We start from the raw sequence: 57671 nt of genomic DNA on the forward strand, positions 1-57671 counted from the left end.
AATTAGAAGGTTGTTGTTTCATGAATAGAGAAGAGATATGAGTGCAAGAGAAATGCTGATGACTTTCGCTCAGCACGGCGTACAGAAAACATCTGTTGCAGATTTGGCTCTTGTCACTGGCGTAACAAGACAAGCTTTACATAAACGATTTGGGTCGAAGCAAGGTGTACTTGAATGGGTATTAAAGACTTTTACGGAAGAGCTTTTTGAAGCCGCTCTGATTGTGATAAAAAGCCCTAATACAAAAGATCCAAAACAAGTTGTTGTGGCTTTCTTTGAAGCTTGGTCTGGAGCGCTTGTACCTATATTGAGCACAACTCCACATGGAGCTTCGGTATTAGAAGCGGGGATTCAATTCGCTGAAGATGCTGACGGCAACTGGGAGAGTGATCTGATGCTAAAGCTTTCGGAATTTCTTGTCTTAAGCGGCTTAACAACGTCGATGGACTCGGCTATGGAACAAGCATTTACGTTAAACATCGCATCTAAAGGTGTTTTACTGAAGTGTCGCTCGCAGCAAGAGTTTTCACACTCAATGGAGCGTGTAGTTCAAGTCATATTTTCGAACTACTCAGACTGAGCATTTGCTGTTCAAAAGTTAATTGAAGTGAAAATCGCAAACCAATACATGGCTAACCTTGTTCAGCCGTCGCATTTTAATTCAACACTGACGGATGGAGCTTTTGCTGAAGAGGCTTTTGTTCCCATTGGGGAGAAAGCTAATAATCTTTTTCTAACTACGAAGCATCTGATGATTACTGTTTTCGGTGTAGGGGTTTGCAAATCAAGGGAATTCAAGCAAATCGTGTAGCTCCAACTAACTACTGCTTAATTAATACTACTCGATTTCTCCCATTCTTTTTGGCACTGTATAGAGCGTTATCAGCTCGAGTTATGACAGCGTTGATATCATTTCCATCTTCGTACTGAGCAAGCCCAAAGCTAGCAGTTATTACCCTATCATCACAAACTTCCAAATTTTCTATTCCTTCGCGAATCTGCTCAGCGAGGTTCTCTAGCTTTTTTTGGCTGATATCTGGACAGATAATAAGAAACTCTTCTCCACCCCAGCGCCCAACGACATCTATATTTCGAGCACATTCTCTGAGTAGAGTTGATACAGCAACCAATACCTTGTCGCCTGCTTGGTGTCCCAAAGTGTCATTTATAGTCTTAAAGTGATCCATATCTATCATGATCACGCTTAAGGTGTTGAGTGAAGAGCTCTCGCGACTCATTTCAAACCGTAGTGTTTTTTCTAACTTTTGGCGATTGTAGAGGCCTGTTAAATGATCTGTGTTAGCAAGATGCTTCAACTTCTTTCTTTCCTCTTCGAGCTCTCTCTCTGTCGAAATATCTTCAATGACGCCCCAAACAACATCTCGCCCGCATACATCAGTCATCTTGAAACCAGAGAGACGAATCGGAACTTTTGAGCCATCTTTTCGAATATACTCTTTCTCATTTGGCCCAAATCGACCACATTCATTAAGCTCCTTAATCTGAGAATGCTCTTGAGAATCATACTCTCTAGGCGTTATATCCCAGAAGCTCATCTTCATGAATTCATTTCTTGAATACCCTACATACCCCAGCAGCGCATCATTCACTTCCAAAAAGGCACCAGAATGATGATCAATCATCGCCATTCCGACAGGTGAGTTTTCAAACAGGAGTACGAACTTATCTTCTGATCTTTTTAATTTAGCCACCTTCAACATTCCCTTTCAGATTTAATCTAAAGCTGAAGTCTATTAATAACATTATAATTAACAAATGCGCCAAATCATCACTCGTATGTATGACGCCCGCCTCATTCATTACATACGATTCTCATTACATTTCGTTATATGTAGCACCAATTACCTAATAGATTAGTAATAAGCCGATGGGATAACCATCGGCTTAAATGCCACTTAACGTAATTTGAACTCCCTAACCATCGCTATCAACTGTTCGTTGACTCGCGATATGCTTCCCGTCTGAAGTAAAGCCTGTTCTCCATTTCTGTTGAGTTCATTTACAATGTCACTCAACGCGTTCATATTTCTACTGATTTCCTGTGTCACACTGCTCTGCTCTTCTGCTGCTGTCGCAATCTGAACGCTGAGGTCGTTAATTCCTGTAACATGTTCAGTTAGTTCGTTTAGGCTCGTTCCAACTTTTTCGGTATTGCTAAAGGTCTCACCGCAAGTAGCTTTAGTTCTATCCATTGACTGAACAACATCATTATTCACAGATAACAATCTCGTTAGCGCCTGCTCGATTTCTTCAGTGCTATCCTGTGTTCTACTCGCCAATGCTCTAACTTCATCAGCAACCACTGCAAAACCTCGTCCTTGTTCACCAGCCCTCGCTGCTTCAATAGCAGCATTTAATGCAAGCAAGTTAGTTTGTTCAGCTATTTCACCAATCACCTTCAGGATGTCACTAATGCCTTTTGTCTCCTCACTCATGCTTTCTAAGCTAGATGATGTGTTCTCAACTTCAGAAACTAGTTCGTTAACTTTAATCTGTGCATCACTTACCGCGTCAAGAGAATATACTCCAATGTCAGAAGCGACCTTTGTTGACTGCGCCGTTTCTCCAGCATTCTGTGCGACAGTATCCGCTGTTGAACTCATCTCTTCGATTGCCGTAACGATTTGCTCAGTCTCTTGCACGTGTTGTGTCAACATATGATTATTCTCATCAGACTTATGCTCTAACTGTTGAACATTTTCTCTGAGCTCTGTTGATGCTGACTCAATCTTAAGCATCAAACTTTGGATATGCTCAATAAACTGATTTACCCCTGAAGCAATCTGTCCTAGATCATCTTGGCTCTTGACTTCCAACCGTTGGGTTAAATCACCATTACCGTCTGATAAACCAGTAATAGTTTCCTTTAGAGCTAAGATAGGTCTGTATATAATATTTAGAATTAGCAGTGTGATTAGAACGCTAACAAACAAATAAACAATCGTCAGAATAACAGCCTGTCTTTGTGCCTCTGTAAGGGCTGCGAATACTACACTTTTATCAAGACCAACAAGCAAATACCATTGTTTGTCTCCGTAATTAACAGCCTGAGTGAACATAACCTTATCAACGCCATTCAGGTCATAGTTAACGATTGTATTAGTTACTCCACGAGTTTCTCTAGCGACATTGGTTAACGAGGAATAATCAGTTAACTTGGTTCCGACTTTAACTACGTTTGAAGTACTTGCCAGAACCGTCATGTCATCGGTCATCATCATGGCAATCGCACCAGGCATATCGATCTCGGAAACAGTATCACTCAAGCCATCTAGAAGGATATCGGCAAGTACAACGCCTTCACCCGCGTTTTTGCCAATGCTTACCATCAGTTCACCTGTAGTTGCATCATTATAAGGATCGGTATAAATCAGATTGTTGGTGTTCTTGCCTTCTTGATACCAAGGCCTTGTCCGTGGATCGTAGCTTGAAGGGTTTTTATTGTCTTGCCATCCTGGATAGTCAAATGAAGCGTAAGCATCGCCATTGTCAAAACCTATCATTAAATTGACGACATCTGCACCCAATGAGCCAATACGCATCCTTTCCGCATGGCCATCTTGATAACGATATTGGCGATAGTCTTCAGCAACTTTTGCTACTGCTTGTGCTTTGGCTTCCAAGTAGCTTTCAACTTTACTACCCTCAATACGAATACGTTCTTGTGTACCCCGATAGATACTTTCTGTCAGTGCTTTCTTTTCACTTTGATATGAGAAGTAATTTGATGACCCAACACTCAGCGCAATGATCACTGAGACGGCTGCGAGAAGTACGTGTTTAAATCCGAACTGCTTCATATATGATTCCTAAGGTTAGAACGTATTGCTATTTTATAAAATAGCACATTTCATAATAATAAACATGAAACAGCAGGAAATGATAAATATTTAATATACAACAAATGTTAATAAACAATTAAAACTCAACATTTTCTATCACATTAACACCTAAGCCCTTAACTCAACATTAACCTTAAATATTATTTAAAGAGATAAGTCAAAGCGCTCCTTGGCCTTATCTACTATTTGTGACCTACCATAATAAATAGGATTGACGTATTAATAAGTTGCAAACCTAATCAAATGATAAATTATTACGCTCAAATAAAAATCATTTAATAAATTTGCTAAGTTTGAATTTTAGTTATTAAATAAATATGCCACCATCACATTCCCTCTCAGTAAATAACTTATTAAGATCAATAATAATAATTCACCCATGGCTATTACTTCACAACACTATATGTAATTATCTTTAATTTATATCAAACTGAGCTTTTATACTCTAGATGGACTACTCGAATTTTATCGAAACAGAGAATTAGCAGAAATATCCAACAAGAAGTTCCACCCAACGTTCTTAATGGTGAGTTGACTTATTAAAGTCGTTTAGATAACCCTCAAGTACATCGAGAGGAAGCGGAGCGCTATAGTAATAACCTTGATACAACATGCACCCTTCACTTTCCAAATAGTCTCGCTGCTCTTCTGTTTCAACCCCTTCAGCTATAGTTTTCAATCCCAACTCTTTAGCCATCAAAATAATCGTTTTAACGATTGATTGATCACTAACATCTTTAACCACATCATCAACAAATGACTTGTCGATCTTCAACTGGTCAAGAGGCAACATTTTCAAGTACTTGAGACAAGAGTATCCCGTACCAAAATCATCAAGTGAAAAAGTCACACCCAACTCACGAAGTGTATTCATCTTGCTTACTACTAGATCGATCTCATCAACCAACATAGTTTCCGTCAGTTCAAGTCTCAACTTTCCATTTTCAAACTGATATTGTTCCAACAACTGACTAACCTTTGCAACAAAGTCTGGTTGACGAAATTGATCGTAACTAACATTTACAGACAAAGATAGATTGCGAGTATCGTTACGTTTTCCCCAAGTTTCAAGTTGCTGGCAAGCAGTTCTCAAGACCCACTCACCAATAGGTACAATTAGTCCGGTCTTCTCTGCAACGCTAATAAATGAATATGGTGTAATTAAGCCCTTCACAGGATGCAACCATCGGATTAATGCTTCTACACCTATAATCTCATTCTCATGGTTAAATTGTGGTTGGTAAAACAAAACAAATTGTTGCTGTTCCAAACCTATTCTCAGTTCATTTTCAATTGAAAACTGAGCAGCTACTTTCTCTTGCATCTTAGGATCAAAATGACAAGCTGAGTTCTTACCTGAGTGTTTGGCATTGTACATTGCAATATCGGCCTGCTTTAATAAATCAGAAGCACCTAGAGAAGCATCATTAAACAAAACAATGCCAATACTGACGCTACTGGTATACCTATATTCTGTTAAGTCATAGGTTGCAGACAAACTTTCAAGTAGGCTATTTGCAAGTAGATTTGAACGTGTTGTCGCTTCGATTAGCGAAACAGATGAAGTCGCATGGACGATTACAAACTCATCTCCCCCGAAGCGAGCTACTATATCGTCATCATTAACACAGGATTTGATACGAATTGACGCATGCTTCAACAAAGAATCACCATATTCATGACCATGAGTGTCATTAATAGCTTTAAAATCATCAAGGTCTAAAAAGAGCAGAGCAAAGTATTGATTATTCTGTTTGCATGATGCCTTAGCATTTCTCAATGATTCGATGAAAGATAGGCGATTTGGCAGTCCTGTAAGAGCATCATGGTAAGCTAGATGCGCTAACTCTTTTTGTTTGGCTTTTTCACTTTGAGAAATAACACGGGTCAACAAATAAAATATTAGATTACACAGAATGAAAATGACTGAACTAAGGAAAAATTGACGATAAAACACTTCGTAAATCTGGTGTTTATTTACCTTGGAAACAAACCAAAAATCTAGGTAAGGGTCATAATGTGATAACACTTGATAAATATGGCCCATTTCGGCCTCATAATGCTCAAACACGCTAAAATAGTGGCCGTCTTTAGTGTGTTTTTTTAAACTGGCATAATACTTATCATCAATCGGCTTTTCATATTGGATATGCTCCATTGTAGTAAAAACTGGATAAGCATCCCCTCGAACGATATCGATATGTTGCCAATTCTGAATTGTGTGACCATTGAAAATCGGGGTCTTATCAAGATTTAGTCCAGCGGTCATAACGGCAACAGCCCGTGAAGACTCTTGAGGAAGGTATATAGCTTTGCGAATGGGCATCGCGTGGTCTTTTGTTTCTAAAGCGTCAAGTACATAAGTCGGGCCTGTTTGAACCTGGCGACTCTCCCTAGCTTCGATAAATGTCTTCCTTGTTTGCGGAAGTTCCATGAGGCTAGTGAATCGTGTTAAGTCCAAGTTTGAACTCGTAACTAATGCTTGGCCTTCATAGTCGATCAAACCTAGCCCTAAAAAGGCTGGATAGTTTTTCATTGTATTATCCAGCATCACATCATGCCTTGGCTCATCTAAGGAAGCAACGTTAAGCTCAATTAGATGAATACCAAGAGTTTCCAATAAAGACTCTTGAGATTCTATAAAGGCCCCAACCGAATTGCTGAGTAGCTCAATATGACTTTGTTGCTTACTAAGCACATCCTCCTTACTCAAAGTCCAATTGTAGTAAGATACAGCCAAAAACACCCCAAAGGCCGCAAAAAGCACAGCATAGTACACTGTCCATACATTGAACTTTTTCGGTGCATCTTCAAACATAAGCCCTGCTTATCTTTTGTACTCTAACCGTCAGATAAAAATGCGTGTAGCCAAGCTCTGCTTTGACTGCTATTTAAACTGAGACGTCTATGAGCTTACAAAGCAATAACAACCTAAAAACAAACAGTTAGCTACCGTAATATGGGGATAGATATTAATTATTTATAAAACAAACGTTACTATTGAGAGTTTTATTAGTCAACTAATTTCATTAAAGGTAAGAAGACGGGAAGCAAGGCAGTTTTAGCTATGTTATTGAGGTAAACTCTCTATAGGTAAGTCGGAAAGTTATAATAAAAAGTTTACATTATATGTAGACGCTCCTCCAAATGAGCAACAGCACCAATATTAAACTCTTACCCGCGTTGCAAGTCACAAGGTTATCTTTCATCACATAATGCTTAAAACTAAAAAAGCGAGCACTAGGCTCGCTTTTTAATTGGTAATGCTTATTTCGTAGATTACAGAAGCTCTACCGACTGCTTAGCAATTACAAATTCTTCATTGGTTGGGATAACCATTGCGACTGCGTCCAGAAGCTCAGACTTCGCGATAACGCCTGCAGCGCCAAAGCGTGCATCTTCGTTACCCTTCTCGTCTTCAACAAAACCTAGAAGTTTCAGGTTTGCTAGGATTTCACGACGGATTGGTAGAGAGTTCTCACCGATACCACCTGTGAAGATAACTGCATCTAGGCTGCTTAGTGGAATCATGTAAGAGCCGATGTATTTTGCAACACGGTAAGTGAAGACTTCAAATGCTAGCTTAGCACCCTCGTGACCGTTCTCCATCGCCTCTAGGATGCCACGTGCATCAGAAGTTAGGCCAGATACGCCAAGGAAACCAGACTTCTTGTTTAGCGTTTCGAATACTTTTTCAGTCGTCCAACCTTTCTTGATTAGGAACTCGATAACGCCTGGATCTAGGTCACCAGAACGTGTACCCATCATTAGGCCTGCTAGTGGCGTGAAGCCCATAGATGTATCAACTGATTTGCCGTTTTCGATTGCACATACTGACGCACCGTTGCCTAGGTGAACAGAGATGAAGCTCGCTTCTTCAACTGGCTTGTTCAGCATTTTTGCAGCTTCACGGCTCACGAAGTAGTGGCTTGTGCCGTGGAAGCCGTAACGACGGATACCGTACTCTTTGTAAAGCTCACCAGAAATTGCACCTGTAAATGCTTTTTGAGGCATTGTTTGGTGGAACGCTGTGTCAAATACAGCGAACTGAGGAAGATGCGGGAAAGCTTGCATAGAAGCTTCAATACCTTTTGCACCTGCTGGGTTGTGCAGTGGCGCTAGGTCAGACAGGCTTTCGATCTCAGCCAGTACTTCATCGTTGATACGAACCGTAGAAGTAAATTTCTCGCCACCGTGAACAATGCGGTGACCAACAGCAACAAGATCGCTAGAGAAACCAAGTGTTTCCATTAATGCAACGATACGAGTAATTGCATGTTGATGGTGGTTGTCAGGAGCAGTAATCGCTTCTTCAACTTTTTCACCATTGTGTTTCCAACTAATTACTGCTTCTGGAAGGCCAAAACACTCGCCTAAGCCACTAACAACTGCATCACCTGTTACTGAATCGATAACAGCGAATTTAAGAGAAGAACTACCTGAGTTAATAACCAGAACAAACGAATTAGACATTGGATATGGATCCTGTTTCAGTACGAATTTGATGAAGCTTTTACTTCAATTTTAGTTAAGCCCATTATTCAATAATTTTTGAATCTTTCAACTTTTGTTTTGAGTATTTAACTAAATTAACACAAATTAGTTGATCCTAGTCATCAGTTGATTTCTTTTACGCCTGAAAATTAAAAAATAGTTGAATTCAACCAGATGTATATATCTATAAATTATAGACTTTGCGCTCAAAAAATTTTTGGCTCTTATTGATATTTACAATCTAAATCGACCATTAATCCACCAGGTGGATGTACAATATTTGTACTCGATGTAACACATGGTCTACAATTAGATTACAGAACAAATAACCGTATAAGTAAAATAACGCTACAAGGAACGTTACTCTTGTCTATTTTTTCTGCTGCATTGGTCTCCCTAGGCATCATAATTCTAGGTGTCGGATTGGTCTTTGCGCATAAGATCTGTCACATCACCGAAAAAAGAGGCTGGAAACTGTTGTCTGGCCTGATTGTCGGTTTTGTTATCGGCTACAGCCTATTTCTAGACGCTCTTTTGGTACTCGATGATATTGATTCGCTGGTCGTTGGCGTTTCTCTTATCCTGTTCTTCGGCAGTATCTTTGTGGTTACGGTCTTAAGATTTAGCCTAGCTTCGATTACTGAGCTTAATCAAAAGGCTATTGAGGAGCACTACAACGCTCGTCATGACCTTCTTACTGGTTTACCGAATAGAAGCTACTGCCTACAAGAGATGTCTAGCCGCATTGAACAAGGCAAGCCTTTTACGGTTTTAATGTTCGATGTCGTCAACTTCAAACAGGTCAATGATGCACTTGGCCATCACTGTGGCGATCAGCTTCTTTTCCAACTAGGACAACGAATCTGTAAACTGACAAAGTCTGATGAACTGCTCACCCGCTTGGGGGGCGATGAGTTTGTGATCATCACTAATCGTAAGTCCCAATTCGAACTTAACCAGCTTGTCAGCTACATTGAACTTGCCTTAAAAGAGCTATTTATTGTCGAGCAGTTTGAGGTATCAACCAGTGTAGTGTTTGGCTCTAGCCGTTACCCAAGCGATGCGAAAGATACGACCCAGCTGCTGAACTTTGCTGACATCAGTATGTACCAAGCAAAGAGCCAAGGTTTAAGCCTAGTCTCTTATCAACCTGCGATGATAGAAGGTGCAAAACACAACCTCTCTATCGCAAGCCAGATACAGCACGCGTTAGACGACGGTCAGTTCAAGCTCTACTACCAACCGATTGTATGTCCGCACTCAGAACGCGTTGTCGAGTTTGAAGCACTGATTCGATGGAAGACAGAAACCGGTGAGTTCATCTCCCCTGCTCAATTTATTCCTATCGCTGAGCAAAGTAACAAGATCACTGACATTACGCTTTGGGTTATCAAACAAGTATTTGACGATCTCGAACGCTTTCACGCCCAAAACATAGCGGTGCCGATCCACGTTAACTTATCTGCAAAAGACATTATTGGCGGTAAAGTATTTAAATTACTTGCTCAGGCATCCGCCGCCAATCCAAGCATCACCAAAAACATCGTAATAGAAATTACAGAAACTGCAGCCATTCGAGATATCCCAAACAGCCAATCGCGTTTAGAGCGAATCAAACAGCTCGGTTATCGCATTAGTTTGGATGATTTTGGAACGGGCTATTCTTCACTGGCTCGCTTAAGCGAACTACCGATTGATCAAATCAAGATCGATCGTAGCTTCATTCAAGATATTACCGATAACGCCAAGAGTAGAACCATCGTCGAAACCTCGATCGATTTAGCACATGGATTAAAATTTGATGTCGTTGTCGAAGGGGTAGAAAACAGAGAAACACTAGAGACATTGATGACAATGAAATGTGACCTAATTCAGGGCTACCTCTATAGCGCACCAAAGCCGTTACCAAGCATTATTACCTGGACGCAGCAATTCCATTCAAGCGATAAGCTTCCTCTTGTTTATTAGCGAGATGCGAGATGCGAGATGCGAGATGCGAGATGCGAGATGCGAGATGCGAGATGCGAGATGCGAGATGCGAGATGCGAGATGCGAGATGCGAGATGCGAGATGCGAGATGCGAGATGCGAGATTATTTTTCTACCTTTTAATAGACAAAGCAAATAATTAGGCATTAATACCCGCTCTGAAATAGACAAAGTGATAGGTACAAAAAAGCCGAGCTAGATGCTCGGCTTCTTCTTATTTATATGAGGTAATCTCTAAGATTAACCTTCGCCACGGTCATTGCGACGACCACGGCCGCCATTGCCGTTACCATGGCCACGTTCGCCACGGTAGTTACCACGGTGATCGCCACCACGGTTACGGTCGAAACGACGCTCGCCATCACGGCCGCCTTCGCGGTTGCCGTCACGGTTACCACGGTAGCCGCCACGTCCGCCTTCACGGTTACCACGGTAACCACCGCGACCGCCATCACGACCACCACGGCCGCCGTTACCACGACGTGGTTCACGGAAATCGTTGAAATCTACAACCACTGCGCCCGCTTCTTTTTGACGGATGCGTAGTTTGTTTAGCTTACCAGCAGTTTCAGAGTTCATCGCTTTTGGAAGCTGAACGTAAGTTGCTGCTTGGTCTAGTTTAATCGCACCGATAGAACCTTTAGTTAGGCCTAGTTCGTTTGCTAGTGCGCCAACGATGTCTTTAACTTGAACACCTTGCTCGCGACCAACTTGCAGTTGGTATGTATCCCAATCTTGGCTGTTGAAGTCACGACCACCGCGGCCACCATCACGATCGCGGTTTTCACGACGCTCTTTACGACGGTTCTTATCGCGCTCGATTGCAGCGATCATTGGGTCTTCGCCAATGTAGAACAGTGGACGCTTACCTTGTTGACGCTTAAGAAGCATTGCAGCAAGAGTCGTTGGGTCGATCTCTAGGTTTTCTTGTAGCTTAGCAACTAGCTCAGCGAAGTTTTCTAGAGACTTGTGCTCTTTCTCAGCTTCAAGTTCTGCACCTAGCTTAGCTAAACGAGCTTCAGCTACTTTGTCACGTAGAGGAAGTTGGATTTCTTCCATTGATGACTTAGTTACGCGCTCGATAGTGCGAAGCATACGGATTTGGTTAGTGCGAACTAGAAGGATCGCTTTACCTTTACGTCCAGCACGGCCAGTACGACCAATACGGTGGATGTAAGATTCAACATCGAATGGGATGTCGTAGTTGAATACGTGAGTGATACGTGGAACGTCTAGACCACGTGCAACAACGTCAGTTGCTACTAGGATATCGATAACACCTTCTTTGATGTGATCAACAGTACGCTCACGTAGAGACTGAGGAATGTCACCGTGCAGTGCAGCAGCTTTGAAGCCACGTGCAGATAGCCAATCAGCTAGACGCTCAGTGTCTTGACGAGTACGTACGAATACGATTGACGCGTCAGTCTCTTCAGTTTCAAGAAGACGAGACATTGCTTCGTCTTTCTCTACGCCTTTAACAACCCAGAAGTTCTGCGCTACTTTGTCAACTGTGTGGTTAGTACCAGCAACGTCAACTTTCGCTGGGTTACGTAGGTAACGATCAACGATAGTCTTAACCATTGGAGGCATAGTTGCAGAGAATAGTACACGTTGTGCAGATTCTGGAGCTTGCTCAAGGATCCAAGTAACGTCATCTACGAAGCCCATTTTTAGCATTTCATCTGCTTCATCAAGAACAAATGTGTGTGCTTCATCTAGGTGTAGACGGTCACGAGTTAGTAAGTCTTTAACACGACCCGGAGTACCAACAACAATGTGAGCACCGCGGCTTAGAGCGCGCATTTGGTCAACGATTGAAGCACCACCGTAGATTTCGATAACCTTAAGGCCTTTGATATCACGACCAAGGTTTTTGATTTCCGCAGCAACTTGAATCGCTAGCTCACGAGTAGGAGCCATGATGATTGCTTGTGGTTTGTGTTGGTTTAGGTTGATTTTGTTAAGTAGAGGCAGAGAGAATGCTGCTGTTTTACCAGTACCTGTCTGTGCTTTACCTAGTGCGTCTTTACCTTCAAGAAGAAGAGGAATTGCTGCCGCTTGGATTGGAGTTGGAGATACGAAACCCATGCTATCAAGAGCTGAAAGGATGTTTTCGTTAAGTGCTAATTCATTAAATTGAATTACAGATTCGGACATTGGGATCCCACTATATTAAGTAAACAAAAGGTCCCGGGAGCTCTACCAATTCCAATACTGATCCTATCAGATACTGATTCCGTTCAGTTGCGAAGCAGTAATAAAACGCATCAAGCCATTAGGGACGTCTAAGGGAGGCGGATTATTCCTTAAATGCATAAAAAAAGCCAGAAAAAATTGAAATACATCACATATTTTTCTGATTTACTGAATTTTTGGCTATCTTGTCATCAAAATTTGACGTTAACCCATTCAAATGAGGGTCTATCGTGCAAAGTCACCCACATTCGTTGTCACCATTTAATTTGCGCTGTCACGTGCTTTAAGTAGTAATCAGGCCTCGCAATGATTATAGTGTGCTCAATTGTTCTCGTAAGATAAAAGTAAGATGTTTCAAGATAACCCTCTACTCGCTCAGCTTAAGCAACAAATCCAAGAAACACTTCCTAAAAAGGAAGGCACAATCAAAGCAACAGAAAAAGGCTTTGGTTTTCTAGAAGTAGATAGCAAGACTAGCTACTTTATCCCGCCACCGTATATGAAGAAGTGTGTTCACGGTGACAAAGTGGTCGCGATCATCCGTACTGAGAAAGAACGTGAAGTCGCTGAACCAGAAGAGCTAGTAGAACAAGGTCTTACTCGATTTATCGCTCGCGTTAAGCTTTTCAAAGGCCGTCTAAACGTTGTACCTGATCACCCTCAGCTTAAAAAGCTTCAACTAAAAGCCAAGGCAAAGAAAGGCCTAAACCCTGAAACGCTAAAAGAAGGCGACTGGGTTGTTGCTCACATCGTTCAGCACCCATTGAAAGGTGATAACGGCTTCCTTGCGCAGATCTCTGAAAAAATCACCGATGCGGACGACAAAATCGCACCTTGGTGGGTAACGCTTGCTCAAAACGATCTACCGAACAGTGAGCCTGAAGGCATTGATAACTGGCAGATCAATGACGATGCGGATTTAGAGCGTATCGACATGACGCACGTACCTTTCGTAACTATCGATGGTGAAAGCACCAAAGATATGGATGATGCTCTGTACGCGAAGAAAAAAGAGAACGGCGATTTCGAACTAACGATTGCTATTGCTGACCCAACAGCTTACATCTCACCAGATGATGAGATGGACAAAGTAGCACGCGATCGTGGCTTCACGATTTACCTACCGGGCCGCAACATTCCAATGCTGCCACGTGATTTAGCAGACAACCTATGTTCACTGATCGAGAACGAAGAGCGCCCCGCGCTTTGCTGCACAGTGACTGTCTCTAAAGACGGTGTGATTGGCGACGATATTAAGTTCTTCGCGGCAAACATTAAGTCTCATGCTCGCCTAGCATACGACAACGTATCCGATTGGCTAGAAACCGGCGCATCTGAGAAGTGGCAACCAAGCGAAGAAATTGCAACCATTGTTGCTGACCTACATGAGTTTGCTAAAGCTCGCTCAGCGTGGCGTGAAGCGAATGCTGTCGTATTCCCAGACCGCCCTGACTACCGCTTTGAACTAAGCGAAGACAACGATGTAGTAGCCATTCACGCAGACATGCGTCGTAGTGCGAACAAGTTGGTTGAAGAAGCTATGATCAGCGCGAATATCTGTGCTGGCCGTGTGCTAAAAGAGAGCTTCAACCAAGGTGTGTTTAACTGCCACGCAGGCTTTAAGACAGACAAACTTGCAGACGTACTTGAGCTAGTAAACCCACAGGCAGAAACACCGTACACAGAAGAGCAAATCGCTTCCCTTGAAGGTTTTGCAGCTCTGCGCCGTTGGTTAGGTTCACTTGAGAGCAACTACTACGACAACCGTATTCGTAAGTTCCAAGCGTACAGTGAAATCAGCAATGAGCCGGCACCGCACTATGCGATGGGTCTAGATATTTACGCGACTTGGACATCTCCAATCCGTAAGTACGGCGACATGATTAACCACCGCATGTTGAAAGCACACATCCTAGGCAAAGCACCAATTCAAACACCTGATGAAACGGTCGGTGAAGAACTGGCACTGCATCGCCGTCACCACGGTATGGCAGAACGTAACGTTGGCGATTGGCTATATGCTCGTACACTTGCCAATGCACCAGCAGAAGAGACTCGTTTCCAAGCAGAGATCTTCGACATCAACCGTGCAGGTATGCGTGTACGTCTACTGGAGAATGGTGCTGCTGCATTTATCCCAGGCTCTCTCATTCTTGATAATAAAGAAAGAATTGAGTGCAATGGTGATATGGGCACTGTATCTATCGATAAAGAAATGGTATACAGACTGGGAGACGTATTAGAAGTCGTTCTCTCTGAGGTTAACCAAGAAAACCGCAGCTTAGTCGCTAAGCCAACTCAAGTCTTTGCAGATCAACCAAGCAAAGAGGAAGAAGCAAGCGAACAAGCGAGCTAATCCTTATTGAACAACTCTTCTAAAGGCGCTAATAATTAGCGCCTTTTTTATTGCAGTCTCGCTAAAAATAACAACAAAACAAGCTATTATTGCTATATAACACTAAGTAACTTAATGCATATTAGGTTCAGTGAGGAAGCATTTAAGCAATCAGAACGTCAAAGAAGTGTGTATGCCATCAATCAATGTCACTCAATTTAGAAATTTCACCCCCAGGAAACGGGAACGATACCCCGCCTCGAGAAATGGTATCTTTATCGTTCGTCAAGGCAGTATCTCTTTTGCATTACCCGATGGCACTCAAGCCTCTCTCCAAGCTGGTGAATTTGCACTCTACAATTCAGGTGAAATACAAGACGTTTCAGTCCATACCGAACAAGGCGAGTTCAACGCCATCTGTTTAGATTTCGACCTTTCTATTTTTCAAAAATTCATCAATCAATTTGGTGACCTCGAATCAGTAAGACCACCCGAGAAATACCTCAAGTTCAACGCTGAAGACCGTAACTTAGACCAACTCAAAGAGATGCTCTTAACACTGGCCAGTGCACCGACTCAAAATGACTACGCAGTCACCCAGTTGAGCCTAGCACTGCTCTCGTTAATGGTCGAAGCACACCCTTCCCTACTCGCTGTAATTGGCAAAGCCTCAAAGCTAACAGTGACACAGAAGGTGATTAACTACATTGAGCAAAACATCGAGAACAACATCTCTCTTGATACGTTGGCAAGCTATATGGGTATGTCTCCTGCAACCCTGAAGCGACGCTTGTCTGCAGAAGATCTCTCATTTTCAAATCTATTGAAGATTAAGCGAATTGCTCATGCTGCGACGCAGTTGCGGACATCAACCAAATCGATCACGCAGATCGCCTACGAATCCGGCTTCAAAAGTGCCGCACACTTCAGTACCGCATTTAAAACCTATCACGGAAAAACACCGAAAGACTTCCGTGCACTGATCGCACAAAGTCACGCAATGAGCACGGGCGTTGAAATCAAGGCAAGATAAGTCGCGATAAAAAGACTTTAAAAATATGGTTTAACGATCAGACCCAAAAGTAAGTTTTTGGGTCTTTTTCTATTTCGTGGAGAATTAATTCCAAATCCTTTGAACGAGATAGATAAGGATAAGGCCCCCAGAGAACCGAATCGCCCTGCACTCCTTCATCTAAGGGTACCTCCACCAGCCAGGTAGAGTCTCTGGAGTTAAAGACGACGCGTGCTACGTCATCTGTATAGTCGCTATGGGATGAGTCTAGTAGATAGTGTGCTTTCGAAAAAACAACACCGCCCTCGCACTCTTCAAAGAGCGATTTTCCTAACTCAACGGGCAAACTTTGATTGCGTGAAGTGCATAGCTTTTCAGCACCATGTAGAAGTCGACTAAGCTCTATTTGTACTACCGACATCCACTTCCCTCCTTGACACCAATTCGTCTGGCGAACAATCCTAAATAGAGCTTAGAACTGAACTCTTCGTTTAGCGAACAAGACTTTATGAAATGTGAACCAAACTGCCATAATTCAACCGCATGGAGTTTCACAAAAATGTCATATTAGCTACATATGATAGGCGGCAAATATAATCTAATAGGAGTTGTATATGTTACGAGTCGCTCTTGCCTCTCTTTTATCACTAGCTTTGTCTTCTCAAACCGTTCTGGCGCAAGAAACCACAATTTCAGGCTCGACCTCTGTCGCTCGTGTTATGGATGTGTTGGCTGAAGAGTACAATAAAACTCACGCTGACAATTACATCGCTGTTCAAGGTATCGGCTCAACGGCTGGTATCACTATGGTGAACAAAGGCGTTACAGACCTTGGGATGAGCTCTCGTCGTTTGACCGACCAAGAACAAACGGATGACCTAGCTGTTAAACCTATCGCATACGATGGCTTGGCTGTTGTCGTGAACCGCTCAAACGGACTGACTAACATTACTCGCGAGCAGTTGTTCAATATCTACAAGGGTAAAATCACTAACTGGAAAGAGATTGGTGGTGCAGATCAACCTATCGCTGTGGTTACCCGTGAAGCGTCGTCTGGCTCTCGTTACAGCTTTGAAAGCCTAATGGGCCTGACTAGAATCATCAACGACCGTATGGTTTCAGACATCAACCCAAACAACTTAGTTGTGAACAGCAATAGCATGGTTAAAACCATCGTCAATCACAACCCACACGCGATTGGATTTGTGTCGGTGGGTTCGATCGACCGCTCAATCAAAGCAATCTCGTTTAATGGCGTGGAGCCAAGCTCTAAAAACATCGCCAATCACAGTTATGAACTGGCTCGTCCATTCCTGATCCTTTACAAGAAAGAGTCGGTTTCCGATGAGAGCAAAGACTTTGTTAAGTTCGTAAGCTCAAAACAGGGCCAAGATCTTATTGAAGAGTACGGATACACTCGAGTGAAATAAGTTTACGTCCAAACGAAAAAGAGAGAGTTAAGGCTCTCTCTTTTTTTATTCTTAAATAACTAATTCTGGTTTAGAAGTGCAGTTGAATAACTGAAACAACCACAGCACCTGGGCGGCGTACGCCTTCGATCTCAACTCGAATTTCACGTTCAATCTCAAGACCTTTACGGATAGGAGTCACTTTCGTCAGAGTACTCTTAGCACGCACATTGTTGCCTGATTTAACAGGGTATGGAAAACGCACTTGGTTTAAACCAATGTTCACCACCATTTTTGCCGTCGGGAATTGCGACTTATCAGGATCAACACTATCTGTTAGACGTGGTAGTAGAGACAGAGTCAAAAAGCCGTGTGCAATGGTTGTTTTGAATGGTGAGTCAGATTCTGCTTTTTCAGGGTTCGTGTGAATCCACTGCATATCTTCCGTTACTTCACCAAACTGGTTAATACGATCTTGGCCTACGTGAATCCAATCACCAGTATGGATCACTTCACCGATCTGTGCAGACAGCTCATCGTAAACCGCTTGTGCTTCAGGTTTCAGCTCGATCGGCTTCTCAACCGGTGCTACTGGCTGGATCGGTGCATCTTCATTGACAGCAGGTTTGTGATGGTCGCGTACCCATGCAAAGAAGTGGCTATTTTGCGTGCGGTTCAGAAAGTCGCCCCAGTACTCTCTTAGAGTTGGAGACATCCATTGCATAAACTCTGAGTGTTGTGGCGACACACTATCACTACGGTGTTTAAATAAATCAATGACCTTCATAAGAACCTCAATGCACAAAATAACGTAACTTAACCCACTAATTTTGAAACACTTCACAATATTGTGCAAACATTTTCGAGCATACACACGTTCACTGAAAGGTGTTATTTCAATAAATATCAAATACTTATTTAAAAAACACTATTTTATTAGAAGATCGAGTTTAGAGTATAAACTCAACGATATATTTAGAAAATTAGCATATCGGATAGTATTTATATTCCGTTTGGATATAAAAAAGGCCTAGCGAATGCTAAGCCTTTTGTTTCATGTGGTTAATTTTAGATAGCTTTATTCATCATCGAGAGGAATAAGTTTGGTATTTCCGCCATGTGCTTTCTCACGTTTACGCTGAACGAACGCATAGAAGCCAGGGATTAGGAATGTACCTGCTAACAACACACATAAGAGACCACCAATCAATGAAATACCCAGCGAGTTTTGACTCACATGACCTGCACCCGCAGCGAAGATCAATGGGAAGATACCTAAGATAAACGACCAAGAGGTCATGTTCACAGCACGGAAACGTAGTGTACCGCCTTTCACTGCTGCATCATCGATAGGCACGTCTTTCTCTTCGCGCTCAACTTTAGCGAATTCCACAATCAAAATAGCGTTCTTCGCCGCCAGCGCTATGAGCAGAACCAGACCTATCTGAGCGTACAAGTTGAGTGGCGTGCCGGTTAGGTTAAGCGCTAAGAAGGATCCTAGCGTTGCCACTGGTACCACCAATATAATCGCAACCGGAATTGTCCAACTCTCGTACTGTGCAACCATGAACAAGTAAATGAAGATCAGAGCCAGTGCGAACGCGAAGATAGCTTGGTTACCTGCTAGTACTTCTTGATACGCCATGCCTGTCCACTCGTACTGGTAGCCCTGTGGAAGCACTTCTGCAGCAACACGTTCCATTGCGGCAATCGCATCACCACTTGAGTAACCCGGAGCCGGTTGACCTTGGATCACAGCACTGCGGTACATGTTGTAACGCCATGCAACGTCTGGCTCAAAGATCTGCTCATGCGTTACCAATGTGCTTAGTGGAATCATCTCACCTGATGAAGAACGAACGTGGAAGCGTTGCAGATCTTCCATGCTGCTTCGGTGATCACTGTCGGCTTGCATGGTTACACGGAAGTTCTTACCAAACATGGTGAAGTCATTCACATACAGAGAACCTAGGTTACCTTGCAGTGTTTGGAAGATTTCAGACAGAGGAATACCTAGCTGCTGCGCTTTTTCGCGGTCGATGTCGACGTAGTAATGCGGTACGTTAGCACGGAAGGTACTGAAGGTACGTGCGATCTCAGGCTGCTGGTTGGCTTTCTGAATAACGTCATCCATTACCATCGCTAGATCGCTGCGGCTACGACCTAATGTATCTTCAAGCACAAACTCAAAGCCAGACGCTGCACCCATACCCGGAACCGCTGGAGGTCCCATCGCGAATACTACCGCTTGTGGCAGTTCCATCGCAGCACGACCGTTGATTCGCTGAGAGATCGCTTGTGCTGAGTGCTCTCCATCAAGTGCATTACGCATATCCCAATCGTGCAATTTGATAAACAGTGAAGCGCCATTGGATGCGGATGCACCCGTCATGAAGGCATAGCCGTTTACTAGCGTCACACCATCAACACCCGGCTCTTGCTCAACCATTTCCAGCAAGTGCTCTGTCACTTCTTCTGTACGAGACAGAGAAGCTGCATCAGGTAGTTGCACGTTGACCAGCAAGATCCCCTTGTCCTCCTGAGGAACGAACGCTGTTGACGTTGTCTTCGAGAAGTAAGTTACCGCTGCCAATGCCACCACGAAGAAGGTAAATAGCAGTACACCTTTCTTAACAAGGAAGCCTGCCACTTGACCGTACTTCTTGGTCACGCTTTCTAAACCACGGTTGAATGCTTGGTACCAGCGCGCTGTGTTACCACCGCCCTGCTTGAGAACCAGAGAACACAGCGCAGGAGATAGCGTTAGTGCGTTGATAGACGAAATCACAACCGCGATACAGATAGTCAGTGCGAACTGGCGATACATAATGCCGGTGATACCCGGAAGCATTGCTACAGGAATAAATACCGCAAGCAGTACTAAGGTAGAGGTAATGATAGGTCCAGTCACCTCTTTCATCGCGATCAGTGTTGCTTTACGAGGAGAGATAGTTGGATCTTTGGCCATGGTGGTATCAACGTTCTCAATAACCAGAATCGCATCATCCACCACGATACCAATCGCGAGGATCAAACCAAACAGGGTTACCGTGTTGATGGTAAAGCCAGTCATCTGCATTACGGCAAAGGTACCAATCAAGGATACCGGAATAGCCACAACAGGGATCAAGGTGGCACGCGCACTGCCCAAGAACAGGTAAGTTACTGCGATTACCAACAAGATAGCTTCAATAAGCGTTTTAACTACACCTTTGATCGATTCAGCAACGAATACTGTGGTGTCGTAACTCGCCTCGTAGGCAACACCATCAGGGAAGTTATGGCTAAGATTTTCTAGCATCGCCATAACCGCTTTACCACTTTCGAGTGCGTTCGCATCTGACTGTAGTGACAACGTCACGATAGAGGCATCTTGACCACGGTACTTACCGTTACCATCGTAGAACTTCTTACCAAGCTCGATACGAGCAACATCTTTCAGATAAACCGTCGAACCATCCTGGCTAGCGCGTAAAACGACATTCTCAAACTCGTCTGCAGTCTCTAAGCGGCCTTTGGTCACCAAGTTAAACTGAACTTCTTGAGGATTGTTGTATGGCGCGGCACCGATACGACCCGCCGCCACCTGTACGTTTTGCTCAGCCAACGCGGCATAAACATCGGTTGTCGTCAGGTTTAGGTTAGCCATCTTTTCTGGATCTAACCAAACACGCATTGCGTATTCACCGCCACCCAATACGTTTACTTCACTGATACCGCTAACACGTGCTAGTTGGTCTTTGATGTTGAGGTTAACGTAGTTGATCAGGAACTGGTCATCGTACTTACCGTTTGGTGAGTAGAAGTTGAGTACCATCAGCAGGTCTGGAGAACGCTTTTTCACCGTAACGCCGACCATTCTTACTTCTTGCGGAAGCTTCGACTCAATTTGAGCGACACGGTTTTGGACGTTTACCTGAGCCATATCTGGGTCAGTACCGACATCAAAGGTCACGTTTAGGTTGTAAGAACCATCATTCGCACTCTTCGATGACATGTAGATCATGTCTTCTACGCCGTTAACCGAGGTTTCTATAGGGTCGGCTATCGCCTGTTCCACAACCTCAGCACTTGCACCTGTATAAAATGCAGAAACACTCACCGACGGTGGGCTAATTTTTGGGTACTCTGCAACGGGCAGAATGGCTAAAGAAATCGCCCCCGCCAGTGTCAGAATAATCGAGATAACAAGGGCAAACTTAGGCCTTTGAATAAAGAAACGACTTAGCATACTTGTGCCCCTTACTCTGCTTTCTCAGAAGCAGAAGGCTGAATACGTACTGACATTCCATTTCTTACGCGCTGTAGGCCTTGTGTGATGATCGCATCGTCTTTTTCAAGACCAGAATGAACAATCACACCGCCTTCAACCTGACGACCCATCTCGATATTACGACGCTCTGCAACCGGAGCACCTTCCCCTTCCACAAGAACCATCACAAAATCACCTTCAAGGTCAGTTTGAACAGCGCGGCGTGGAATAGTCACAACATCGATCTCTTGCTTATCACGCAGGTTTACACGTACGTGTTGGCCTGGAAGAAGCTGTTGGTTCGGGTTATCCGCGATAGCTCGCATTGCGATCGTACCTGTATTTAAGTTGATACGGTTGCCTAAGAAATCCAACTTGCCTAGGTGCTCAAACGCTTCGCCGTTCTCTAAAACAATTTGTACTTCAACGCGGTCTTTATCGCTGCTGCCATCGCCTTCAATACGATCCATACCTAGCGCTAAGCGCTCACGTTCACTAATGCTAAATGCGGCATGAACAGGGTCTAGACTTACCAATGTGGTTAATACACCAGAAGATGGAGAAACAAGATCACCGGTGCTCACTTTGCTATCGCTAATACGGCCTGCAAACGGCGCTTCGATGCGAGTGTGAGAAAGTTGAACGTTAGCTGAGTTTAGCTGAGCTTGGTTCGCTTCAAGTTGTGCTTGAGCACCTAACAGGGCAGCAGTAAGAGCATCGAATTCCGATTGAGAGATGCTGCCTTTAGGAAGTAGGTTTTTACCACGATTGAAATCCAATTCGGCCTTTTTGAGGTTGGCATTCGCTTGCGCTACCGACGCTTTTGCACTCGCTACTTGTGCTTCAAAAGAAGAAGGCTCGATAGTGTAAAGCAACTGACCTTTCTCAACCATTTGTCCTTCTTTGAAATGACGGTTTTGAAGGTAGCCCGATACCTGAGCCGTAATCGCTGTATCTTCTACAGCTTCAATACGACCAATATAAGACTTGCTTTGTTGGTGAGGAATAACATTAACATCCTGTACTGCTACGAGAGGTAAAGGCGCTTGTTGGGCGTTTTGGGCATCTTGCCCACAGCCGACAAGGATCATAGAGCTGGCCAGAGCGGTCAGGAGTAGCTTTTTACGCATTGGTATACCGTCGCTAGTTAAAAATAGAACAGTATAAAAATCTACGTAACACAATTGCGACGATTGTCCGAGGAATATCAATTATTACCAGTCAAAATGTTTCAACTTGTAAATAGCAACTTGATGCACATAAATAGCTTACAATTACGCTACATTTTTCCGGAAAATCTTAGGCTTAGGCTTTTAGTCTGACAGGATATTGTCTAACATGATGATTCTTCATATCCAAAATTTGTCTTATACATCGTTAAGGTAATGTACATGATTTCAAAATGGGCTAAGCGTTTTTACCAAATGGCAGAGTTGGTCGGCTCATGGAGCAAGGACCCTTCAACTCAAGTAGGTGCCGTAATTACCAAACATAACCGCATTGTCTCTGTTGGCTTTAATGGATACCCACATGGCGTATCAGATAGTGCCGACACCGATGAGCGCGAGATGAAATATCTGAAGACACTGCACGCAGAAGAGAACGCAATTCTGTTCGCTAAGCGAGATCTGGATGGTTGTGAAATCTGGGTAACTCACTTCCCATGTCCAAACTGCGCTGCAAAGATCATTCAAACGGGTATCTCTGCGGTTCACTGTCCTGCGCAAAGCGAAGACTTTTTGTCACGTTGGGGCGATAAGATCAAAGTCAGCCAAGACATGTTTGAGCAAGCTGGCGTGCAGGTTGATTGGTTACCAGTAGAAGAACTCTCTTAACCAATAACCCAAAAACTTATTCGTTTATATAGCGAATGCATTAATACAAAAAAGCCGATAACAGTTCGCTGTTATCGGCTTTTTATTGTTTATTATTCAATGAGCAGAGAGCGGAAATTACTCCTTCTCTGGAAACGCTTGAGCATAGCTTTCCATAAAGTCGCGACGAATCTCCTGCTCTAGATGAGAAGCTTGTTCAGTCGGACAAAAAATCATGAAGTGCACCACTTGCTCACCTGTTGCCCCACTTGTCACATGAATGTGCGGCTCTGAACCCGGAAGATCTACCCCAGCATGACGCTCGATCACAGCATTGTAGCGGCGAGCAACTTCAATAAAGTCCTCACTGTGCGCTTCAATCTGTTTGATCAATCCTGGAATCAGCGGGTACAAGTTAACGAAATCTTTCACCACAATAGAAAAATCGTGGTAAACATAGCGCTTCATAAAATTGAGGTTCTTTACCGGGTAAGTAAAAAACATACTGTTAGGTAGCGTGGCTGTTTTACCTGTGTAGTGATATTGCCCGTGGTACAGATCGATTTCCTGAATCACTGTCGCCATCATGTTGTGCTCAATCACCTCACCGCTGATCTTACCGACTTCAATCCAATCACCAATACGAAAAGAGCGTGAACTTGCTCTTTGGATTGAGCCTGTAAAACAGAGGATGATCTCTTTCGATGCCACAACGATCGCCACCGCAATCGCAGTTAACGACAGCGCGAACTCACTAATTTCCGACTGCCAAAGTATGAATAGCGTAATCACTATGAAGGCAAAGGTGCCATTCTTAGTACGAGACATCCAGTTACGCTGATCTTCAGAGAGAAAGGCAACGTCACCTCTGATTTGAGACAGTGTGATTCGGCGAATAATTAAAACAACAGCGATGATTAGCGCACTGAACAAGCCTTTGTGCGCCAATAAGAAATCAATCACTTGCCACATTTTTTCCATTACAACTTCCTTTGGAATGATGATGACTTAACCTAACAAAAGCGCCCATTTACTGAGCGCTTTTGGTTTTTGTTAGTTAAAAACGGCTTTGTTTAGGCTATCATTTTATTTTTGCAGAAGTAATAAACTCGCCAAAAGTTTCACACCAAATCACAACCGTATCGTACTGAGTGAGATCCGTCCCTTGGGGCAAAGTCAACATAAAGCGGTCAAAGGTTTTTACATCGCCCACTTTCAGCATTGTTGATTTAAGCTCATTAAAAGCAACCTCAGTTTCAACATAGCTCGGCGACAAATAGAGTTTATAGTCTGGCCCCGGAGCGAGTTCACCCTCAAAGGCTATGGCATCCTCAGTAATGGAGACAATCCCCTCTCCCCAATGAAGAAAATCACTGTCTTGGCGATCTTTAGTAAACTCGCCACTCAGCACCGCTTTCTCTGTTACCGCTTGCACTGAATTGACCGACGGTGACTCAGGTTCAATCAAAATAGGTAACGCATATACCCCTAGCCCAAAACCAAAAGCACCCACAGCAAGGTGGGTGCAGAGTAGAATTAATTTTCTCATCGCTTACTCCCTTATACTTATGGAAAGTATTAATGAATACTCTCTAAAATACAAAGGGATAAAGTATTAATTCCTATCTTATTTTTGATAATGCGTAGCAGTATTTTGAGATAGCTCTACGATCACTTTCACAGCCAGTTCCATACCCTGAACAGTAATGAACTCATGAATACCGTGGAAGTTGTAACCGCCGGTGAAAATATTCGGGCATGGTAACCCCATAAATGAGAGTCTCGCACCATCCGTACCGCCACGAATTGGTTTGATCATCGGCTCAACGTCGCAAGTGATCATCGCCTGTTTTGCCAATTCGATAATGTGCTGATGCGGCTCAACCATCTCTTTCATGTTGAAATAGCTATCAGTAAGTACAAGCTCTACACTGCCTTTTTCTAAACGACTATTTAGCTCATCAACTTTTTGCTGCATGAAGGCTTTGCGTTGCTCTACGCCCTCGCGCTCAAAGTCACGAATGATGTAGCCTAGCTCCGAGCGCGCGACGCCCATCTCCGCTGATTTAAGGTGATAGAAACCTTCATAGCCCTCGGTGCATTCAGGTGTCTCGTCCGCTGGCATCATCAGTTGAAACTGTGCTGCGATGTTCATCGCATTGACCATCTTGCCTTTCGCAGTGCCCGGGTGAACATTGACGCCATGACAGATAACATCAGCACTTGACGCGTTAAAGTTCTCAAATTCCAGCTCGCCTACAGGACCACCATCGATAGTATACGCCCACTCGGCACCAAACTTTTCAACGTTAAACAGGTCAGCGCCACGTCCAATCTCTTCATCAGGCGTGAAACCGATACAAATATCACCGTGTTTCAATTCAGGGTTAGCTTTTAGGCAAGCGATAGCCGTGATGATCTCAGCAATACCTGCTTTATTGTCCGCACCAAGCAAGGTCGTTCCGTCAGTCGTAATCAAGTCGTGACCGTGCAGTGCGTTGAGATCTGAGTACTGCTCCGGGTCTAAACACTCGCCACTGCTACCTAGTTGTACTACGCCACCTTGATAGTCACGTATTAATTGTGGCGCGACATTGGCACCCGATGCGTCAGGTGCGGTATCCATATGAGCAACGAAACCGATCGCTGGCACCGGATAATCAACATTCGACGGTAGCTTGGCCATCAGATAACCATTGCTATCTAGGCTGACATCACTAAGTCCTAGTGCAATCAACTCTTCCTTTAACGCCTCTGCAAAAGTCATTTGACCGCTAGAGCTAGGGCACTGGGTATTCGAAGGGTTAGATTGAGTATCAAAGGTCACGTACTTAAGAAAACGTTCAACTAACTGTTCCATAACTTGTTCTCACCATGGATTTAACTAACTGATTCATCAACATAATTATGATTCGAATAGACTAAGATTTGAGAAAGGTAGTCTTGAAGATGTTGATGTGTGAACGCTCATCTTACGCCCCTAAAGGATGAGCAATTTGCTCTAAATCATTTTTCTGCGAAATGATCAGAGCTTCCTATACTTGAAATTAGAGGGTTTCGTCAGTTACTTATTGCAAGAGGATGATAAACCGTCGTTTTGTTCGCATTCTACGCCCTCCGCTCTCAGCCTAAAAAAAGAACAAAATGGATGATGATCACAGTTTATCCCTCGAGCAAACTATGTCATACGTTACATGAGGGTTCGATTATGACTATCAATAAGTACTTTGTTTTTGCTCCTCAAGCGACTGAGGAACAAGTTAAAACGGCATCGACAGACAAAGAATCTCAAAGACTGGAAGCTTTAAGACAGGTTCAACAACAAGGTGGCATGAGCGCAGAGGACTAAAATCGGTCCAAACCAATCATGCACTTAGAGCCGTATCACGCCCTGACTTCTCCACGCAGGGCGTTATCCTCTCTACTTCCTACCTTAACCAAAGCATCCTTTTCTCTGGATTCAATACCATACACTTGTATCCACTCTACACTTCATTCAAGCGTTCTATACATCGTTAAAAACCGTACCCGAACGTGTTTTTTTATGTTACTAATTTGTATTCCAACTCACGCCACTCGCGATTTATTTTTAGTCAAAAACTCTCATCTGCGGTGGACGTATAACAATAGGAATCCAGTAACCAATGGAATATTCAAAGTTAGGAAGCAGCCAAATTCCAGTATCTCGCATCTGTCTTGGAAGCATGACATGGGGCCTGCAAAATACTCAACAGCAAGCCGACCAACAGATCGAGTACGCACTTAGCCAAGGGATTAACTTCATCGATACCGCTGAAATGTACGCGGTTCCACCTTCTCCTGAGACTTACGGCAAAACTGAAGAGATTATTGGCGACTGGTTATCACGTAACCCTCAACGCCGTGGTGAACTGATCATTGCAACCAAGATTGCCGGTGCAGGCCTACCTTGGGTTCGTGGTGGCGGTCCTATTACTGGTGAAGCGGTAATTGCCGCTGTCGATGCGTCATTGAAGCGACTCAACACAGATTATATCGACCTCTACCAATTGCATTGGCCAAATCGCGCAACACCGCATTTTGGTAAGCATTTCCCAGGTCACATTTCGTTTAGCGACATTGATCGCCAGGAACACGAAAACCAAATGCTAGAGATTCTTCAGGCACTAGCAAGCTGCATTAAAGCAGGCAAGATTCGTCACTGCGGTCTGTCTGACGACACAACTTGGGGGATCAATACCTATCTCAAGTTGAGTGAAAAACACGACCTACCACGCATGGTGTCGATTCAAAATGAGTTCAGCTTACTGCACGCAAAAGATTGGCCATATTTGATTGAAAATTGTGTTCATGAAGACGTCGCTTACCTGCCATGGTCACCACTGGCAGCAGGTATGCTGAGTGGCAAGTACATTGATGGAGCGCGCCCTGCGGGCAGTCGTTGGACATACATGCAGCGTAAAGGCATTTTCCGTGACACTGAAATCGCTAACTCGGCAGTGAAAGAGTACGTGGAAGTGGCGAAAACCCATGGCTTTACTCCAAGCCAACTTGCTCTAGCATGGTGTAACCAAGTTGATGGTGTTACATCGACGATTATCGGTGCAACGAATCTAGACCAGCTGAAAGAGAACGTGGCGGCGTTCAGTAAGCCTCTGTCGGAAGAAGTGTTAGCTGATATCAACACCGTATTTAGACGCTACCCAGTACCGTACTAATTCGCGGTCACGCCACCTTATGTGGTGATAACAAGACTAAACTGAAACATAAAGCGCATCGAAAGGTGCGCTTTTGTTTTTAATCTCGCGAGCATTTCACTCTCCCACTTTGTGTTCACTAACCTTTGCTCTATAATGCGCGGGCTTATATCTAGGATAAAAACATGATTTCAAAAAACCAATTAAAACTCCTTCGCGCCTTAGGTCAAAAGAAGCAACGTAAAGCACACGGCTTGTTCCTTGTTCAAGGGGAAAAAAATGTGCTTGAGCTAATCGACAGCGACCTAGTGGTGAAGAACGTTTTTGCAACAGCCGAGTTTCTGGCACAAAACCACGCAGCACTGAAAGAGTTCGATTGTGTTGAAGCTTCCCTAGATGAGCTAACCAAAGCCAGCACATTGGTGAGTAACAATGCCGCTATTGCGGTTGTTGAGATTCCATCATTCGAACTGCCAAAAGCAAACGGGCTGATGATCGCACTTGATGGTGTCTCTGATCCGGGCAACCTTGGCACAATCATTCGTGTTGCTGACTGGTATGGCATTAAACACATTGTGGCGAGCAGCGATTGTGCTGACCCTTACAACCCAAAAACCATCAGTGCAACAATGGGCAGCTTTGGTCGTGTGCAAGTGAGCCAAACGGATCTACCGAGCTACTTGGAACAAGCGAACTTACCAGTATACGGAGCGTTTCTTGAAGGTGAGAGTGTACATCGCACTGAGTTTTCAGCTAACGGCATTCTATTGATGGGCAGCGAATCTCACGGCATTCGTGAAAAAGCGGCTCAATTCGTAACAGACAAGATCACGATTCCAGCCTTTGGCGGTGCGGAGTCTCTTAATGTCGCGATGGCAACAGGGATCATTCTCGACAACATGCGTCGTCAGCACAGTTAATTTAACTTTACGACGATCACATCGTATCTCGTATCTCGTATCTCGTATCTCGTATCTCGTATCTCGTATCATGAGATAGTAAAAAGGGTTGGCATTTTCATACCAACCCTCTAAATCATTCCGTTTTCTATTTCTCTAACATACCTAGCTTATCTGGCACACCATTCCACTTCTCAGCTTCATCCATTGCAGGTTTCACTTCAGTCTGAACGGGCCACAGCTCTGCCAATTCCGCATTCAACTCAATGTAGATTTGCTGATCTTCTGGTACTTCGTCCTCTTGGAAGATCGCTTGGGCATCACATTCCGGCACGCATAGGCCACAGTCAATACACTCAATCGGATTGATTACCATGAAGTTGGGACCTTCATGAAATGCGTCTGCGGGACATACCGCCACACAGTCAGTGTATTTACATTGGATACAGTTATCGCCGACGACAAATGCCATGATGCTCTGCTCTTAAGTTAGTCAAAATTGAGGAATGGGGATAATACTCATCCCAAGACAAAATTCAATATCATCGCGAGGGAATATCATCTCTAATTCGCTTCTGCTTTCAATTTATTATGACAGAGAATTCAATTTCTCGTAAAATGCGCGCCATTGTGAGCGAAGCACTCTCTCAGCGACTATGATGAGATCCGCAGTGCCAAGCTAAGACACCTATAAAACGAGACATCTATACATGATACGTTTAACCGAAATTAAACTTCCACTCGACCACGAAGAGCACGAAATCCAAGACGCAATTGAAGCGAAACTGGGTATCACTGCTGATCAGGTTATCTCTTTTAATATCTTTAAACGTGGCTACGATGCTCGTAAGAAAACAAAGATCCTTCTTATCTACACTCTCGATGTCGCTGTAGAAAACGAAGAAGCCCTACTCGAAAAGTTCGTGAGCGACCCTCACGTGAAAGTAACGCCAGACATGGCTTACAAGTTTGTTGCACAAGCACCTGAAAACCTAACTGAGCGCCCTGTCGTTATCGGTTTTGGTCCATGTGGCCTATTCTCAGCGCTTATCCTAGCGCAAAGCGGTTTCAAGCCTATCGTTGTTGAGCGTGGTAAAGAAGTTCGTGAACGCACTAAAGATACCTTCGGTTTCTGGCGTAAACGTACTCTGAACACAGAATCAAACGTACAGTTTGGTGAAGGCGGCGCGGGTACATTCTCTGACGGTAAGCTATACAGCCAAGTAAAAGATCCAAAACACTACGGTCGTAAAGTTATCGAAGAGTTTGTTGCGGCAGGCGCACCTGAAGAAATCCTATACGTAAGTAAGCCGCACATCGGTACCTTTAAACTGGTTACCATGATCGAAAAAATGCGTGCGAAAATCATCGAGCTTGGTGGCGAAATTCGCTTCAGCACACGTGTTGACGACATCCACATGGAAGATGGTCAAATCACAGGCCTGACGCTATCTAACGGCGAAGAGATCAAATCTCGCCACGTTATTCTAGCGGTAGGCCACAGTGCTCGTGATACATTCGAAATGCTGCACGAACGCGGTGTTTACATGGAGGCGAAGCCATTCTCTGTTGGCTTCCGTATCGAGCACAAACAATCAATGATTGATGAAGCACGTTTCGGTCCAAATGCAGGTAACCCAATCCTTGGCGCTGCGGACTACAAACTGGTTCACCACTGTAAGAATGGCCGTACCGTTTACAGCTTCTGTATGTGTCCAGGCGGTACTGTTGTTGCTGCGACTTCGGAAGAAGGCCGCGTAGTAACTAACGGTATGAGCCAATACTCGCGTGCCGAACGTAACGCGAACAGTGCAATCGTTGTTGGCATTGACCCAGAACGCGATTACCCGGGTGACCCACTGGCAGGTATCCGCTTCCAACGCGAATTGGAAACAGGCGCATACGTGCTAGGTGGTGAAAACTACGATGCACCGGCGCAGAAGATTGGTGACTTCTTGAAAGGTCGCGATCCAAGCGAGCTAGGTGATGTCCAACCATCATTCACACCGGGTATCCACCTAACGGATATCTCTAAAGCGCTGCCTGACTTCGCTATCGAAGCAATTCGTGAAGCTATCCCAGCGTTCGATAAGAAGATCAAAGGCTTCGCTAGCGCAGATGGCCTACTAACAGGTGTAGAGACTCGTACTTCATCACCAGTTTGTATTAAGCGTGGTAAAGACTACCAGAGCATCAACCTGAAAGGCTTCTACCCTGCCGGTGAAGGTGCTGGTTACGCAGGTGGTATCTTGTCAGCAGGTATTGATGGTATCAAGGCTGCAGAAGCGCTAGCACTATCAATGACAGGTCAAGCAGCAGAGTAACGGTCTGATACCGAAAATTGATTGTAAAAGGGCTCTTAGAGCCCTTTTTTATTGGTTTTATTTATCAGACTGAGCGGACTCGACCTGTTCAGGGTTCCACTTTCCTTCATGAATCACAGAGTTCACATCACGTCGTGGCAGCCATCCCAAAGTTTCTAACTCAGGCTTATCTTTAAAGTGCTCGACATGACCAAGGCAAAGGTAAGCAACGATATCGATCTCTTCTGGGATCTCCAGAGCCTCTCTCAACGCAGAATCATGAATAATACTCACCCATCCTAACCCTAGGTTTTCTGCCCTTGCCGCCAACCATAGGTTTTGAACCGCACATACCGTGCTGTACAAGTCCATCTCTTGCTTGATTGTTCTACCGAGAACTACCGGACCAGTTCGGTTCCTATCACAAGTCACACAGATACCAATTGGCGACTCAACAATGCCCTCTAACTTCAGTCTTTTATAGAGCGCTTGCCTTTCATCGCTAAACATCTCTGCCGACTCTGCATGAGCTTGATCAAAGCCACGCTTTATCTTTTGTTTGGTTTCCGCGTCTCGCACCACGATAAAATCCCATGGCTGCATGAAACCGACACTGGGTGCATGGTGTGCCGCAGTAAGCACTCGCATTAGCACCTCTTCAGATACCGGGTCTGGCAGGAATTGGCCTCGAACATCTCGGCGTGAAAAAATAGTCTTATAAACGGCGTCGCGTTCGTTGGTCGTGATTTCCATACTTCCCTATCACTTAGTTGAGCGGTTTGAATGAGCGATTGAAAAGGCATTATCCAACTAAAGCCGCCATAAAACTAGCGGTAGTCAGGCAACGTGGTAGAATGCCCCGCATCATCATAGACTTTGTCTTAATGACTGTTCCAACCCACCGCTAATACAGCCAACCTAACTGAGACCCTTATGCCATTTTCCAAACTTGGATTAAGCTCCCCAATTGTTAAAGCCGTTAATGCACTCGGCTACGATAAACCGACATCTATCCAAGAAAAAGCAATTCCTATTGTTCTTTCTGGTCGTAACCTTATCGCCGCAGCGCAAACCGGTACTGGTAAAACCGCGAGCTTCGTGTTGCCGATTTTGGAGATGTTGAGCAAAGGGACGACTCAGCGTAAAAAACGCATTCGTGCTGTGATTTTAGCGCCAACTCGTGAGCTAGCCGTTCAGGTTGATCGCAACATCAAAAAGTATGCGAAGCACCTTAACCTAACCTCATTGGCAATGTACGGTGGGGTTGAGTACAAGCATCAGAAAGAGCGCCTCATTGAAGGTGTCGATATTTTGGTTGCGACGCCAGGACGTTTGATCGATATGTACGGTCAAAAAGCGGTGTACTTTGAAGAAGTAGAAGTGTTAGTTCTTGATGAAGCTGACCGCATGCTAGACATGGGCTTCATTGAAGACATCAACAAGATCATCGCACGTCTTCCTCAAGACGTACAAAACTTGCTGTTCTCGGCTACTCTATCGAACCCAGTTAGAGATCTTGCTAAGAGTGCTATTCAAGAAGCGGAAGAGATCTCAATTGCTAAGCATGCCGCATCAAAGGCCAACATTGAGCAGTGGTTAGTTACTGTTGATAAAGACCGTAAATCAGCACTCCTAAGCCATATGATCCAAGAAGGAAACTGGGAACAAGCACTGATCTTCATTGAGACCAAACACGGTGCAGCCAAGTTAGTTTCTCAGTTGGAGAAACGCGGTATCCACGCTGAGTCTTTCCATAGTGGTCGCAGCCAAGCGATTCGCGAGAAAGTCCTAGCTGACTTCAAAAAAGGGAAAGTAAAGTTCCTTGTAGCAACTGGCGTAGCTGCTCGTGGTATCGATATCGACAACCTGACTCGCGTAGTCAACTACGACCTGCCATTCCCAGCGGATGACTATGTACACCGTATTGGTCGTACTGGCCGTGCAGATGCTTCAGGTGAAGCGATCTCATTCTTATCAAAAGATGATTTCAAAAACCTATGCATCATTGAAAAGCGCCTCGGTCATTTGATTGAACGTCGCGTGATTGAAGGCTTTGAGCCGCGTAAGCCTGTGCCGATTTCTGTGTTGAACTTTGTGCCTAAACACAAAAGAGAGCAACAGAAGTAACGCATTCAGCAAGAAGCGAAGTCATCTGGCTTCGCTTTTGTTTTTCCTTCTAGCGTTGATTTAAGGAAACACTATGATCACTCCAATAGCAGTTAGGCTAACCCGAGGCCAAGACCTCAAACTGTCGATTCAAGAATTGGTTAACCAGCACCAAATATCAGCGGGTACCATCGCATCTTGTGTCGGTTGTGTCTCAACCATCAACCTTCGGCTCGCCAACGCTGACCAAACTCTACAAATTGACGCGCCATTTGAGATAGTTTCGGTAATGGGAACTCTAACGCCCAACCACCAGCACATTCATATCTCAGTAGCGGACGAGCAAGGAAAGGTCATTGGCGGGCATTTGCTAGAAGGCACACTCATCGCTACCACGGCTGAACTTATCTTACACACTTACCCTGAGCTCACGTTTACCCGTGAACACGATGAGTCGACTGGCTATACCGAACTTGTCATCAATTAAAATCGTCGCTAAACCATTTTCATCAGGAACCATTATGCCGTCTTCTTCTGCCCACTCAGTTATCGTACTCGACTTCGAAACCACTGGCCTGTCTCCTAACATGGGCGACCGCGCTATCGAAATTGGTGCAGTAAAACTAGTTGATGGCGTCGTCGTTGATACCTTTCAGCAGTTAATGAACCCAGGTTTTCGAGTCAGCAGTTTCATTGAGGGCTACACGGGCATTACCAATAACATGTTAAGGCTTGCCCCTAGCTGCGAAGAGGTTATGACAGAATTCGCAGACTTTATCCAAGGTAGCCATTTGGTGGCACACAATGCCTCTTTTGATAAGCGTTTTTTGGATGCTGAGCTTGAGCAAGTGGGTAGAAATTATGATGGGCAATTCGCGTGCTCAATGTTGATTGCACGCCGTTTAATCCAAGATGCACCAACACATAAGCTGGGCGATTTAGTACGATACAAGCAGATAGAAAACGACGGTACCTTTCACCGAGCCTTAGCGGATTCAGAGATGACAGCCAAATTATGGTTAGTGATGTTAGACGAGCTAGCGTCTGGCCACGGTATTACCAACCCCGATTTCGCTTTAATGCAGAAGATCTCAAAAACCAGCAAAACCGCTATCTCAAAACTATTGGCAAACCAAGTGAGCTAGCCCTTTATTCATGCCTTTGACTATTCAGTCATGGGCACGAAGCTACTTCTGTAAGTCGATTAGAGTAGACTTTAATGTATCCAGTTCATCCATAAAATATTGCCACTGATTCTCACTACTTGATTGTGCAATGAGCATTAAATACTTCGCTGAAATGGCACTATTCTTCTTCAATTTGTCGGGTAATGTGTCTGGGTAATAAGATTCATTATTCAGCAACAATTGCATGGTTGTTACCTGAACGAATGGTAAATCAACCTTTTTCTCTACTAGGTCTGATACCGCTTGATAAGTATTCTTCTGATATTGGTGCCAATCAGGATTCGTATTTACCCACTCGTTAGCCCAATTCTTAATGATGGTTTCTTGCTCCGAGCTTATATCTCCGAGCCAGCGCTCCACTCTTTTTCTTACTCGTTCGGAATAGAACTCGCGAGCTTCTTTATCATCCAACGATAGACGCTCATCATAATATTCCTTTTGCTTCACTCTAAAATTTTCTAAGAACTTTTGGTCTTGTTCTGGTGACAACTGCAAGCTCAAGGCATATATATCAGGTGAAAACTCAGTCACGATAGTTCGAATATGCGTTCTAATTTCATCGCCCTGTTGCTGAATAAAATCAGCGGTGATCGATTGCCGCTTTTGTTGCTGAATGTTATTGATTTGCTGAATGTATAATGGAAGTTGAGTGGACTTATGCCACTGCTGTACGTCTTGTAGCCGATTCTCTAATTCCGATTCTTGGGCTGAATTTAAAGGTACTAGGTCTTCAATATACGAAATAATGAACCAATCAATATTGTTGTATGCAAATTTGGTGGCACACCCAAATGTGGCAAGGCTTGCCAATATAACCGCTAAATATCGATGAAATTTCATACAACTCACTCTGTCTGCAACGTTTACTCACAGATAGTTTAGATTGTTGTGCTTCATTTGGCGGGATTTATAAAGAAATTGAGAGATGAACTTGCCAAGTTCTCTATTTGGGTAAATGCTTAAAATAAAATTAATTGTTGGCAGTGATGAATTTCGTAATTTATTGACCAATAGATAAGCAACTAAACATACAGAAAGGTATGATATTTGCATAAAATATCGAAGGTTAGTATTTGGGAGGCAATCTATGGCCGCTATTCCTCATTATTCGAGCGAAATAGAATATGAGCTTTGCTATTTTGAAGATGGAAAAATAACCACAGTAAGGATATTAGCGAACAATCGTCAGGAAGCTATGAATTGGTATCTTGGTGAAGGTAAGCATATCAATGATCTCTATTCTATTCGCCCAGATGAATAGAGCTGTGTGGATAGTCTTAACGGCACTTTGAAATCAGAGTGCCGTTAAGGCGTCACAAGAAATTAGTCGTTCGAATTACTTCAGAATTCGAGCTCGGAACTGTCTTCCCTTCATTTTCCCAGACTCAATCTTACGTAACGCTTTCTTCGCCACCGATTTTTCGACTGCGACATAGGCACGCATTGGGAAAAGGTTAATCTTACCCACAGACTTACCTTCAATACCACCTTGGCCTGTCAAGGCACCTAGAATATCACCAGCACGTAACTTCGCTTTTTTACCACCATCGATCTGAATCGTTACCATATTTGAGTAGTATGGCTTCGCAACTGGTTTAGCTGGCAACTCAGATGGCTCAATCGGCATATCCATGTACTCATCAATTTGAGCAACGCGATACATCTCTTTCTCACTGAAGAAGCTACAAGCAACACCCTTGCTACCTGCACGTCCAGTACGACCAATGCGATGTACGTGAACTTCAGGGTCGCGCGACAACTCAAAGTTAAATACTGCGTCTAGGTTGTCGACATCCAGACCACGAGCCGCAACATCTGTTGCCACCAGAATCGAAATGCTCTTGTTTGAGAATTGAACCAACGCCTGATCACGTTCACGCTGCTCCATGTCACCATGCAGCTCAATTACGCTGAAACCGCGATGTGCGAGCTCATCTGTTACGTTCTGAACTTCTTTCTTAGTGTTACAGAAGACAACCGCAGATTCAGGCTGGTGATGAAGTAACAGCAGCTCTAGTGCATCGTCACGTGCTTCCGTGCCTTCAAGCTTATAGAAGTGCTGCTGGATGCTTGAGTGATCGTGTGTTGACTCTACTTTCACCATCTCAGGGTTATTCATAATACGATCAGCAATCGACTTGATCTGTTTCGGGAACGTCGCACTAAATAACAATGTTTGACGCTCTTTCGGCGCTGCATCAATCACGGCATCAATTGCATCTTGGAAGCCCATCTCTAGCATGCGGTCAGCTTCATCCAAAACCAATGTGTTCAGTTCCGATAGATCGATACGACCACGATCAAGGTGATCAAGAATACGACCAGGTGTACCCACAAGAATGTGAGCACCATGCTCAAGAGAACCAATTTGTGGCCCCATTGGCATGCCGCCACAAAGCGTCAGTACTTTGATGTTATGGATACCACGAGCCAGTGTACGAATCTCTTTCGCCACTTGGTCAGCCAATTCACGAGTTGGGCATAGCACCAGTGATTGAACACGGAAGCGCTTAACACGAAGGTTTTGTAGCACACCTAAACCAAAGGCGGCGGTTTTGCCTGAACCCGTTTTACCTTGGCCGATGACATCTTTACCACCAAGAATAGAAGGCAAGCTCAGTGCTTGGATCGGTGTCATTTCGGTATAACCCAGTGAATCCAGAGTTTGAATAAGTTCTGGTTTTAGGGCAATTGAAGAGAATTTTGCAGTGGTCACAGGACAATTCCAGCTAATGAAAAACAGAGTGCATTATGAGTGTTTTTAGAAAATATTCCACTCAATAGTAGCCGTTGTTAATTTACTCACTAATAAAGAGAGTGAATATATCTCAAATTTAAGACACACTGATCGCCCCAATGTGATATCGTACATCATTCTCACGTTTTGAATTAGAATATTACTTCAAAGGTCATAGGTAATGAAAAACAATACGCTCAATAAAGGCTTTACACTATTAGAACTGATTATAATTATTGTCATTATTGGAGCTATTGCCGTTGTAGCTGCACCAAGGTTCCTTTCTATCGCCGATGATGCAAGATCAGCATCTAGTTCTACCTTACTAGAAAACTTTCAAACTGCCGTGAACATTTACCAAGCCGCTTGTTTGGCGCGCGGGGGAGATGTAGAAGAAGGGCGTGATGAAAACGCAACTGACTTCAATATCGAAGGTATTTACTCCAATTATACCGGAAGCTGCTACCCGGTTTGGAATTCAGCGTCGGGTATCCAAAGAACGATCAATAACAATCGTTCTTGCTATTGGCTACTACAAGATCTGACTAACTCTGATCATTATGAAGATAACCGCTACGGTAATTCTCCTAAAGAAGGGGGAAGTACGAGCAGAACCCCAAGTTTTTCAAACTTCCAATTAGCTAAACAAAACGGTTACAAATTTCTTATTAATCAACCAACTGGTGAATTTTCCTACTGCCATTTTTACAGCATTGAGGGTGATCTTAGTCAAGCACCATTCCTACTCTATAACGCAGTTGATGGAGAAATGGTCACTGGCATTACCGATCTATCAAACGGTATTGACTATGACGAAGAGCTTAAAAAGTATACGGTAGCTACCAAACCATAACAGAAAGGCCAGCAAACGCTGGCCTTATTTATATATTCTGAACTTAGACATATTAAAGCCCTAAGGCACGCCGTGGCCTTTCGATGCTACCCAAACTCGATACCACTGCTCACGCGTCAACTCGATACTCAATGCGTCAATCGCTGTTTGCACTCGCTCAATCTTTCCTGAGCCGATAATCGGCAAGGGTTTTGATGGCAGACGACGAACCCATGCATAAATCACTTGGTCGATACTTGCAGCACCAACCTCTTTGCGAATAGCTTCAAGTTCATTACGTACTCGAACGGCTTGCTCGCTCTTACCTGTAAATAGCTCACCACCAGCAAGGCAAGACCAAGCCATTGGACGAATACGGTTCATCTGTAGTTGATCCAGAGTTCCATCATGAGCCACTTCAAAGTTAAGTGGATTGATCTCTACTTGGTTGGTAACCAAGGGCTTACCTAAGCACGATTGCAAAAGCTCCAGTTGACGAGGAGTGAAATTAGACACACCAAAGTGTTTCACTTTGCCGATCTTATACAGTTCGTTGAACGCTTCTGCCACTTCATCCGCATCCATCAGTACGTCTGGGCGGTGAATAAGTAGAACGTCAATCTCATCAACGCCGAGGCGCTCCAAAGAGTTGTTCACTGATTGATAAATATGCTGAGCACTAGTGTCGTAATGGTTGATCTTGCGGTCAGGAGTATGGTCTCCACACAAGTTAATGTCGCACTTAGTGACGATCTGAATCTGCTCGCGCACGCTCGGGTCCAAAGCCAGCGCTTCACCGAATAACTTCTCACATTGGTAACCGCCATAAATGTCTGCGTGGTCAACCGTTGTTATACCGAGGTCTATGTGCTTTTTGAGAAAAGTGAGGCGTTGTTGCGGAGTCATGCCCCATTCAGCCATACGCCAATATCCTTGAACCAGCTCAGAAAAGTCTGGGCCTTGTGGCGCGATTGTTACTTTTGCAACCATGGGTTATCTCCTATATCAGTAATAACCGTATCCTATGCTTATTTAATTATAGCCTCAAATTAATAAAGCCTTCGTCGATACGCCCCACTATAAAAATGTGAACTTGTTACAAAAACATCGTCATAAAAGACAAAGGCTGTTTATTGGTTAACCATGTCTCTCGTGAGTTCGATGATGATCTCTTGATCTTGATGGCGCATCATCACCAAAGCTGCTTCATTGTCTGGCCAATGCCAAACCAAGGATTTATTGCTGTCCAAGGTAGAGCTCGATGAAGGCGTCGTGTTAAGAAAAGTCACCAATGCTTGGTCAACACTTTGTGGGCTATTTCCTTGCTCATCGGCCAGCTCAAGTTCCTTCAACACATCGAAGGTAACGCCATTGATGGTCGCAGACTTAAGTTGTAAGCCATCTTTACGCAAGTAGAGCTGGGCCTTGGTATCATTCAACTTAGAATTGGGTAAAGAGAGTCTGGTTGAAGATACTTTTCCTTCCATCAACTCGAGTTCAACAAACACTTTTAGATCATAGTAGTTTGTCTCATCACTGCACAACAAAGTCCCCTCTTCTTCGCCACAATCAAACAGCTCAGCATCATGCATTAGGCTGGCAGTATCAGGAGCACTTAAATCACTATTAAACACAGTACGAAACCACCAAGACTCACTGGCACGTGTTGCATGACTGAATAGAAGAGCAAAAGAGAGGCAAAGAGTTGAAGAGAATTTCATCGAGCAATCCTTATCTGAGATTCCCCAATTATACGTTCGCGCGGGTTAAATAAGTACGACTCTCTGAGTGGAAAGCAAAAAAAAGCGAGCATACACGCCCGCTACAGAAATTCACTTTGCTTAAATAACGTAATCCATCACGTTGAGAACCATTACACAAATAGAATATCATTCTATATATTACATTTCAACACGCATTTATCGGCTTAACATACATAAAATGAACCCATAATCGCCTTATATTGAGTAAATAAATAACCATTTAGGAATAGACGTCACTGTGCAGAGCAACTCGTTCAAGTATGATTTGCACCATTGCGGCCTAGGAATAACCTTCTAGATATCAATGACTTTAATGAATCATCTCCATCTGTAATGAATTAAATCAACAGATCGCGACGTCGACAAATACATTATTAAAGGCCAGTGACATTGATAGATAGCCACACAAACAGGATATCAATTAAGGGAATGACATGAACCCAACTCAATACCTCAACCAACTCAACAAAGAGTACCTCGTTATTCACCAAGAGAAAGAAGCTTTCTTTTGGGATACCTATATGGGGATCAGCGACGATCATGATGGGTCGACGCAAGCTCAAACGGCATGGACTCAATTTCTTAGTAATGCAGACAAAATTGCTGAAGTTGACGCACAGTTGCATAACGTGAATCTAATTCAAGATAACGAAGAGAGAGTCGCGACAACAACGGGTCTTCAAGGTTGGTTAGCCACGTTCAAAGCTCATGCCATAGAAGGTGACGAGGCACAAAAGCTCAAAGCAGAGCTAATTGCATTCGAAGCTGAACTGTTTGAGAAAAAACAGAATCACACCATGACCTACACCAACGAAGAAGGTGAGCAAGTCGAAGGCTCGCTTCCAGTGTTGGGTTCTGCGATTCGAAACAGCGGCAGTGAGGCTGTGCGTCGTTCTGCTCACCAATCACTGCTTGATCTTGAGCAGTGGCTACTCGGCAACGGCTTCATTGAGCTCATCAAACAGAGAAATGCTTTCGCACGTGCACTCGGTTACAAAAACTACTTCGATTATTCAGTGGTGAAAACCGAGCAGATGACTTCGGAAGAGCTATTTTCAATCTTAGATGACTTTGAAGTTCGCACCCGAGACAGCCATTTAAAGAGTCTGGCTAACCTAGCGAAAGAGAAAGGCGAGTCAGCATTACTAGGTCACAACTTCACCTACTCTTTTGCTGGCGATGTGATGAACGAACTCGATCCTTACGTGCCGTTTTCAAAATCTCTGCGTCGCTGGGTAGAGTCGTTTGGTCGTCTGAATATTGAGTACTCACAAGCCACACTCAAACTCGACCTGCTCGATCGTAAAGGCAAATACCCGAATGGTTTCTGCCATGGGCCAACACCATCATTTTACGACCAAAACCAATGGGTTCCTGCGCAAGTCAATTTCACGAGTAACGCAAAGCCAGATCAAATTGGCAGCGGCTTTGATGGTATCAACACCCTCTTCCATGAAGGTGGTCATGCCGCGCACTTTGCCAACGTGAAGATGAACGCGCCTTGCTTCTCACAGGAGTTTTCACCAACGTCGATGGCTTATGCAGAAACACAATCTATGTTCTGTGATAGCTTGCTTGATGATGCTGACTGGTTAAAACAGTACGCATTAAACGACAAAGGCGAGGCCGTACCTGATTCACTGATCAAAGCGATGATCGACAGCAAACAACCGTTCAAGGCGTATCAAGAGCGTTGTATTCTGGTTGTTCCGTACTTCGAGCGTGCCTTATATCAGCTTAATGATAACGAGCTAACGCCAGAAAACATTACTCAGCTTGCTCGTCGTACTGAGTTAGAAATCTTAGGGTTAGAGTCAAGCCCACGTCCATTGATGGCAATTCCACACCTACTTTCTGATGAAGCTGCTTGTGCCTACCAAGGTTACCTGCTGGCACATATGGCGGTATACCAAACACGAGCGTACTTTACGAACAAGTTTGGTTACTTAACCGATAACCCGGAAATTGGGCCTCTATTGGCAGAACATTACTGGCACGCTGGTAATAGTGTTAACCACAACACCACCATTGAGCGTCTAACTGGGGAAGGTTTTAATGCTAAGTATTTAGCTGATGCCTGTAACCTAACGGTTGAGCAAGCTTGGGAGATTGAGCAAGAGAAGATAGCGGCATTCGCAAGAAGAGAAAGAGCACACGCAAGTAGCTTGAATGCGAAGATCAGCATTGTTGATGGCGCCTTTGAGATCGCCAACAACCAACAATCAGATGAAGCTATGCTTACTGCATTTGAAGGTTATATCGCAGAGAAATACCACGCTTAGCGATCCAATCAATCTAAGCTAGACCGCACAAACAACAGCCGCTCTCATCATTGTGATTTGAGCGGCTTTTTAATAACTCAAGTAAACCAAGCACTACCGTAATGGGTGACAGCTAAAAGGCTTTGGTCTTGCTAAGCTCACTTAAAATTCGAACTAGACCGATGTGGTAGTTTCAGTACCATGACAAACAATGTCGACAGAATCGATGCTTCGTAACGATTTACGATGAATACCAAAAACTTTCCCTGATAACACAATGTAGTAGTGATGGGTTTTGAGAAGCTTCAAAGCCTCTTCCAACGTATCAACATACACTTTGTTTTGTAAGTCTTGAGGGCGCGTTCCAGGCTCTCGACCTACCTTACGAGCCAGTTCATATTTGCCTTCACGGTTGGGTTTGCACGTAAACAGTGTAGGGTTACCATAAATCACCCCCTGCGCTGTTATGCTTTTAATCATAATAGTTCTCAGAAAAATAAATACGCAAAAAGCCACTTCATGACGAAGTGGCATTTAAATTAAACAGTGGATATATCATTAAGACACATAATCAGAGGGAGACCGGGCATGCCCCCTCCATATATGGCTATTAGAAGTAGTAGTAAGCCGCTGCAAATACGTGAGTCTCTTCATCGTATTGAAGGCTTGAGTTACCGATACGAGCACCTTCTAGGTCTTGTTTGATATCGATACCCATGTCAGCGTTTGCAGAGATACGGTACATTGCAGCAACGTTGATGTAAGAAGAGTCGATGTCAGATGCATTGTCTTCTTCGTTGGTGTTGAACGCGTAACCTGCAGCAATAGTTAGGTCTTCAGACAGCGTGTAGCCACCAGAGAAGTAGAAGCCTGTGTTCTTCATTTCATCGTTTTGGTCGATCCAAGAGTTCAGACCTAGAGTCATTGAGCCTAGCTTCATGTTTCCAGATAGAGAGTAAACCTCATAGTCTTTCTCATCATCACGAGTTTCGTAACCCGCGTATACGCTGAATACTTCTTGCTCAAGACCGATGTAACCGTTAACGCCTTTGTCAGCGTCGTTGTGGTCATCGTCAGTTTCGAAGTAAGAGATACCGTAAGCAAAGCCGTTGGTTGCACCTTGGAACTTAACTACGTTGAACGCATCTGATGCATCACCTGCAGAAGCACCGAACTCGTAAGTTGTGTCGCCAGCGCCGTCAACTTTATCTAGAGCTGTATCGTTCTCCCAACCGAAAGACGCGATGCCGTAACCAGTGTCAAAACCGATCCAAGCTTTATCCACGTGCGTTGCAGGACCAGTATCGATGCCGTTAACCCAACCAGAAGTTGCTGCGTCAGCATCTGCAACGTTGTTGTCTGTCGTGTAGTTAAGCATTAGGTCTGTTTCTACGTAAGCAACAACGCGGTTATTACGGTAATTAAGAGCCAGTGTTAGACCTGTCGCCCAATCATCGTAAAATGCTTTTGAACCTGTATCGTAGTAACCACCAACACCGAAAGAACCAGACACAGAGAACTGATCTTTGTGCATTGGATTAAACGCGAACATTTCTTCGTTTTGGCTATTTTGGCTGCTTGTGTTTACAGCGAACGCAGAGCTAGAGATGCTTGCAATCGCAAGTGCAATTAGAGTTTTTTTCATGGTGACCACTACCTATATGTTGTGTTTGTTAAGTCTTTTATCAGCAAGACTTTTGGTGTGGCGCCATTCTTATTAAATTTCGTTTCATGAGGTACCGTAGATTTACGGCATTTCATAATTCCCCTGAATTTTATTTGAACTCTATATATACAACTCAGGTTATATTTGAATTCTAAAGCTCAAGGTGAAAGCGATGTCCGTGCTGTTATCCATGTTACGGATGTTTTCAGTCATCAACGCTTCAATCATGACTGGTTGCAAGCGGTAGCGATAGCCAAGCACCACTTCATTCGAAGGTTCAGAAAAGTCAGGATCGTTGGTCGCCCAACCATGATAGTTCAATGACTCAAGAACAACACTGTGGCGTAAATTGAACATGTATTCGTATCCGACAGCCCAACTAAAGCTGAAGTTTTCAAGCTCAGTTACGTATTTGTCGCCGTTACGATGGACTAAACCCAAGGTTGAAAAAACTCGATGCTGCGGGGTCATAAAGCTGTAATTGGCCTGTACTCCTTGTTCGAAGCTTGAACGTGCGAATTCGCCATCTTTCACCTTGTTGTAGAAAAGTGAACCACCTACAGACAGTGAACTTGGGCCTTGTGCATACAGCAGCAACTCGTTGTACCAAGTCACGGCGTTGGTCAGGTCATCTCCTTCAAAGTCCGATATCGATATACCCGCCTTATGAAAATCCATGGTGAACTGGTCGTTATCGACTTGGTCGCGACCATTTTGCCCAATGCCAAATAGGTCATGAAAACCCATCACAAAGCTGTCTAGACCATTATCTACTGCCGTTACTTTGCGATACTCCAACTCTGTTTTCCATACAGGAGATGCCTGCCACTGCAGCGCTAGATGAGTCTGGTTTTGATAATAATCCAAAGCATAGTCACTGGTGTGAGCCCAAACACTTGCTTGTGTATAGGAAGACTTGAACTCAAACGTCCCTGCCCTATTTGGCTCGGCACTCCTAAGTTGCGTCGACAACACATTCGAGTGAATGGGAGACTGAGCGTAGACGAACATCGGGGAAGAAACTGCATCAAAAGATAAGAACAAAGTGGGAGAAAGAGCAGTTAATAAAATAATGGGGTTTAGGGGCTTCATGACGATTACTGACTATAATAAAAACCGATGAATTGTCGTAAATTTCACCAATAATTTATGCAGTACATCTACTGCTTTGCAGTCATCCAGTTTTCTTATCTATCATTACATGTTATAAATTCGCAATTGAACAGTGTACATAATCACTAATTTTTACCCATTTAATCGTTACAGTAACACCCGGTAGACACATGGACACAATCAAAAAGAGCTTCGAACAACTTGTCATGGAGCAGTCATCAGCCCTGATCAACTGCGACCCTACTAACTTCAATCAAGCCTGGTCTGAAGCGGGGTTTGATGTTCTCGATTGGTTTGATATCGACAGGTTAACGCTATTTCCAAACTCGATGGTCTGTCTTGAAGAGGGGAAGACTTGCTCGGTATCCAAAAAACATATCCCTCAAATCAATAAGATTCTATTTGTTGGTGGGAATCATCTTGATTACCTAAAGCTACTGAAAACTTCAAAGACGTACCTGACTTTCAACGAGTATGAAATGCAAAACAGCGACAATTTTGTGTTGCAGCAGCTCTACCGAGAAGGGGGAAGATGGCACTGCATTATCCCGCTACAATTGTTTGGCCAGCGCTGGGGAGCACTGTCGTTTAGCAATTTTCACGATCCATCAAGACAGCTTGCGAAAGAGGATATTCAACGCCTTAAGTTGATATGTGAAATTTGGCTCTGTTACTGGCAACACTCAACGCTAGCGCGCTCACTGAAACAAAGCGAAACCTGCCTTCAAGACGACAGTGATAAGCTGTTGCTGTTATCAAAGAAACAATCTCGAGTACTGGCGTTGATTGCCCAAGGCAATAGCGCAAGAGAGTGCGCAGAAAAGCTTCACCTGAGCCCAAGAACCATTGAGTCACATAAGTACCGAATGCTCGGGCTACTTGGGCTAGATAACCATATTGAGTTGACTCAGTTCGCACTGAGAAACGGACTTGGGATTGCTGAAAACTCCAACGCTATTCGTTAGAGCCTTCAACCTCGGCGAGAGCAAACTTAATCTCATCAGAAGAAAAACCTTTACGAGTGAGCATGGCATAGGCCTTTGCTCGCTCTTTATGATCACTCACATCATAAGATTTTTTTTGCAGTTGCTCTAAACAGCTTGAATAGAAATCTAATTGCTCCTCATTGATCAACCTGTCGACAAGTTCAGTGATGCCGCTGGTATCTATTTGTCGCTGTTTTAGCTCTTGCTTGATCGCTGTGAGACCTTTGCCTTTTCGAGCGTATTTCAAGACCTCCTTTTCCAAATCAGCTTTTTCCGCCTTTATCTGAATGTTGGTTTTCAGGTTTGAGCTACTCGGATGCTGATCGATAGCGATCTTAACTTGTTGATAGCTAAATCCACGCTTCTGTAAGGTAGAAACCAACTTCTCACGACTCATATTGAAGTCATTGTAGTAGTTGTTAACTCGGTCATTGAGAAGCGATTGTTCGTCAATATTCTTATCACTTTTAACCTTATGGATCGCATCGTAGATATCAGAGTCTTTCAGGCCTTTCTTCTTAAGCTTCTCAACTATATACGCGGAACCGAACTCGCCAAAAAACGACTGCTCAACAAACTGCTCAGCGAAGTCTTGGTTTGATTTTAGATACCCAAAGTCACGCAGCCTTTGAAGCACTTCGTCGATCCACTCTTGGTTGTCTGTTTTAACCTTCAACTTTGAGACAAGCTCATGTTCTGTCATGTCTCTCTGAGTAAGATGCCACATCGCAGAGTTCATAACACTCTCAATACGTGTCGCTTTTCTGATTCGAGGTTTTTGCTCTGAATTGTCCATGTCGTCGTTCTTTACTAGTTCAGTCTGTGGCTATCATACCGAATTATTCGGCTTAACAGTCAGTTATCGCGTACCACTTACACGCTAAAAAAATAGACGCCTACTTAGGCGTCTATTAATCAGTCCATTTTGCCGCAACTCTATTTAGTTTTGCTCGTGATTGTAAATGTGTACATCGCGTTGAGGGAATGGAATAGTAATGCCTTCCTCGTCGAATCGTTTCTTAACGGTTTCTGTCACATCCCAATACACATCCCAGTAATCGTCGGTTTTCACCCAAGGTCTAACCACAAAGTCCACTGAAGAGGTATTGAGTGTGTGCAGCTTGATCATATGCTCTGGCTTTTTCAGCACTTTAGGATGATTAACGATGATGTCATTCAATACCGATTTCGCTTTGTCGATATCATCGGAATAGCCAATACCGAAGACCATATCTACACGACGCACGCGCTCCGCTGTAATGTTGTTAATCACATCGCCCCAAATTTTGTTATTTGGAATCACTAAACGCTGGTTATCAATGGTCTGCACCGTGGTCGACACCAAACTCATGTCTTTTACTGTGCCTTGCACTCCCGCCACTTTAACCATATCGCCAACGTCATAAGGACGGTAAATGAGAATCATCAAACCAGAAGCGAAATTAGAGAGCGTATCCTGCAACGCGAAACCGATGATCACACCTGCTACACCAAAACCAGTGAGCAGTGGCGCAAGCTCGATTCCAATCTGGGATAGTGCAATCAGCAAGCCGATGAAAACGACTGCCTTAGACGCGATCGAGACAAAGAAGTCTTGCATCAAGACACTGAAGTCCATCTTCGAGTGAGAGACGCTCTTCCTCACTGTTTTTCTAGCTAACTTGGCAAGTAAACTCGTCGCGTAAAGAATCCCCAAGAACAGCGCAAGCTTCACCACAAACGATGGAGTATTCTCAAACGCCCATGAACCAAAGTTTCTTACCCAACCTTCTAACAGTTCACGAGCGACGTTCCACTCCAAAACGTCCGCATTAATATCGCCTGTGGTTGCCAATAACACTCGCTTGAATGATGTAACGTCAACCCCATAAGGCTCCATAAGTGAGATGGTTTCTTCTAAGCTGGCAACCATAACACTGGTGCGTTCACTAAAACGCTCTAGCTCGCTGTTAATGGTAGCCTTTTCTTCCTCTCCGACAAAAGCGAGACGTTTCTCTAAATCTTGACGTTGTGTATCTGTGTACAAAATAGCGTTGGTTAAATATTCGGACCGGACAACGAGCGCCTTTTTTAGTTTCTCTTTCGACGCTGCAACATCGATTCCACGATCGCTCGACCAAGTCAGCGTTTTAGCTAATTGACGATAATAATCATCCATCATGCCAATGCGTTTCTGAACACGTAATTCAATGCTCTTCTTCGCCTCGCCCTCTGTGGTCCGATTCTCCTTACTCAGAGTTACGATTTTAACTTCATTCATTTCGAGCAGCAGCTCCAGCATCGTCACTTGCTGCCCTAGGACTTTGTCCACCAGCTGTTTATTGTCGGAAGAGAGCTGAGTGAAAAGCTCATCACGCAATGCTTGATTCTTACGCCTCAAAATATCTTCTAGAAAAGGCTTTTCAGCCTCATGAGCGGATTGCAGCTCCGCTAATTCCACCATTAACTGATCTTGAGTTTCTGATATTTTCTCGATGCTCTCTGCAAAACTCACAGACGTTACCAGAGCCAACATCAACAGTAGATATCGCCAAAAATTCATCATCCTTAACCTCTAATAAAGACCGAAAACCACTTTAAAGAGTAGTAAAAAGAATATGGATAACAATTATTTAAATGAAATTAATTCAGCTCTCACTCAGAATTACTAGAGAGTTCAAAAATTTGAGAGTTTCAATCTGCGCGGATGACCTGTAGAGTAGCGCCCAACAAAAAAACGCAACTCTATGACAAGCTATAATAGAAGTCGCTAAACAGTAAAAGAACGAGTAATAAAGATGAACAACGAACTTGAAATTATTGATTCTTTAGAAGAGCTAGAGAAGTTTCTGATCGACGTAGAATCTGGCGGTCTAGGCCTAGAAGGTGTTGAAGGCGTAGGTATGGCAACCAACAACTCCGACGGTCGTCACTTCGTAGCGGTATTCAACAGCAGCCACCAAGTTCTTCTTGCTCGCTGGATCACTGATGAAGTGTACGAAACGGGTAAAGACCTAGTGCGCAACGGCCCACGTCGTACTCACTAAATTAGCCTCATTCGCTAAGTTAGCCGTACTCACGAAATAAATCGTTTAAAGCCAGCCAAAAGGTTGGCTTTTTTGTATCACTTTTCCGTTAAGTCCGTTCTTCATTAACGATTGTTTTGTCCTAAATATCAGCCTCCCCATTCAACTTGTTACATTTGTTGTTGGCTTTAACGCGATTATGACTTGTCGACCAATCATTTATTCACTACCCTAGTTCACTCAATTTTATAATGTGCAGGATTCTACACTGTCTGTTTTACCTAACTATCACCAAACCCAGCAGCGCTCAATTTGGGCTTTAATGCTAACCGGGTTAGTCATCATGACTTGCTTGGCGTTTGGTATATCTCAAGGTAAATCACTCTCGAAGCCTGTACTTTCAATGGCTAATTCAGCTCAAGTTGCATCGTCTGTTGAATCAACCTCAGAGATGCAGTCGCTGTTCAACAATGTATTTGGACCTGAGGCTTCTCAACCTTTAACTTCTCCTGATAAGAGTAGTTGTAGCCTTTCCAAAAACTTACCGTCTTTTTCAGCGCCACTGACTGGTTGGATTCTCCCTCTCACTTTCTTACTTGTTATTGCACTCGTTAGCGCACCAAGATCATCTCGAATCCCTGCGAATCATGATCGAGCAGCAAGAACAGTAAAGCACCGCATTCATCTAGAGCACTGTATATTTAGAGAGTAGATAAAGGGCTTCTCACCCTTTTTATTTACTTTTTGGAGATACATTTGTGTACAACACACGAACCAATAGAGTTGCTGCGCGTTTAGCAACCATCACTCGCACATGCGTAAAATTTCTGGCTACGTTGTTAATACTGTTGCCAATGCTAGCTTCTGCTCAAAGCACAGGCTGGATCAGCGCGCCTGAGCATCCACCCGTAAAAATGCGGATGATGTCGACAGGCGAACAATCTAATGACGGAAAAATCATTCAAACCGTCCTCGATGTCGAGCTGTCTGGAGACTGGAAAACCTATTGGCGTAGTCCTGGTGAGGGTGGTATTCCGCCTAGTTGGGACTGGTCAGAATCCAGCAACATTGAATCTGTCGAATGGCATTGGCCGATTCCGAAATATTACGAACAATTGGGCGTGATGACGCTCGGATACAAAAAACACATCAGCTTCCCTGTAACACTGACGCTAAAAGATCCGAATCTACCCGCGCTGTTTCGTGCCAACCTGACGTTCCCATCGTGCACGACCATTTGTGTGCTTCACGACTATGCGATCGAGTTGCCAATAGATGGCCAATCATTAGCACTTGATGAACAGGCCATGTTCTTGTTTAACCAAGGCATGAGCCGTGCACCTAAATCTGCTTATCACGTATCTAACGAACAACTTTTCTGGGACAAAGCCAATCAGCAACTAGTTGTTCAACTCGATAACGATCAAGCTTGGGATAAGCCACAAGTCTTGATTGACGGTGAGTCTGTCATTGATGATTTCTTCGCTCAACCTGCTTTGCACATAACAGACAACACTCTAACCGCGGTGTTTGATGTTTCTAACTGGCTAGGCGAAGTTGACCTGACTGAGCGCGTAGTTAACGTAACCGTTTCAGATACTAGCTTTGCTGAAGAGCTGTCTGCTAGTGTCGGCACCCAGCCTATTGTGTATGAGAATACGACACAAGGCTTCTGGGTCATGGTTGGATTCGCGCTGGTTGGTGGTTTCATTCTAAACATTATGCCTTGTGTTCTGCCCGTACTTGGCATGAAACTCAACAGCATTATCCAAAATCAAGGTGCGTCAAATAAGCACATCCGACTGTCCTTTGTCGCATCGGCTTCAGGAGTTATCACTTCATTCGCGATTCTGGCCACTGGAATGACGTTACTTAAGCTCGGCGGCAACGCCGTTGGTTGGGGTATTCAATTTCAGAGTGTATGGTTCATCGCCTTAATGTTGATTATCACGTTGCTGTTCTCACTCAACTTACTTGGCCTATTCGAATTCAGACTGCCGTCACGCATGAACACTTGGATGGCAACTCAAGGGGATAACTCGCACTCGGGTCATTTCGTGCAAGGCATGTTTGCGACCTTGTTAGCAACACCTTGTAGTGCGCCGTTTTTAGGAACTGCCGTCGCTTATGCCCTTGGAGCAAGCTACGTTGAACTATGGGCTATCTTCTTGGCTTTAGGTTTGGGTATGAGTTCCCCATGGCTACTGTTCGCGCTTTTCCCAAGCCTAACCAGACTGCTACCAAAACCGGGCAACTGGATGAATCACGTCAAACTTCTGTTTGGCTTAATGATGTTCATTACCAGCCTTTGGTTGGCAAGCCTGCTCAAACCATTTATCGGGCTGTTTCCGACCATTGTGCTCTGCGCGACTATTTTCATCGCGGTGTTGATCTGGGTGGGAGTGAAGCTCGGACGCAAAGTAATGGTGCCTTTATTAGCGATCACAACAGTACTGTCCGGTGTCGGTTTGATTGCAGGCAGCATGACGGCTGAACACTGGAGAACGCCTATCGTTGACGATCTTCCGTGGCAACCACTTGATGCTAAACAGATTCCAGCGTTAGTCGCTCAAGGGAAAACCGTGTTTGTTGATGTCACAGCAGATTGGTGTATCACCTGTAAGGCCAATAAAGTCGGCGTGATCTTACAAGACCCTGTCTACTCTCACCTACAGCAACAAGACATGGTATTGATGAAAGGCGACTGGACCACACCAAGTGAAAGCGTGACAGGATATTTACAAAGCAATGGTCGTTACGGCGTTCCATTCAATATTGTATATGGACCGAAGGTTCCAACAGGCATACCACTGCCAGTTATTTTGGATGGCGATACCGTGGTTCAAGCAATTAACACTGCGAGGTAATCATCATGACTAAATCAAACCAGTCCGAGCAGGATGATCAAACCGAAAATAATGAGCAGAAGAGTCTAGGTCAACACATCAAGCGTTGGTCCAAAGAGCTGCTTTCGATTCTATTGATTGTCGGAGTAATCTCCGCGGCAATGGACTTCTATCGCTCACAGTCAATGCCTCAAGGTAACGCTATCCCTATGGTCGGTACTTCGATTCAAGGAGAAGAGATCGACTTGATAGAGTTGAGTAAACAAGGCGAGCCCGTGATCGTCTATTTTTGGGCGACCTGGTGTGGAGCTTGTAAATTTGTCAGTCCGAGTGTCGATTGGTTAGCCAAATCTCACAATGTCGTCTCTGTCTCTCTCTCTTCTGGTCCCGATGAGCGAGTGTCCCGTTACTTGCAAGCTAAGGACTACAACTTCGATGTACTCAACGACACCAGTGGACAAATTGGCCGTGACTGGGCGATCAGCGTGACACCGACCATCGCCATCATTAAAGATGGAGAGATCAAAAGTATTACAACGGGTGTTACCACACCGCTAGGTATTTGGTTGCGTGCTGCTTTGGCATAAACCAACCGAACTAATAACAATGCCACTCTTACTAAAAAGAGTGGCCTCAAGAAAGAGAATCAATAATGAAGAAACAACTACTGGCTGGCATGATTTTAAGTGCTCTATTTTCGACGACTGCACTAGCAGCACTTAGCCCTCAACAAGAACAGCAACTGGAAGAGATCAATAACTTTTTAAAAGAGAACCCTGAAACCATTTCAGGTCTGCATACTAGCCTTCAACAATATTTAGCGGGTAAAGAGCAAGCAGAAAAGGCGCAAGCTGATAGTCAAGAATGGCTCTACAATAATCCGGCTCACCCGATTATGGGTAACCCAGATAGTAAGAACATCATCATTAACTTCACTGACTACAACTGTCCTTTCTGTAAACGATTAGAGAAAGCTCTTGGACAACTGGTAGAAGAAGAGAAAGATCTCAAAGTCATCAACGTTTACGTGTCGTTCAAGCAACAGAAGCTTGATAAGATCGAAACCAACTCTGCGCTGTATGCAATGAACGTTTGGCAACAAAAGCCAGAAGTGTACACCGAAGTGCATGACCTGCTAGTAGCAAAAAGCGGACTGCATACTACTCGCTCTTTAGAAGCAGTGGCGAAACGCACAGGTACAGAAGAGCTGCTAAAGTCGACACCAGAGCTTGATTCGGTTCTCACTACCAACCACCAAACATTTTCAGCGCTGGGCTTAACTGGCACACCGACAATGATCATCAATGGCCAGTTCCTTCCGGGATACATGCCTTATGACAAACTTAAAGACGTCGTAGACCAAGCGTTTTAAGTAAGAATAAAAAATGGAAGCGAATCACGCTTCCATTTTTCGTCATCTCAATGAAATTAAAGTGGTTTCAAAGTGTCATCATTAGTCCACATAAGTTTCACTTACAGCGACTAACTTAAAGGCGTTGAAACAAAGAGTTCAACACCCACGCCTACTCTATGGCACTGTCCTTTAACCGAGCTCTGCTCGGTTTTTTTTGTCTTCTGTTTGATGCGCTTTTCGTATCTAACAAAGTAGACGAACAACCAAAGCACCTGGCTCCCTCAGAGCATCAACGTTATAGCTCAATACATGCCCTTTCGAAGGTGACAAATAACGACGACATTCGTTACCAAACGCATCGTATTGGATCGCTAACAAGTCACCAGCAACAACCTGCTGCAACATAGAGACTTGAGGCAATACAAAACCACCAATATCCGCTCGAATAGAGACAACACTGTCACCTGCAACCCAATCGATATCAGGTAAGACTGCAGCTTCAAGGTTTTCACTTAACATGTCGTAGTAGCTGAGTATATTGAACACACCATCCACAGCGCGTTGAATCATCTCTGGTTGCGTGACTTTACCCATACCCACTTCAACGGTAACGCTTGGAATACCACTACGGTTCCAAACCGTTTCCAAAATACCCGGATCACCTGGATCATTCAGAACACAATCAGGTTTCATTAGGCGTGCCATTTCAACACATTGCTCAATGCGATAGTCAGCAAATACATACAGAGGGTAAACTGCACCACGGGTTTGGGTATGAAGATCAACAGCAAACGTCGCATTATGCTTAAGTAGATGCTCCCATAATGACGCGACAAATCGCTCTGCCGCTAAACCATGAGCATCTCCGGGAAATAGGCGATTTAAATTGGCAGGGCAAGACCCCGGATCCGATGATACAAAGTCACGGCTATGATTCAGCAGACCCGGCAAGTTGACGGTTGGGACGATTGTTACCGTTCCTTTCAACTCTTTTCCAACCAGTTCTCGAATAATCTGTTGTGCCGCGAGCACGCCATTCAGTTCATCACCGTGAATACCTGCGGTTATCATCAACTTCGGACCGTCTTGGCTCCCTTTGAAAACAGACACTGGCATGTTTTTAGGTTGACCAAGGCCATCACTGGTCACTTGGAACCAAAATTGATGTTCGCCCACAGGGAGATCATCAACATTAAGAGAGGTAATTACCTGTCTTCCTTGTAACACATCTCCTAAATACTCTGTTTTCATTCGGTTTCCCCGCTACTGCGCCTAGTTTAATCCGTTTGCCACAGTTTGAATCATAACCTAATCGATCCTTAGAACAACCTTTAATTCTATGAATGAATTGAAGCATAACAATAAGTTACCTATAGAATTCCCTCTCACCCTCGGCGTGAATAATTAGTCAAAAAACACAAACAAAAACGACCAGATATGCACAATAGAAAATAAAAATGAAACAAAAGTGCAATGAAATTAATAACTAACAAAAAGTTCCCTATTCACGAAAATGTAATTTCCCAGAAATGAAAGCTTAATTTGGCTGCTCTAAATTAACCCCATCTCGAAAAGAACGAGCACAGCGCTCACGGAATTTACAATACAAGGTAAGTGATTATGAAAAAGGCAGTTCTAGCTTCTGCAGTGGTAGCAGCACTAGTTTCAGGTTCATCTCTAGCAGCAACAGTTTACAGCTCTGACGGCACTGAGCTTAAAATCGGCGGTCGTGCGGAATTCCGTGGCGATTTCATCGGTTCAGGTGGTGAAGAAGTTGAAGGCTCTATGGAAGACAAAACTCGCTTCCGTCTAAACCTGAAAGGTGAAACTCAATTAACTGATACAGCAACTGCGTTTGGCTTCTACGAAGCAGAACAAGGCTCTGGCGACGATACATTTAAAAACCGCTACATGTACGCTGGTGTTGATTTTGATGGCCAAGCTATCTCTTTCGGTCGTCAAGACATGGCTTCTGTTATCGTTTCTGATTTCACCGATATCACTGAGTTCTCAGGCGTACAACAAGTTATCGATTCGGCTTCTGACAAAGAAGACGGTGTATTCGCATACCGTGGTGGCTTCGATGCACTTCAACTAGAAGCGACTTACAAAACAAACAGTGCAAAAGATTCTGATGGCTACGGAATTTCAGGTGTTTACTCTCTGCCAATCGGTCTAGATCTTGGTCTGACTTACGCAGCTGAAGACCTAGGTGCTGGTGCAGGTAGCGCAAACCAAGTTCTAGCTGGTGTTGCTTACTCGCTAGACAGCCTATACCTTGCAGCGACTTACTCTACGGGTGACCTAGATGACAAGGCGACAGGTACAGACGAAGAGTCGTTCACAGCTATGGAATTCGCAGCTCAGTACAAGTTCACTAAGCAAATCTCTGCAGCAGCGGTATACACGTACCAAGAAAACGAACTAGCGAACGGCACAAAAGTTGACGCTACAGACGGTATCGAACTTGCGGGTTACTACAAGTTCAACAGCAACTTCCGTACTTACCTATCGTACTACCTTAATGGTCTAGACGAAGTGAAGACTGCTGGCGTTGTCACTGAAGGTGAAGACACACTTCGCCTAGGTGTACGCTACGACTTCTAATCTCGTCTTCTAGATAGACTTTCTAAAAGCTGGGCAATTGCTCAGCTTTTTTGTTTCTTCAATTATTTTGACCAAGTTCATCAACGCTTTTTTCTGGTTTCATTGGCCTAAATCCGTATCATACGTAAACCACATCAATGAATTAGAAACATTATGTCTCAACATCACCCGATTCAAGGCGCAAGCTGGATGCTTACCGCTGGCCTTGCATTCGCGATCATCAACAGTTTAACCCAAATCGCCAGTATTCATTTTGGGCTCGCATCGACTACTGTTGCTGTTATTCAATACGCCATTGCATTCTTTGCGATTCTTCCTTATTTGCAGACTCTGGGTATTCGTAGAGCCTTGCAAACTAACAATCTTAAAATGCACATCGCGCGCGTATTTTTATCGGTTATTGGTATTCAGTTGTGGATATGGGCACTCGCCTATCCAGTGCCAATTTGGCAAGGTATTGCACTATTGATGACCTCTCCACTGTTTGCGACTGTTGGTTCAGGGTTGTTCTTAAAAGAGACTGTCGGTACTGCGCGCTGGGGAGCGACCATTGCAGGTTTTACTGGTGCGATGATCATTTTAGAACCATGGGCAGAAGACTTTAGCTGGGCAACACTTCTACCTGTTGGCGCTGCTTTTTTCTGGGCATGCTACTCACTGATGGTGAAAAAGCTCTCTTCTGATGACAGTCCTTCAACCATGGTGGTGTACCTACTGCTACTCATCACGCCATTCAACATCCTATTGGCAGCACCTGAATGGCAAATGCCGAGTGGTTTTAACATCTGGGCAATTCTGGTTGTTATTGGCGTACTGACCGCACTAGCACAGTGGGCCATTGTAAAGGCGTATTCGGTTGCCGATGCCTCATTTGTTCAACCATTCGATCACGCGAAATTACCACTGAATGTGCTGGCGGGCTGGATTGTATTTAGCTGGGTACCACCAGGTCGTCTCTGGCTTGGTGCCGCGATCATCATCGCTTCAGTTGCTTTCATCACCCATTGGGAAACTAAGAAAGAGCGATAAGATTGTTACGCTCATGCAAAATGCTGTAAGTGCTAAAAGATAGGGAAATACAGATAAATTTAAATTTCTTTGAAAGAAAAATTTGAGCTTATCGTTCTATATTTACAAGAGATTTAAAACGAGGATGTCACTATGAGCAAACCAATTAAAATTACCTTGTATCGCTGGGGCGGAAGCTGGGGACCATTCAAGGTCAATATCCCATGTGGTGAGTGTACCCTAACCAAAGATATTCTACAGGACACGTTCGATAACGAGCTTTCCGATGTGGATGTCGAGCTAGAGGTGAAAGATTGGTTGTCTCACTGGTGGGAGCCATTAAGATATGGCGCTTGGCATGCTCCAATCCTTGTCGTTGAAGGTAAAGTTGTTAGCCAAGGTGAAGCTCTAAACCGTGGTGTATTAGTACAGTCCGTCATCAAAGAGTGGACAGAGCGCGACACGCTAAAAGGCAACATTGTTTATGGTAAAGCGACTTGCCCTTTCTGTGTAAAAGCGAAGAAGATGCTTGATGAAGCGGGTATCGAATACCAGTACCACGACGTTGTAAAAGACAGTGCTGCACTGTACCGAATGATCCCTGAAGTGAAGGCACACATTGGACAGAAAACACCCGTTACTGTGCCTCAAATCTGGCTAGACGGTCAATACATTGGTGGTGCTGACAACCTAGAAGCTTGGATGAAAGAGAAGGGTTTAGATGCCATCCCAAACAACGTGGTTGATCTTTCTAACCAATCCACTGGCTAAGATAGAGTTACAAAGATCATCGCTCAGAATTTTGTGTCCATCCACAAAGAGACGTATCAACAGTAATTGTAATTGAACCGCTGTTCTGTTGAATACGAAAAAGGCCTTAAGCTTTTCGCTTAAGGCCTTTTAAAATCCATTTAGATCAATGACTAGTTTGCCATTTTCTTCATCATTCGCTTAAC

At 44.0% G+C, this 57671-nt stretch carries 51 protein-coding genes (1 of these 51 only partly in view); 26 read left to right on the forward strand and 25 right to left on the reverse strand.

Annotated features, from left to right (window positions below; genetic code table 11):
- Window positions 1-37: 37 nt before the first annotated feature.
- Both FIV04_RS16610 and FIV04_RS16615 read left to right on the forward strand, forming a co-directional pair.
- Window positions 38-580 carry a TetR/AcrR family transcriptional regulator gene (locus FIV04_RS16610; protein ID WP_152469787.1) on the forward strand — a complete coding sequence of 181 codons (543 nt, stop codon included), beginning with the start codon at window positions 38-40 and terminating at the stop codon, window positions 578-580.
- A 27-nt stretch (window positions 581-607) separates the two neighbouring features.
- On the forward strand, window positions 608-811 hold the full coding sequence (locus FIV04_RS16615; protein ID WP_152469788.1) for a hypothetical protein: 204 nt from the start codon (window positions 608-610) through the stop codon (window positions 809-811).
- A gap of 10 nt (window positions 812-821) precedes the next feature.
- Here the strand turns inward: FIV04_RS16615 and FIV04_RS16620 are convergent, their stop codons facing one another.
- From FIV04_RS16620 to FIV04_RS16635, 4 genes are all read right to left on the reverse strand, one after another.
- On the reverse strand, window positions 822-1712 hold the full coding sequence (locus tag FIV04_RS16620; RefSeq protein ID WP_172974282.1) for a sensor domain-containing diguanylate cyclase: 891 nt from the start codon (window positions 1710-1712) through the stop codon (window positions 822-824).
- 204 nt (window positions 1713-1916) lie between these two features.
- Window positions 1917-3821, reverse strand: a complete 1905-nt coding sequence (locus FIV04_RS16625; RefSeq protein ID WP_152469790.1) for a methyl-accepting chemotaxis protein — start codon at window positions 3819-3821, stop codon at window positions 1917-1919.
- Window positions 3822-4383: 562 nt separating this feature from the next.
- Window positions 4384-6681: an EAL domain-containing protein gene (locus tag FIV04_RS16630; protein ID WP_152469791.1), complete on the reverse strand. Its 2298-nt coding sequence runs from the start codon at window positions 6679-6681 to the stop codon at window positions 4384-4386.
- A gap of 461 nt (window positions 6682-7142) precedes the next feature.
- Window positions 7143-8336 (reverse strand): acetate/propionate family kinase, encoded by a 1194-nt coding sequence (locus FIV04_RS16635; protein WP_032552879.1) that lies wholly within the window; start codon window positions 8334-8336, stop codon window positions 7143-7145.
- A gap of 387 nt (window positions 8337-8723) precedes the next feature.
- On the opposite strand from FIV04_RS16635, the gene FIV04_RS16640 reads away from it, so the two are divergent.
- The gene (locus tag FIV04_RS16640; protein WP_152469792.1) at window positions 8724-10325 is read left to right on the forward strand and encodes a bifunctional diguanylate cyclase/phosphodiesterase; all 1602 of its coding nucleotides are present in this window, start codon (window positions 8724-8726) and stop codon (window positions 10323-10325) included.
- Between the two features lie 260 nt (window positions 10326-10585).
- Here the strand turns inward: FIV04_RS16640 and FIV04_RS16645 are convergent, their stop codons facing one another.
- On the reverse strand, window positions 10586-12505 hold the full coding sequence (locus FIV04_RS16645; RefSeq protein ID WP_152469793.1) for a DEAD/DEAH box helicase: 1920 nt from the start codon (window positions 12503-12505) through the stop codon (window positions 10586-10588).
- A 388-nt stretch (window positions 12506-12893) separates the two neighbouring features.
- Between FIV04_RS16645 and rnb the strand changes: the two genes are divergently transcribed.
- Together rnb and FIV04_RS16655 are read left to right on the forward strand one after the other, a co-directional pair.
- Entirely contained in the window at window positions 12894-14900 is a 2007-nt protein-coding gene (gene rnb, locus FIV04_RS16650) for an exoribonuclease II (RefSeq protein ID WP_150896680.1), read from the forward strand.
- Between the two features lie 172 nt (window positions 14901-15072).
- Window positions 15073-15912, forward strand: a complete 840-nt coding sequence (locus FIV04_RS16655; RefSeq protein ID WP_152469794.1) for an AraC family transcriptional regulator — start codon at window positions 15073-15075, stop codon at window positions 15910-15912.
- A 37-nt stretch (window positions 15913-15949) separates the two neighbouring features.
- Here FIV04_RS16655 and FIV04_RS16660 read toward each other — a convergent pair whose 3' ends face one another.
- Window positions 15950-16312 (reverse strand): DUF3024 domain-containing protein, encoded by a 363-nt coding sequence (locus FIV04_RS16660; protein WP_152469795.1) that lies wholly within the window; start codon window positions 16310-16312, stop codon window positions 15950-15952.
- A 193-nt stretch (window positions 16313-16505) separates the two neighbouring features.
- On the opposite strand from FIV04_RS16660, the gene FIV04_RS16665 reads away from it, so the two are divergent.
- Window positions 16506-17321, forward strand: a complete 816-nt coding sequence (locus FIV04_RS16665; RefSeq protein ID WP_150870083.1) for a phosphate ABC transporter substrate-binding protein — start codon at window positions 16506-16508, stop codon at window positions 17319-17321.
- A 70-nt stretch (window positions 17322-17391) separates the two neighbouring features.
- On the opposite strand, the gene FIV04_RS16670 is transcribed toward FIV04_RS16665, so the two are convergent.
- The 3 genes from FIV04_RS16670 to FIV04_RS16680 form a co-directional block, all read right to left on the reverse strand.
- On the reverse strand, window positions 17392-18087 hold the full coding sequence (locus tag FIV04_RS16670) for a MaoC family dehydratase (RefSeq protein WP_032552889.1): 696 nt from the start codon (window positions 18085-18087) through the stop codon (window positions 17392-17394).
- Window positions 18088-18378: 291 nt separating this feature from the next.
- Window positions 18379-21531, reverse strand: a complete 3153-nt coding sequence (locus FIV04_RS16675; protein ID WP_150870079.1) for an efflux RND transporter permease subunit — start codon at window positions 21529-21531, stop codon at window positions 18379-18381.
- 11 nt (window positions 21532-21542) lie between these two features.
- The gene (locus tag FIV04_RS16680; RefSeq protein WP_032552891.1) at window positions 21543-22682 is read right to left on the reverse strand and encodes an efflux RND transporter periplasmic adaptor subunit; all 1140 of its coding nucleotides are present in this window, start codon (window positions 22680-22682) and stop codon (window positions 21543-21545) included.
- A gap of 261 nt (window positions 22683-22943) precedes the next feature.
- Here FIV04_RS16680 and FIV04_RS16685 point away from each other — a divergent pair, with 261 nt between their 5' ends.
- Window positions 22944-23387 carry a dCMP deaminase family protein gene (locus tag FIV04_RS16685; protein ID WP_032552892.1) on the forward strand — a complete coding sequence of 148 codons (444 nt, stop codon included), beginning with the start codon at window positions 22944-22946 and terminating at the stop codon, window positions 23385-23387.
- A 117-nt stretch (window positions 23388-23504) separates the two neighbouring features.
- Here FIV04_RS16685 and FIV04_RS16690 read toward each other — a convergent pair whose 3' ends face one another.
- The 3 genes from FIV04_RS16690 to pepT all read right to left on the reverse strand — a co-directional run bounded on the left by FIV04_RS16690 (window position 23505) and on the right by pepT (window position 26226).
- Window positions 23505-24347: a mechanosensitive ion channel family protein gene (locus FIV04_RS16690; protein ID WP_152469796.1), complete on the reverse strand. Its 843-nt coding sequence runs from the start codon at window positions 24345-24347 to the stop codon at window positions 23505-23507.
- 100 nt (window positions 24348-24447) lie between these two features.
- A complete protein-coding gene (locus FIV04_RS16695) occupies window positions 24448-24915 on the reverse strand; it encodes a DM13 domain-containing protein (RefSeq protein WP_152469797.1) in 468 nt (155 codons plus the stop codon).
- A gap of 78 nt (window positions 24916-24993) precedes the next feature.
- Window positions 24994-26226, reverse strand: coding sequence for a peptidase T (gene pepT / locus FIV04_RS16700; protein WP_152469798.1), 1233 nt, complete (start codon window positions 26224-26226; stop codon window positions 24994-24996).
- Between the two features lie 348 nt (window positions 26227-26574).
- Here pepT and FIV04_RS26955 point away from each other — a divergent pair, with 348 nt between their 5' ends.
- The 3 genes from FIV04_RS26955 (at window position 26575) to FIV04_RS16710 (ending at window position 28962) form a co-directional block, all read left to right on the forward strand.
- On the forward strand, window positions 26575-26715 hold the full coding sequence (locus tag FIV04_RS26955; RefSeq protein ID WP_167332357.1) for a hypothetical protein: 141 nt from the start codon (window positions 26575-26577) through the stop codon (window positions 26713-26715).
- Window positions 26716-27070: 355 nt separating this feature from the next.
- Entirely contained in the window at window positions 27071-28063 is a 993-nt protein-coding gene (locus FIV04_RS16705) for an aldo/keto reductase (protein ID WP_253895536.1), read from the forward strand.
- Window positions 28064-28227: 164 nt separating this feature from the next.
- Window positions 28228-28962 carry an RNA methyltransferase gene (locus FIV04_RS16710; protein WP_150870067.1) on the forward strand — a complete coding sequence of 245 codons (735 nt, stop codon included), beginning with the start codon at window positions 28228-28230 and terminating at the stop codon, window positions 28960-28962.
- 127 nt (window positions 28963-29089) lie between these two features.
- Here the strand turns inward: FIV04_RS16710 and fdxA are convergent, their stop codons facing one another.
- Window positions 29090-29413: a ferredoxin FdxA gene (gene fdxA / locus FIV04_RS16715; protein ID WP_032550401.1), complete on the reverse strand. Its 324-nt coding sequence runs from the start codon at window positions 29411-29413 to the stop codon at window positions 29090-29092.
- Window positions 29414-29651: 238 nt separating this feature from the next.
- On the opposite strand from fdxA, the gene FIV04_RS16720 reads away from it, so the two are divergent.
- Complete coding sequence (locus FIV04_RS16720) at window positions 29652-31265, forward strand: NAD(P)/FAD-dependent oxidoreductase (protein ID WP_152469800.1); 1614 nt, start codon at window positions 29652-29654, stop codon at window positions 31263-31265.
- Between the two features lie 57 nt (window positions 31266-31322).
- On the opposite strand, the gene bluB is transcribed toward FIV04_RS16720, so the two are convergent.
- The gene (gene bluB, locus FIV04_RS16725) at window positions 31323-31997 is read right to left on the reverse strand and encodes a 5,6-dimethylbenzimidazole synthase (protein ID WP_152469801.1); all 675 of its coding nucleotides are present in this window, start codon (window positions 31995-31997) and stop codon (window positions 31323-31325) included.
- A gap of 180 nt (window positions 31998-32177) precedes the next feature.
- Between bluB and FIV04_RS16730 the strand changes: the two genes are divergently transcribed.
- The 3 genes from FIV04_RS16730 (at window position 32178) to FIV04_RS16740 (ending at window position 34495) form a co-directional block, all read left to right on the forward strand.
- Window positions 32178-33371: a DEAD/DEAH box helicase gene (locus tag FIV04_RS16730; RefSeq protein WP_032550404.1), complete on the forward strand. Its 1194-nt coding sequence runs from the start codon at window positions 32178-32180 to the stop codon at window positions 33369-33371.
- 73 nt (window positions 33372-33444) lie between these two features.
- The gene (locus tag FIV04_RS16735) at window positions 33445-33837 is read left to right on the forward strand and encodes a PPC domain-containing DNA-binding protein (protein WP_152469802.1); all 393 of its coding nucleotides are present in this window, start codon (window positions 33445-33447) and stop codon (window positions 33835-33837) included.
- Between the two features lie 34 nt (window positions 33838-33871).
- Window positions 33872-34495 (forward strand): PolC-type DNA polymerase III, encoded by a 624-nt coding sequence (locus tag FIV04_RS16740; protein ID WP_152469803.1) that lies wholly within the window; start codon window positions 33872-33874, stop codon window positions 34493-34495.
- Between the two features lie 42 nt (window positions 34496-34537).
- Here FIV04_RS16740 and FIV04_RS16745 read toward each other — a convergent pair whose 3' ends face one another.
- Entirely contained in the window at window positions 34538-35377 is an 840-nt protein-coding gene (locus FIV04_RS16745; RefSeq protein ID WP_152469804.1) for a DUF6279 family lipoprotein, read from the reverse strand.
- 247 nt (window positions 35378-35624) lie between these two features.
- Here FIV04_RS16745 and FIV04_RS16750 point away from each other — a divergent pair, with 247 nt between their 5' ends.
- Window positions 35625-35798: a hypothetical protein gene (locus FIV04_RS16750; protein WP_032550409.1), complete on the forward strand. Its 174-nt coding sequence runs from the start codon at window positions 35625-35627 to the stop codon at window positions 35796-35798.
- A 75-nt stretch (window positions 35799-35873) separates the two neighbouring features.
- Here FIV04_RS16750 and dbpA read toward each other — a convergent pair whose 3' ends face one another.
- On the reverse strand, window positions 35874-37253 hold the full coding sequence (gene dbpA / locus FIV04_RS16755) for an ATP-dependent RNA helicase DbpA (RefSeq protein ID WP_152469805.1): 1380 nt from the start codon (window positions 37251-37253) through the stop codon (window positions 35874-35876).
- A 202-nt stretch (window positions 37254-37455) separates the two neighbouring features.
- Between dbpA and FIV04_RS27325 the strand changes: the two genes are divergently transcribed.
- Window positions 37456-38127: a prepilin-type N-terminal cleavage/methylation domain-containing protein gene (locus FIV04_RS27325; RefSeq protein ID WP_152469806.1), complete on the forward strand. Its 672-nt coding sequence runs from the start codon at window positions 37456-37458 to the stop codon at window positions 38125-38127.
- 60 nt (window positions 38128-38187) lie between these two features.
- On the opposite strand, the gene FIV04_RS16765 is transcribed toward FIV04_RS27325, so the two are convergent.
- Both FIV04_RS16765 and FIV04_RS16770 read right to left on the reverse strand, forming a co-directional pair.
- Window positions 38188-39096, reverse strand: coding sequence for an aldo/keto reductase family oxidoreductase (locus tag FIV04_RS16765; protein ID WP_152469807.1), 909 nt, complete (start codon window positions 39094-39096; stop codon window positions 38188-38190).
- A gap of 140 nt (window positions 39097-39236) precedes the next feature.
- Window positions 39237-39827 carry a hypothetical protein gene (locus FIV04_RS16770; protein ID WP_152469808.1) on the reverse strand — a complete coding sequence of 197 codons (591 nt, stop codon included), beginning with the start codon at window positions 39825-39827 and terminating at the stop codon, window positions 39237-39239.
- A 476-nt stretch (window positions 39828-40303) separates the two neighbouring features.
- Between FIV04_RS16770 and FIV04_RS16775 the strand changes: the two genes are divergently transcribed.
- Complete coding sequence (locus FIV04_RS16775; RefSeq protein ID WP_152469809.1) at window positions 40304-42151, forward strand: M3 family metallopeptidase; 1848 nt, start codon at window positions 40304-40306, stop codon at window positions 42149-42151.
- Window positions 42152-42304: 153 nt separating this feature from the next.
- On the opposite strand, the gene FIV04_RS16780 is transcribed toward FIV04_RS16775, so the two are convergent.
- The 3 genes from FIV04_RS16780 to FIV04_RS16790 form a co-directional block, all read right to left on the reverse strand.
- The gene (locus tag FIV04_RS16780; RefSeq protein WP_152469810.1) at window positions 42305-42610 is read right to left on the reverse strand and encodes a hypothetical protein; all 306 of its coding nucleotides are present in this window, start codon (window positions 42608-42610) and stop codon (window positions 42305-42307) included.
- Between the two features lie 130 nt (window positions 42611-42740).
- Window positions 42741-43775 (reverse strand): porin, encoded by a 1035-nt coding sequence (locus tag FIV04_RS16785; protein ID WP_032550416.1) that lies wholly within the window; start codon window positions 43773-43775, stop codon window positions 42741-42743.
- Between the two features lie 159 nt (window positions 43776-43934).
- Window positions 43935-44807 carry a DUF3187 family protein gene (locus FIV04_RS16790; RefSeq protein WP_152470652.1) on the reverse strand — a complete coding sequence of 291 codons (873 nt, stop codon included), beginning with the start codon at window positions 44805-44807 and terminating at the stop codon, window positions 43935-43937.
- Between the two features lie 272 nt (window positions 44808-45079).
- On the opposite strand from FIV04_RS16790, the gene FIV04_RS16795 reads away from it, so the two are divergent.
- Complete coding sequence (locus FIV04_RS16795; protein WP_152469811.1) at window positions 45080-45874, forward strand: response regulator transcription factor; 795 nt, start codon at window positions 45080-45082, stop codon at window positions 45872-45874.
- Here the strand turns inward: FIV04_RS16795 and FIV04_RS16800 are convergent.
- Window positions 45864-46691, reverse strand: a complete 828-nt coding sequence (locus FIV04_RS16800) for a RecX family transcriptional regulator (RefSeq protein ID WP_152469812.1) — start codon at window positions 46689-46691, stop codon at window positions 45864-45866. The genes FIV04_RS16795 and FIV04_RS16800 overlap by 11 nt on opposite strands.
- Window positions 46692-46835: 144 nt before the next feature.
- Window positions 46836-48440: a mechanosensitive ion channel family protein gene (locus tag FIV04_RS16805; protein ID WP_152469813.1), complete on the reverse strand. Its 1605-nt coding sequence runs from the start codon at window positions 48438-48440 to the stop codon at window positions 46836-46838.
- A gap of 232 nt (window positions 48441-48672) precedes the next feature.
- Between FIV04_RS16805 and FIV04_RS16810 the strand changes: the two genes are divergently transcribed.
- From FIV04_RS16810 to FIV04_RS16830, 5 genes are all read left to right on the forward strand, one after another.
- Window positions 48673-48921, forward strand: coding sequence for a hypothetical protein (locus FIV04_RS16810; protein WP_032550422.1), 249 nt, complete (start codon window positions 48673-48675; stop codon window positions 48919-48921).
- Window positions 48922-49153: 232 nt separating this feature from the next.
- Window positions 49154-49612: a hypothetical protein gene (locus FIV04_RS16815; RefSeq protein ID WP_152469814.1), complete on the forward strand. Its 459-nt coding sequence runs from the start codon at window positions 49154-49156 to the stop codon at window positions 49610-49612.
- A gap of 142 nt (window positions 49613-49754) precedes the next feature.
- Window positions 49755-51767 (forward strand): protein-disulfide reductase DsbD, encoded by a 2013-nt coding sequence (locus FIV04_RS16820; protein ID WP_152470653.1) that lies wholly within the window; start codon window positions 49755-49757, stop codon window positions 51765-51767.
- A gap of 5 nt (window positions 51768-51772) precedes the next feature.
- Window positions 51773-52333, forward strand: a complete 561-nt coding sequence (locus FIV04_RS16825; RefSeq protein ID WP_152469815.1) for a protein disulfide oxidoreductase — start codon at window positions 51773-51775, stop codon at window positions 52331-52333.
- Between the two features lie 65 nt (window positions 52334-52398).
- Window positions 52399-53118 carry a DsbA family protein gene (locus FIV04_RS16830; RefSeq protein WP_152469816.1) on the forward strand — a complete coding sequence of 240 codons (720 nt, stop codon included), beginning with the start codon at window positions 52399-52401 and terminating at the stop codon, window positions 53116-53118.
- Window positions 53119-53343: 225 nt separating this feature from the next.
- On the opposite strand, the gene FIV04_RS16835 is transcribed toward FIV04_RS16830, so the two are convergent.
- The gene (locus FIV04_RS16835; RefSeq protein WP_152469817.1) at window positions 53344-54351 is read right to left on the reverse strand and encodes a succinylglutamate desuccinylase/aspartoacylase family protein; all 1008 of its coding nucleotides are present in this window, start codon (window positions 54349-54351) and stop codon (window positions 53344-53346) included.
- Window positions 54352-54720: 369 nt separating this feature from the next.
- Between FIV04_RS16835 and FIV04_RS16840 the strand changes: the two genes are divergently transcribed.
- From FIV04_RS16840 to FIV04_RS16850, 3 genes are all read left to right on the forward strand, one after another.
- The gene (locus FIV04_RS16840) at window positions 54721-55707 is read left to right on the forward strand and encodes a porin (protein ID WP_152469818.1); all 987 of its coding nucleotides are present in this window, start codon (window positions 54721-54723) and stop codon (window positions 55705-55707) included.
- 153 nt (window positions 55708-55860) lie between these two features.
- Window positions 55861-56736, forward strand: coding sequence for a DMT family transporter (locus tag FIV04_RS16845; RefSeq protein ID WP_152469819.1), 876 nt, complete (start codon window positions 55861-55863; stop codon window positions 56734-56736).
- Between the two features lie 132 nt (window positions 56737-56868).
- On the forward strand, window positions 56869-57486 hold the full coding sequence (locus FIV04_RS16850) for a glutaredoxin domain-containing protein (RefSeq protein ID WP_032550430.1): 618 nt from the start codon (window positions 56869-56871) through the stop codon (window positions 57484-57486).
- A gap of 152 nt (window positions 57487-57638) precedes the next feature.
- Here the strand turns inward: FIV04_RS16850 and FIV04_RS27330 are convergent, their stop codons facing one another.
- Window positions 57639-57671, reverse strand: partial view of a hypothetical protein gene (locus FIV04_RS27330; RefSeq protein ID WP_255232076.1) — the end only. Its footprint extends 102 nt past the window's final position; 33 of the gene's 135 nt are visible here — the last part of the coding sequence; its start codon lies off the right edge, out of view; the stop codon is at window positions 57639-57641.

It is taken from the genome of Vibrio sp. THAF190c (genome assembly GCF_009363355.1).
In the GTDB taxonomy this organism is placed as follows: Bacteria; Pseudomonadota; Gammaproteobacteria; order Enterobacterales; family Vibrionaceae; genus Vibrio; species Vibrio fortis_A.

What these genes read in the sequence shown, in the direction of transcription:
- FIV04_RS16610 (WP_152469787.1), top strand. Translation starts at nt 38, where the DNA reads ATGAGTGCAAGAGAAATGCTGATGACTTTCGCTCAGCACGGCGTACAG.
- FIV04_RS16625 (WP_152469790.1), bottom strand. Translation starts at nt 3,821, where the DNA reads ATGAAGCAGTTCGGATTTAAACACGTACTTCTCGCAGCCGTCTCAGTG.
- FIV04_RS16630 (WP_152469791.1), bottom strand. Translation starts at nt 6,681, where the DNA reads ATGTTTGAAGATGCACCGAAAAAGTTCAATGTATGGACAGTGTACTAT.
- FIV04_RS16635 (WP_032552879.1), bottom strand. Translation starts at nt 8,336, where the DNA reads ATGTCTAATTCGTTTGTTCTGGTTATTAACTCAGGTAGTTCTTCTCTT.
- FIV04_RS16645 (WP_152469793.1), bottom strand. Translation starts at nt 12,505, where the DNA reads ATGTCCGAATCTGTAATTCAATTTAATGAATTAGCACTTAACGAAAAC.
- rnb (WP_150896680.1), top strand. Translation starts at nt 12,894, where the DNA reads ATGTTTCAAGATAACCCTCTACTCGCTCAGCTTAAGCAACAAATCCAA.
- FIV04_RS16655 (WP_152469794.1), top strand. Translation starts at nt 15,073, where the DNA reads ATGCCATCAATCAATGTCACTCAATTTAGAAATTTCACCCCCAGGAAA.
- FIV04_RS16660 (WP_152469795.1), bottom strand. Translation starts at nt 16,312, where the DNA reads ATGTCGGTAGTACAAATAGAGCTTAGTCGACTTCTACATGGTGCTGAA.
- FIV04_RS16665 (WP_150870083.1), top strand. Translation starts at nt 16,506, where the DNA reads ATGTTACGAGTCGCTCTTGCCTCTCTTTTATCACTAGCTTTGTCTTCT.
- FIV04_RS16670 (WP_032552889.1), bottom strand. Translation starts at nt 18,087, where the DNA reads ATGAAGGTCATTGATTTATTTAAACACCGTAGTGATAGTGTGTCGCCA.
- FIV04_RS16675 (WP_150870079.1), bottom strand. Translation starts at nt 21,531, where the DNA reads ATGCTAAGTCGTTTCTTTATTCAAAGGCCTAAGTTTGCCCTTGTTATC.
- FIV04_RS16680 (WP_032552891.1), bottom strand. Translation starts at nt 22,682, where the DNA reads ATGCGTAAAAAGCTACTCCTGACCGCTCTGGCCAGCTCTATGATCCTT.
- FIV04_RS16685 (WP_032552892.1), top strand. Translation starts at nt 22,944, where the DNA reads ATGATTTCAAAATGGGCTAAGCGTTTTTACCAAATGGCAGAGTTGGTC.
- FIV04_RS16690 (WP_152469796.1), bottom strand. Translation starts at nt 24,347, where the DNA reads ATGGAAAAAATGTGGCAAGTGATTGATTTCTTATTGGCGCACAAAGGC.
- FIV04_RS16695 (WP_152469797.1), bottom strand. Translation starts at nt 24,915, where the DNA reads ATGAGAAAATTAATTCTACTCTGCACCCACCTTGCTGTGGGTGCTTTT.
- pepT (WP_152469798.1), bottom strand. Translation starts at nt 26,226, where the DNA reads ATGGAACAGTTAGTTGAACGTTTTCTTAAGTACGTGACCTTTGATACT.
- FIV04_RS26955 (WP_167332357.1), top strand. Translation starts at nt 26,575, where the DNA reads ATGACTATCAATAAGTACTTTGTTTTTGCTCCTCAAGCGACTGAGGAA.
- FIV04_RS16705 (WP_253895536.1), top strand. Translation starts at nt 27,071, where the DNA reads ATGACATGGGGCCTGCAAAATACTCAACAGCAAGCCGACCAACAGATC.
- FIV04_RS16710 (WP_150870067.1), top strand. Translation starts at nt 28,228, where the DNA reads ATGATTTCAAAAAACCAATTAAAACTCCTTCGCGCCTTAGGTCAAAAG.
- fdxA (WP_032550401.1), bottom strand. Translation starts at nt 29,413, where the DNA reads ATGGCATTTGTCGTCGGCGATAACTGTATCCAATGTAAATACACTGAC.
- FIV04_RS16720 (WP_152469800.1), top strand. Translation starts at nt 29,652, where the DNA reads ATGATACGTTTAACCGAAATTAAACTTCCACTCGACCACGAAGAGCAC.
- bluB (WP_152469801.1), bottom strand. Translation starts at nt 31,997, where the DNA reads ATGGAAATCACGACCAACGAACGCGACGCCGTTTATAAGACTATTTTT.
- FIV04_RS16730 (WP_032550404.1), top strand. Translation starts at nt 32,178, where the DNA reads ATGCCATTTTCCAAACTTGGATTAAGCTCCCCAATTGTTAAAGCCGTT.
- FIV04_RS16735 (WP_152469802.1), top strand. Translation starts at nt 33,445, where the DNA reads ATGATCACTCCAATAGCAGTTAGGCTAACCCGAGGCCAAGACCTCAAA.
- FIV04_RS16740 (WP_152469803.1), top strand. Translation starts at nt 33,872, where the DNA reads ATGCCGTCTTCTTCTGCCCACTCAGTTATCGTACTCGACTTCGAAACC.
- FIV04_RS16745 (WP_152469804.1), bottom strand. Translation starts at nt 35,377, where the DNA reads ATGAAATTTCATCGATATTTAGCGGTTATATTGGCAAGCCTTGCCACA.
- FIV04_RS16750 (WP_032550409.1), top strand. Translation starts at nt 35,625, where the DNA reads ATGGCCGCTATTCCTCATTATTCGAGCGAAATAGAATATGAGCTTTGC.
- FIV04_RS27325 (WP_152469806.1), top strand. Translation starts at nt 37,456, where the DNA reads ATGAAAAACAATACGCTCAATAAAGGCTTTACACTATTAGAACTGATT.
- FIV04_RS16765 (WP_152469807.1), bottom strand. Translation starts at nt 39,096, where the DNA reads ATGGTTGCAAAAGTAACAATCGCGCCACAAGGCCCAGACTTTTCTGAG.
- FIV04_RS16770 (WP_152469808.1), bottom strand. Translation starts at nt 39,827, where the DNA reads ATGAAATTCTCTTCAACTCTTTGCCTCTCTTTTGCTCTTCTATTCAGT.
- FIV04_RS16775 (WP_152469809.1), top strand. Translation starts at nt 40,304, where the DNA reads ATGAACCCAACTCAATACCTCAACCAACTCAACAAAGAGTACCTCGTT.
- FIV04_RS16780 (WP_152469810.1), bottom strand. Translation starts at nt 42,610, where the DNA reads ATGATTAAAAGCATAACAGCGCAGGGGGTGATTTATGGTAACCCTACA.
- FIV04_RS16785 (WP_032550416.1), bottom strand. Translation starts at nt 43,775, where the DNA reads ATGAAAAAAACTCTAATTGCACTTGCGATTGCAAGCATCTCTAGCTCT.
- FIV04_RS16790 (WP_152470652.1), bottom strand. Translation starts at nt 44,807, where the DNA reads ATGTTCGTCTACGCTCAGTCTCCCATTCACTCGAATGTGTTGTCGACG.
- FIV04_RS16795 (WP_152469811.1), top strand. Translation starts at nt 45,080, where the DNA reads ATGGACACAATCAAAAAGAGCTTCGAACAACTTGTCATGGAGCAGTCA.
- FIV04_RS16800 (WP_152469812.1), bottom strand. Translation starts at nt 46,691, where the DNA reads ATGGACAATTCAGAGCAAAAACCTCGAATCAGAAAAGCGACACGTATT.
- FIV04_RS16805 (WP_152469813.1), bottom strand. Translation starts at nt 48,440, where the DNA reads ATGATGAATTTTTGGCGATATCTACTGTTGATGTTGGCTCTGGTAACG.
- FIV04_RS16810 (WP_032550422.1), top strand. Translation starts at nt 48,673, where the DNA reads ATGAACAACGAACTTGAAATTATTGATTCTTTAGAAGAGCTAGAGAAG.
- FIV04_RS16820 (WP_152470653.1), top strand. Translation starts at nt 49,755, where the DNA reads ATGCTAGCTTCTGCTCAAAGCACAGGCTGGATCAGCGCGCCTGAGCAT.
- FIV04_RS16825 (WP_152469815.1), top strand. Translation starts at nt 51,773, where the DNA reads ATGACTAAATCAAACCAGTCCGAGCAGGATGATCAAACCGAAAATAAT.
- FIV04_RS16830 (WP_152469816.1), top strand. Translation starts at nt 52,399, where the DNA reads ATGAAGAAACAACTACTGGCTGGCATGATTTTAAGTGCTCTATTTTCG.
- FIV04_RS16835 (WP_152469817.1), bottom strand. Translation starts at nt 54,351, where the DNA reads ATGAAAACAGAGTATTTAGGAGATGTGTTACAAGGAAGACAGGTAATT.
- FIV04_RS16840 (WP_152469818.1), top strand. Translation starts at nt 54,721, where the DNA reads ATGAAAAAGGCAGTTCTAGCTTCTGCAGTGGTAGCAGCACTAGTTTCA.
- FIV04_RS16845 (WP_152469819.1), top strand. Translation starts at nt 55,861, where the DNA reads ATGTCTCAACATCACCCGATTCAAGGCGCAAGCTGGATGCTTACCGCT.
- FIV04_RS16850 (WP_032550430.1), top strand. Translation starts at nt 56,869, where the DNA reads ATGAGCAAACCAATTAAAATTACCTTGTATCGCTGGGGCGGAAGCTGG.